Consider the following 57,385-nt stretch of genomic DNA (forward strand, 5'->3'; position numbering starts at 1 on the left):
GAAGAGAATTCGCCCACGCGAATCTGGCGCCACTGGGTATCACGATCGATGAGCAGACGGTGCTGCGCTGGTACGGCGTGCTCCTGCAGCGGCTGGACGATTGTGCGGCGTGCGGCAGCGACACCTGTGCCGGTCCGGAGTCGGTCCTGTTCGCCGGATGACGCGGCGGAACAGCGCGAGTGTCGTGCCTGGATCAAGCGCACTTGGCGATGACGGATTCCGCGTAGCGCTGCAGGTTGGAGATCTTGGTTTCCAGGGGCTCGGTGTCCGGGCCGGGGGTGTAGGGGTAGCGGAAGCCGACGATGACGTCGGTGACGCCCTTGTCCTCGAGGCGCTTGATGCCGTCGGGGGTGTAGGCGTCGAGGGAGGCGACGTGGATTTCGAAGGGGCCATTGCGGTCGCTCTGCGCGCGCAGTTCGGTGAGGCGGGCGAGCATGCGGTCGAGGTCGTCGGCGTCGCCGCCGGCGTGCATCCAGCCGTCGCACAGACGCACCGCGCGGCGCAGCGCGGCATCGCTGTGGCCGCCGACCAGGATGGGCAGCGGCGCGGTCGGGGCGGGGGTGATCTTGATCTTGGCGATGTCGTAGAACTCGCCGTGGTATTCGAAGTACTCGCCGGTGCACAGGCCGCGTACCACCTCGATGCACTCGTCCATGCGCTTGCCGCGCCGCTCGAACGGCACGCCCATGATCTCGAAGTCCTCCGGCCACGGGCTGATGCCCACACCGAGCACGAACCGGTTGTTGCTCAGATACGCCAGCGAGGCGGCCTGCTTGGCGACCAATACCGGGGGGCGGATCGGCAGTTTGATCACGAACGGGTTGAACCGCAGCGTCGTGGTCGCGGCCGCGAGCGCCGCGGACAGCACGAAGGTCTCGATGAAGGGTTTGCCGTCGAGGAACTCCCGCGACCCGTCGGGCGTGTACGGATAGGTCGAATCCGATTCCGCCGGATACGCGATGCTGTCGGCGATCGACATGCCGTGGAACCCGGCGGCCTCCGCGGCCTGCGCCAGCGGGATGTAGTACGCGGGATCGGTCATCGCCTCCGCATAGGTGAAGCGCATCGAGGCATCCTCTCGGCTCAGAACTAGAACAAATTCCAATTTAGTCGAGATGGTAGCCCGGAGGGAGAAGGACTGTCCTGAGATCGGCCGATACCCTCCGCTTGCGGGTGTATTCTGCAGGCAGCGGCAGTATATCGAGAGTGGTGCGGACCGATCGGCCCAAGGATGTTCCGTGCTGTGGTGCGTGCCGGTCGCTCGCAGTTGTGTAACGTGTTCTACCGCGTGGGGCCCGCGTCGGGAGCATCGCCGTACACGACCAGCCAGATCGCCCGGCCCAGCGCCCGGGCCAGCTCCGTATCGCCGATTCCGGTGTCCGCCGAGAACGCCACGGTGATCGAGCGCTCCACCATCGAGGTCAGCACCACTGCGGTGGCGGCGGGGTCCAGATCCGCGCCGACCCGGCCCGCCGCGCGATCGGATTCCAGTCTGGCGCGGACCATTTCGGTGAATGTCGCGACTCGGGCGCGCCAGTACGCGCCGACATCCCGGTCGTAGGCGGCGACCTCGCTCAAGGCCAGCAGCAGGTAGCGGTGCCGCCGGAACCCGGCGATCATCGCCCCGATCGCGCGCGCCACGCCCGCCTGCCGGTCGGTGTGCTCGGTGCTCCACCACAGTTCGGCGGCTTCGAACAGATCTGCGGTGGCCAGGTCGGCCATCCGGATGAGCAGGCGGCTCTTGTCGGGGAAGTAGCGATAGAACGTCGACCGTGCCGAATTCGAGGCGGCGGCGATCTTCTGCACCGCGATCTCGGTGTACGGCGTGCCCTCGGCGAGCAACTCCTCCACCGCGACGAGCACCCGCTGTTCGAACTCGGCGCGGCGGTCGTCGGTGGGCTTGCGCGCGTGCCGCGGGACTCGGGTCAATGACGGCATCGGCCACCCGCCGCCGCGGCGCCGGACCCGTCCGGCGGTCTTCCGTTCGCGCGTGCCATGGGGCCATTGTGCCCGTCCCACGACCGGAAATCGCGTCGGCCCACGTGCCGCACCGCTGTCTCGGACAGCGGGGGGTCCGAGCGGAATCGAGCGTTGACTTTCCGGCCCCGACCGCCGCACTATCGATCGGACACACTGTCCGAGACTGAGTGCCCGAGGCGGTATTCATGGATGACGTTGCCGCTGCCGCGGCGGAGCGGGCCGACGTGGTCGTGGTCGGCGCCCGCTGTGCCGGAGCCGCGACCGCGACCACGCTCGCGCGGGCCGGACGCACGGTGATCGCCCTGGACAGCGCCCGATTTCCGTCCGACACGCTCTCCACACACCTGCTGTGGCCGTCCGGGGTCGCCGAACTGCGGCGGCTCGGCGCCCTCGCCGCGGTCACCGACCTCGGCGCGCCGCGCCTGACCCGGGCCTACGCCGGGGGCGCCGGGCACCACATCGCGACGGGGTTCCCGGCCGTCGACGGGATCGACTACGCGATGTGCGTGCGCCGGATCGGACTGGACGACGCCCTGGTCCGCACGGCCGCCGCGGCGGGCGCCGAAATCCGTGAACGGTGCCGGGTCACCGACATCGTCTGGGACGGCGAGCGGTGCGTGGGCGTGCGATACACCGACCCGTCCGGGGCCGCTGCGGAGATCCGGGCCCGCCTGGTCGTCGGGGCCGACGGCCGTCGCAGCACCGTGGCCCGGCTGGTCGGCGCCGCGCACCCGTTCGCCGCGGAGCGCAGCGGGCGCGACTGCCTGTTCGCCTATTGGCGCGACGACGCCACCGGCTGGCGGCGCGTCGCAGCCCAATGGCGATCCGGTGCCGATCTGGGCACCGCATTCCCGTGCGACGACGGACTGCTGCTGTGCCTGGTGCAGCCACCCGCCGACCCGGAACAGCGACCCGGCGCGGCCGAAAAGCGTTACGCCGCGGCCATCGAGCGCATCCCCGAACTCGCGGCGCGCCTGGCCGGATGCGAACGGGTGGGGCGGGTGCGGTCGGCGACGGGCCTGTCGTCCTATTTCCGGCGGTCGTCGGGACCGGGCTGGGCATTGCCGGGCGACGCCGGGCACTTCAAGGATCCCGTCACTGCACAAGGCATCCGGGATGCCCTGCACTACGGGCGGCTGCTCGGCGAGGCGGTCGCACCGGTGCTGGACGACACCGCGCGGCTCGACCGGGCGCTCAGCGCATGGGAGCGGCGGCGGGTGCGCGAGTGCCGCGACATCTACCACTGGACCAATCGGCTGGCTCGCGGAGAAGCCATGCGCCCCTTGGAGATCGAGCTGTACCGCGCCGCCACCCGCGACCCGGCGCTGAGCGAATTGGTCACGGGGATCTTCTCCCGCACCCGCCGGCCCGGCGAGCTCAACGCCCCGGCCCGCTCCGCCCGTCTGGTGGCGAGTGCGCTGTGGCGGGGCCGCCACGACCCGGTGCCCGTGGTCGCCGATGTCGCGCGCCAGGTACGGGACAACGCCGCCGAATGGTTCACCACCCACACCACCCTGAGTTCCGGTCCGCTGCAGGGCCTTTCGCACCACGCGGCATCACTGCCGTTCCGTTCCCCCTCTGCCAGTCCAGGAGAAGACCATGCCTGATCAGCTGCCGACGACGTCAGCACATCCGAACCGCCGCGACGTACTACGAGGGGCCTTGGCCGCGGGAGTGGGCCTCGCGTGCGCACCCGTGCTGTCCGGTCCGGCCGCGGCGGCCGCGCCGCGGCGGCGCTCGCCGGGACTTCGCTCGGCCGGGCGCTCCGTGGCGATCTTCGGCGGCGGCATGGCCGGGCTGGCGGCCGCGCACGAACTCGCCGAACGCGCCTACGAGGTCACGGTGTACGAACCGGCGTACCTCGGTGGCAAGGCCCGCAGCATGGGAGTTCCGGGGACGGGCGCCGGTGGCCGCCGAGATCTGCCCGGCGAGCACGGATTTCGCTTCTTCCCGGGGTGCTACCAGCACGTTCCCGACACCATGCGCCGAATCCCGTTCCCGGGCAACCCGAATGGTGTGCTGGACAATCTGATCCGGGTCGAGGGCACGGTGGCCGGTCTGCGCGGCCGCCCGCCGATCTTCGCGCCGGTGGAGATCGGCTCGATCGATCAGCTGACGCCGCAGTTGCTGCAGAACACCATCGTCGGCGCGTTCGGGTTCGTCCCCGAGTTGCCGCCGCACGAGCTGGCGTTCTTCGCCAAGCAGATGGCGCTGTGGTTCACCTCCAGCGCGGAACGCCGGTTCGGCCAGTGGGAGTACGTCACCTGGGAGCAGATCATGCACGCCGAGGGTAAGTCCGCGGCGTACCGGGACTATCTGGTCAACGCGCTGACCCGGATCACCGTGGCGGCCAAACCACACCTGAGTTCGGCCCGCACCATCGGCACCATCGGCGAAGCGCTGGTGCTGGCGGCGACCGGCGCGATTCCGCAGTTCTCCGGCGGGATCGACCGCATTCTGAACCGGCCCACCAACGAGGCGTGGATCGACCCGTGGGTCGCGTATCTGCGGTCGCTCGGCGTGCGTTTCGTGCTGGGCAGCCGGGCGAGCGCGCTGCACCTCGGTGGCGGCCGGGTCGAATCGGTCACGGTCACCGACGCGCGCGGTGCGGCCGCCCGGGTCGCCGCGGACTACTACATCTGCGCGATGCCCGTGGACAAGGCGGTGCCGCTGCTGCACGACCGAATCCTGGAGGCCGATCCGCACCTGGCCGGAATGCGGGAACTGCTCACCGACTGGATGGTCGGCATCCAGTACTTCCTGCGGCGGTCCACCGAGATCCCGCAGGGGCACATCGCGGCCCTCGGCTCGCCGTGGGCGCTCACCGCCCTACGCCAGGCGCCGATGTGGGTCGGGGACTTCGCGGCGACATATGGCGACGGCAGCGTCCGGGAATGCCTGTCGGTGGATATCTCCGACTGGGACACGCCCGGCATCCTGTACGGCCGCAGCGCCAAACACTGTACCGCCGAAGAGATCTCGGCCGAGGTGTGGGCGCAGCTGAAGGTATGGCTCAATACCGCGACGGACTGGCTGCACGACGACGACATCCACTCCTGGCACCTGGATCCGGGCGTCAGCTGGTCCGGCGGCGTCGCCCGCAACGAGACGCCGCTGCTGGTGAACACGGTCGGCTCCTACGACCACCGGCCGCACGCACACTGCGCGATCGAGAATCTGTTCTTCGGCGGGGACCATGTGCGCAGCCATATCGACCTGGCGACGATGGAGGGCGCCAACGAGTCCGGGCGCGCGGCGGCCAACGCCGTCCTCGACGCGGCAGATGACCCCGCCCCGCGCGCCGCGGTGTATCCACTGGTCGCACTGCCCGTATTCGATGCCGCCAAGAAGCTCGACGCCGACCGCTTCCGGGCCGGGCTCCCGCACGTGCTCGACGTCTGAGGCCCGCCTAGAGCTGATCCATCTCGTAGTCGTTGATGATCTCGTCGTGGTGGGTCTGGCCGATCACCTCGGGTGTGGTCTCACCCAGCGGCCCGGTGAGATCGGTGTTGCCCGTGGGACTCTGATACGGCTGCACCGTGCGGCCGTGCTCGTCCTCGTTGTTGCGGTTGCCCGCCGCCGCGGCGGCGGGAGCGCCCATGAAGCCGGAGCTCATGCCCTGCCCGGCGGCGCCGGGCAGGCCCGGACCGAACGGCAGGCCGGGTATGCCGCCCGGTCGGGTGCCACCGGGGACCGACGCGCCCGGCACGGCGGGCTTGGCGCCCCCGACCGCGCCCAGGCCGCCGACCGAACCGCCTGCGCCACTGCCGAATCCGCCGACCGAACCGGCATGGGCGCCGTTGCCGCCGAACGACGACGAGTGCGTCGAGGCCGAGCCCGCGCCGGTGGCCGAATCGCCGAAGCCCGCGGCCATCGTGTCGGCGCCGGTTCCCGAGACCAGCTGCTGGGCCTGCTCCATGATCGGCTGGCCGATGTTCTGCGCCACCGACTGCGCGACCTCGGCCGGGTTCGGGCCGCCGCCGGTACCCAGAATCTGCTGCACGACCCCGGAGAGCTGCCCGGTGTACCCGGCCAGCTCGCCGCGCGTGGCGTTGACGATGGTGACGGCCTGGCCCAGATGTTCGGTGGCGATGCCGATGAGGGTGGCCTGCGCGGGCGGGGTGAAGATCACCGGGGCGAGCGCCGAGGCTTGTGCGGCAAGGGAATTGACCACGGCGGTCAGCTGCACGTTGCCGCGCTGCACCACACCCGCGGCCTCCTCGGTGAGCTTCGAGATGTCGAAGCCGCGCTGGGCGGCGTCCTCGCCGTGGGCCTGGGTCTGCTGGCCGGCGGCCTGCGCGTTGCGCGCGGCCTGCCCCTGCCAGACCTGGTCGACGCTCTTGAGTGCGCCCTGGCCGACCTGCATCGCGCTCTGGATGACCTGAGAGGACTGGCTCAGCAGCGTGGCCGGGTTGAGCGCGCCCAGTACACCGGTGCCGAAGGAGGACAGCAGCTCCTGAAAAGGCTTGAACAGCAGGTCCACACCGGGAAGCGCGGGCAGGGCGGCGCCACTGAGCAACGCCGCGGCCGGATCCGCGGGCAGGGCGGCGCCCGGTGCCGCCGCGACGGCGGGCGTGGCGGATGCGGCTGCGGGCGCGGCCGCCTGCTGCACCGCCGCCGCGGCGCCGCCGAGCCCGCCAGCGGCCGCGTTCACGGCATCGTGCGCACCCGCGAGCAGGCCCTGGGCGTCGGCGCCGAGCGCCGCTCCCGCGTTGTCGATCGTGCCGTGCGCGGCGCCGAGCAGGGGCGAGGCGGGATCGGCGAATCCGGCGGGCTGTATCGCCGAGGCGTCGGGCGCGCCGCCGCCCAGCGCCGGTGCGTGCGGCGCGCCGAGCGGCGGCAGGCCACCGTCCTCGGATTCCTTGCGGGACAGCGTGAATGCGGGCGGCTCGGGCGGCGCGACATCGGCGGGCAGCTGGCCCAGCGGGACGTTCTGGATCGGGCCCTGCTGCACCGCCGGGGCCAGCAGCGGCTCGGCGGGCGGTGCCGTCGCGGCCGGGGTGGCGGCGGGAGCGTCGATCACGCCGCTGTCGTGTCCATCGAGTGTGCGCACGGTCAGCCCCCGATCTGGTTGCCGAGGACGCCGAGCGTGGCCGACCAGGCCGAGTCGGTGTCGTCGAAGATCGCCGCCGTGCCGAAGGCGGACTGCCCCAGGTGATTACATTTGTCCGACAGCTCGTTCACGTCTTTGCAGTGCAGGACCTGTGCGGCGGCGAACATGGCCAGATAGTCGGCGCCGATGACGCCGAACACCGGGGTCATGGCGGCCACGTGGCTCACCGCATCCATATTCCCCGCGGCGGCGATCTGTCCGGCCACGCCCTCGTGCGTCGCGGCGAACGCCCGGACCGCGTCGGTCTCGACAGAGAGATCCTCCGTCATCGAATCTGCCCCCCAATCATCGTGATCATCAGCTTGTCGCGAACGTCGGTGCTCGTCTACTGCCTGCCCCCCGGCGCGCGACCGGCGAGGTCCGGTCCTCAATATAGCCGACCAGCAGGACAGGTTTCGAGCCGACGCGGGCCCGGACCGGCCGGAATGGAACAAACTGGAACAAACTAGAACTTGTTGCAATTTAGAACGGGTTCTATATTCTCGGTGCATGAAGGTCGCAGTCACCGGCGCAGCCGGCTTCCTCGGTACGAACCTGCTCCACCAGCTGGTGGCCGGCGGTCACGAGGTCACCGCCATCGATCGGGTCCGGCCGGCGGGGGCGCCGGAGCCCGGGGTCACCTGGGTGACCGGCGACGTGCTGGATCCCGAGTCGATGCGGTCGGCGCTCGACGGGGCCGAGATCGTGTATCACCTGGTCGCGGTGATCACCCTGGCGCACCGTAACGACCTGGCATGGCGGGTGAACACCGAGGGCGTGCGGGTGGTCGCCGAGGCCGCTCGCGCGGTCGGGGTGCGCCGAATGGTGCACGCCAGCTCCATCCACGCCTTCAACCAGTACACCTGCGGTGGCCGCATCGATGAGAACTCGCCCCGCTCGGTCGATCCCGGCCTCCCGGTCTACGACCGCTCGAAGTGGCAGGGCGAGATCGAGCTGCGCGAGGTCGTCGACGCCGGGCTGGACGCGGTGATCTGCAACCCGACCGGCGTGTACGGCCCGATCGATCACTCCGACTCCCGGATCAACACCACCCTCTGGGACTGCGCGCGCGGCCGGGTGCCGGTGATGATCGGCGGCGGATTCGACCTGGTCGACGTGCGCGACGTGGCGGCCGGGCTGATCCTGGCCGGCGAGCGCGGCCGGACCGGACAGAACTATCTGCTGACCGGGTCCATGCTGACGATGCTCGAGGTGAGCCGGATGGCCGCGGCCGTCAACGGCAAGCGCGGGCCGTCGTTCGCGATTCCGCCCAAGGTGATCTCGGCGGTGCTGCCGGTGCTGGAACCGGCGGCCAAGCTGTTCGGCAGCGACCGGGTGTCGAAAGCGGCGATGGGCGCGCTGCTGTCGGCGCCGGTGGTGGACGGCGGCCGGGCGCGCGCCGAACTGGGCTATCGGCCGCGCCCGGCGCAGGAGACGGTGCGCGACCTGATCGCCTTCTATCAGGGCGCGTCGCCGCGTCCGGAGGCGCGCAGCGTTGCTTGACAGCCCTTAGAACACATGTTCGACTGGACGGGTGCGATGGCAGAACCAGACTCTCGACGCCGATGACGGGGCGCTTCCCGGCCTCGAGCGCGCTGGTTTCGTGCGCAGCGTCCGCACGCCCGAGTTCGAGGGTGTCACCTTCCACGAGGTGCTGTGCAAGAGCGCGCTGAACAAGATGCCGGCGGGCTCCGGGTTGCCGTTCGACTGGACGATCAACCCGATGCGCGGCTGCTCGCACGCCTGCCGGTACTGCTTCGCACGCGGCAGCCACGAGTATCTGGAGCTCGACGCGGGCCGCGATTTCGACAGCCAGATCGTGGTGAAGACGAACGTCGTCGCGGTGCTGCGGCGCGAGCTGCGCCGGCGCTCGTGGCAGCGCGACGGCGTGGCGCTGGGCACCAATACCGACCCGTACCAGCGCGCCGAAGGCCGCTATCGGCTGATGCCCGGCATCATCGGCGCGCTGGCCGAGTCGGGCACGCCGTTCTCCATCCTCACCAAGGGAACACTGCTGCGCCGCGATCTACCGCTGCTCGTCCAGGCGGCGCGCACGGTCCGGGTGAGCGTCGCGGTGTCGCTCGCGATTCTCGATCCGGACCTGCATCGCGGTGTGGAATCCGGTACGCCGTCGCCGCGCGCCCGGCTCGATCTCATCCAGGCGCTGGCCGAGGCCGGTTTCGCGGTGAACGTCATGGTCGCCCCCGTGATCCCCTGCCTGACCGACGGCCGTGCTCACCTCGACGCGTTGTTCGGCGAGATCGCGGCGGCCGGGGCGGCGAGCGCGGTCGCGTTCCCGATGCATCTGCGCGGCAGCACCCGCGGCTGGTTCCTGGAATGGCTGGCGACCCACCACCCGGCGTTGTTGCGGCGCTACCGGCAGCTGTACGGTCGTGGGGCGTACGTCACACCGGAGTATTCTGCGTGGCTACGCGGTCGGGTCGAGCCGATGCTCGCGCGACACGGGTTGAACCGCGACGGGTCGCCGGACGTTGTCCCTCGGCCGGACCCGGTCGCGCGGCGGCCCGATCCGCAGCTGGCGCTGTTCGCCTGACGCACTACCGGTCGGCTCTGCCGAATCTTGTTGGACCGCACGTAACTCGGGTGTGTCCGGGGTGCGGGGGAGTAACTTGGCCAGTGGTACCTCACACCGACGAGGAAGTGATGCGGGCGTATGGCTGACGAAATACGTCGAAGTGACACTGCCGCAGAGCAATTGGCTGCTCCGGCGGCGGCCGGGTCCGGCCGGGCGGTGTCGGAGAAGATCGAGAAGGTCGTCATCCGCTTCGCCGGCGACTCCGGCGACGGCATGCAGCTGACCGGGGACCGCTTCACCCACGAGGCGGCCGCGTTCGGCAACGACCTGGCCACCATGCCCAACTTTCCCGCCGAGATCCGCGCGCCACAGGGCACGCTGCCGGGCGTCTCGTCGTTCCAGATCCAGATCGCCGACTACGACATCCTGACCGCGGGCGACCAGCCCGATGTGCTGGTCGCGATGAATCCGGCCGCGCTGAAGGCGAATCTGGAGGACCTCGCGCGCGGGGCCACCGTCATCGTCAATACCGACGAGTTCACCAAGCGCAACCTGTCGAAGGTCGGCTATCCGGGCGATCCGCTCGCCGACGACACGCTGTCCGATTTCGTCGTGCACCGGGTACCTATGACGTCGCTGACGCTGGCCGCCACCGAACCGACCGGCATCGGTAAGAAGGACGCGCAGCGCGCCAAGAACATGTTCGCCCTCGGGCTGCTGTCGTGGATGTACGGGCGGCCGATCGGCGGCACCGAGCAGTTCATGCGGGAGAAGTTCGCCGCCAAGCCCGATATCGCCGAGGCGAACATCCTCGCCTTCCGGGCGGGCTGGAACTACGGCGAGACCACCGAGGCCTTCGCCACCACCTACGACGTGGCGCCCGCGACCCTGCCGCCGGGCACCTATCGGCAGATCACCGGCAATACGGCGCTGGCCTACGGACTGGTGACGGCCGGGCAGCTGTCGGGCTTGCAGGTGTTCCTGGGCACGTATCCGATCACGCCCGCCTCGGACATCCTGCACGAACTGAGCAAGCACAAGAATTTCGGCGTCACCACCTTCCAGGCCGAGGACGAGATCGCGGGCATCGGCGCGGCGCTGGGCGCCTCGCTCGGCGGTGCGCTCGGTGTCACCAGCACGTCCGGCCCCGGCCTGGCGCTCAAGAGCGAGACCATCGGGCTGGCCGTGATGACCGAGCTGCCGCTGCTGATCATCGATGTGCAGCGCGGCGGCCCGTCCACCGGACTGCCGACCAAGACCGAGCAGGCCGATCTGTTGCAGGCGCTCTACGGGCGCAACGGCGAATCGCCGGTCGCGGTGCTGGCCCCGCGGTCGCCCGCCGATTGTTTCGCCGCCGCGGTGGAGGCCGCGCGCATCGCGCTCACCTACCGCACGCCGGTGCTGCTGCTCTCCGACGGCGCGATCGCCAACGGCTCCGAACCGTGGTCGATCCCGAACGTCGCCGATCTCGAGCCCATCGATCCCGGCTTCGAACCCGAGGCGGGGGAGGCCGAGTCGTTCCAGCCGTACGCACGCGATCCGGAGACCCTGGCCCGTCCGCTCGCGGTGCCGGGCACGGCCGGGCGCGCGCATCGCATCGGCGGCTTGGAGAAGGCCGACGGCAGCGGCAACATCTCCTACGATCCGGCCAACCACGAGCTGATGGTCCGCCTGCGGCAGGCCAAGATCGACGGCATCACCGTGCCCGATCTGGAGGTCGACGATCCGGACGGCCGGGCGGAACTGCTGCTGCTCGGGTGGGGCAGTTCGTACGGGCCGATCGGCGAGGCGTGCCGGCGGGCCCGCCGCCGCGGCGTACCGGTGGCGCAGGCGCATCTGCGCAATCTGAACCCGTTGCCCGCCAACACCGGCGAGGTGCTGCGCCGCTACCGCCGGGTGGTGTGCCCGGAGATGAACGGTGGTCAGCTGGCCACCCTGCTGCGCGCCCGCTACCTGGTGGACGTGCAACCGTGGACGAAGGTGGCCGGCACGGCGTTCTCGGCGCAGGAACTGGTGGGCGTCATCGACGCCGCGCTCGACGGCTCCATCGCGGAACTGGAACACGACAAGGCCTTCGCCGCGCGTGCGCGGGCCACGTACCGCAGCACTGGGGGTAAGTGATGACCATCGTCGAAACCTCGCTCGTCGGCACCGATCTCGGCCTCACCGGACTGTCCGGCGTGCCCGGTGCGGACGGACCGCAGAAGGCCAAGGACTACACCTCCGATCAGGAGGTGCGCTGGTGCCCGGGCTGCGGTGACTACGTCATCCTCGCCACCGTGCGCGGGTTCCTGGCGGAACTCGGATTGCGCCGCGAGAATCTGATGTTCGTGTCGGGCATCGGCTGCTCCAGCCGGTTCCCCTATTACCTCGACGCCTACGGCATCCATTCGATCCACGGCCGCGCGCCCGCCATCGCGACCGGGCTGGCGGTCACCCGGCCCGATCTGTCGGTGTGGGTGGTGACCGGTGACGGTGACGCACTGTCCATCGGCGGCAATCACCTGATCCACGCGCTGCGCCGCAACGTGAACATGACGATCATGCTGTTCAACAACCGGATCTACGGGCTCACCAAAGGCCAGTACTCGCCGACCTCGGAGAGCGGCAAGGTCACCAAGTCGACGCCGATGGGGTCGGTGGACCACCCGTTCAACACGCTGTCGGTGGCGCTGGGCGCCGAGGCGACCTTCGCCGCGCGGGCGCTCGACTCCGACCGCGCCGGGCTCACCGAGGTGCTGCGCGCCGCCGCCGAACATCGCGGCACCTCGTTCGTGGAGATCCTGCAGGACTGCCCGATCTTCAACGACGGCTCCTTCGACGCGCTGCGCCGCGATACCGCCGAATCCCACCTCATCCGGTTGCGGCACGGCCAACCCATCCGGTTCGGCGCCGAGAACGAATTCGCCGTCGTCCGTGAGGGTTTCGGCCTCGCGGTGGCCCCGGCGGCGGAGGTCGCCGAGAGCGACATCGTCGTCCACGACGCCTGCTCCGACGCCCCCGAATACGCCTACGCCCTCTCCCGCCTCTCCGCCCAGGACCTCTCCCACGTCCCGATCGGCATCTTCCGCAGCGTCAGCCGCCCCACCTATGACGACGGCGTTCGCACCCAGTCGACCACCGCCCGCGAACGAAATCCGGTGGGCGAGACCACGCTTCAAGACCTGCTCACGGGCAAGGAAACCTGGACCGTCGGCTGAACGGGATCAGCGATCCTCGGTGAAGGAGTCCACCAGCCTCTGGCAGAGGGTGGCGAAGCGTTCCCGGGCGGGGCCTGCAGCGTCAGGCGGGGACTACCCATCCGGAGCGGGATGCGATGAGGGTGGCTCTGACACACGGCAACTCACCGTCGCCACTCGACCCGATGGGGGACGGGGGTGGCCGATAGGTCAGCGTCCGCTCGGAGGGTTGTTCAGGTCGGGGGCCGAGAAGGTGTCGCATGCCTGGACCTGGCCGGTGCGGTAGCCGGTGAGGAACCACTTCTGGCGCTGGTCGGAGGAGCCGTGGGTCCAGCCCTCGGGGTTGACCCGGCCGGTGGCCGCCTTCTGGATGCGGTCGTCGCCGACGGCTGCGGCCGCGGACAGAGCGTCGCGAATGTCGCTGTCGGACAGGGGCTTCAGGAACGGCTGGTTGCTGCCGGGCGCGGGCTGTTTGTCGGCGTAGCTGGCCCACAGGCCCGCATAGCAGTCGGCCTGCAGTTCCAGGCGCACCGAACCGGACTCCGGGCCCTTCGGATCCCGTTGTGCCCGGCCGGAATCGCCGAGCAGGTTCTGGATGTGGTGCCCCACCTCGTGCGCCACCACGTACTCCTGGGCGAGCGGCCCGCCGCTGGAACCGAACTTGTCGACCAGCTCCTGGAAGAAACTGGTGTCGAAGTAGGCGGTGCGGTCGGCGGGGCAGTAGAACGGCCCGACCGCGCTGGTCGCCTGGCCGCACCGGGTATTGACCCCGCCGGTGAACAGCGTCACCTTGGGTGGCGAATACTTGCGGCCCGCCTGCTTCGGCAGCTGTGTTCCCCACACCGCGTCCAGGCTCTGCGCGGTCAGCACCACGCGGCAGTCGACGTACTTGTTCGCGTCGGCGCCGGTCTTGCAGTGCGCGGGCGTCTTCGCGGAGCCCTGCTGCGACGCGTCGCCCCCGGCGCCGGTGAACTGGCCGAGCAGCGATCCGGGATCACCGCCGAACAGCAGTGCGAGCACCAGCACGACGATGCCGCCCGCGCCGCCGCCCAGCGCGAGCTTGCCACCCATCCCGGGCCCGCCGGAGGAAACCCGATCCGGATCGATCTGCATACCTTCGTTGAAGGTCATCCTCGTCGCCTCTCGCACAGTGTCTGCTGATGGTCGCGCGCAGTCTGCTGATGGTCGCGCGCATCGCGTCCTCAAGCTTGACACGGCCGCACGGATATCGGTTTCCGGTCGGTCGACGTGTCTCACTACGATGGGGCTGCACCTGGTCACATCGCGCCGGTGCATCGAGCCGTCGAAAGGAACCCCGTGCTGCGCACCCACTTGGCCGGCTCGCTGCGAAGCGAGCACGCCGGTCTGACCGTCACCCTCACCGGTTGGGTGGCTCGGCGGCGAGACCACGGTGGCGTGATCTTCATCGATCTGCGCGATGCGTCGGGTGTGACGCAGGTGGTGTTCCGGGAGGGTGAGCCCGCGGAGCAGTCGCACCGGTTGCGCGCGGAGTACTGCGTCCAGGTCACGGGCGTGGTCGAGCCGCGGCCCGACGGCAGCGAGAACGCGAATCTGCCCACCGGCGCCGTCGAGGTCAACGCGACCGAGCTGGTGGTGCTCAACGAGTCCGCGCCGCTGCCGTTCCAGCTCGACGAGCAGCCCGGCGAGGAGACCCGGCTCAAGTACCGCTACCTGGATCTGCGCCGGGAAGGCCCGGCGCACGCCATCCGGCTGCGGTCCAAGGCCAACGCCGCGGCCCGCGAGGTGCTCGCCCAGCACGCGTTCGTCGAGGTCGAGACGCCGACCATGACCCGGTCCACCCCCGAGGGCGCCCGCGATTTCGTGGTCCCGGCCCGGTTGCAGCCCGGCAAGTTCTACGCGCTGCCGCAGAGCCCGCAGCTGTTCAAGCAGTTGCTCATGGCGTCGGGCGTGGAGCGCTATTACCAGATCGCGCGCTGCTACCGCGACGAGGACTTCCGCGCCGACCGTCAGCCCGAGTTCACCCAGCTCGATGTCGAGATGAGCTTCGTGACCCAGGAGGACGTGATCCTGCTGGCCGAGGACATCCTGGTCGCGCTGTGGAAGCTGGTCGGCTACGACATCCCGACCCCGATCCCGCACCTGACCTACGCCGAGTCGATGCGACGCTATGGTTCGGACAAGCCGGACCTGCGCTTCGGCATCGAGATCACCGAATGCGCGGAGTACTTCGCGGACACGCCGTTCCGTGTCTTCCAGGCGCCCTACGTCGGCGCGGTGGTGATGCCGGGCGGCGCGAGCCAGCCGCGGCGCCAGCTCGACGCCTGGCAGGAGTGGGCCAAGCAGCGCGGCGCCCGCGGTCTGGCCTACGTGCTGATCGGCGAGGACGGCACTCTCGGCGGCCCCGTCGCGAAGAACCTGAGCGAGGCCGAGCGCGAAGGTCTGGCCAAGCATGTCGGCGCCGAGCCCGGCGACTGCGTCTTCTTCGCCGCGGGCGAGCCCAAGGCGCAGCGGGCGCTGCTGGGCGCGGCGCGCGGCGAGATCGCCCGCCGCTGCGGCCTGATCGACGAGAACGCCTGGGCGTTCGTGTGGATCGTGGACGCGCCGATGTTCGAGCCGGCCGCCGATGCCACCGCGAGCGGCGATGTGGCCCTGGGGCATTCGGCCTGGACCGCGGTGCACCACGCGTTCACCTCGCCGAAGCCGGAGTCGATGGACACCTTCGACACAGATCCGGGCGCGGCGCTGGCCTACGCCTACGACATCGTCTGCAACGGGCACGAGATCGGCGGCGGCAGCATCCGCATCCACCGCCGCGACGTGCAGGAGCGGGTGTTCGAGGTGATGGGCATCAGCCATGACGAGGCACAGGAGAAGTTCGGCTTCCTGCTCGACGCCTTCGCCTACGGCGCACCGCCGCACGGCGGCATCGCCTTCGGATGGGACCGCATCACGGCGCTGCTGGCGGGCGTCGACTCGATCCGCGAGGTCATCGCCTTCCCGAAGTCCGGCGGCGGGGTCGACCCGCTGACCGACGCCCCGGCCCCCATCACCGCGCAGCAGCGCAAGGAGGCGGGCCTCGATGTGGTGCTCGACGAGAACGGCAAGCCGATCAGCGAGTGACCCGCGGGTCCGAGCGGGCGCCGCGCAGCCGGAGCCGATAGTCTGCGTCGGCGGCATCGCTCGATGCCGGAAACCGCTCACCACAAGGGGATACGGTGCTGCACGTCCGGGTGATCTGCCCTCCCGACCGAACCGACGCCGTGCTGGAGTCGCTGCGCGTCGAGCCCGGCGCCACGCTCGTCACCGTGCAGCGCGGCGCGGCGGTGGCACCCGCCGGAGATGTCGTGGAGGCCGACGTCGCGCGCGAGTCCGCCAACGACGTGCTGGCGGCGCTGTCGGCGCTGGGCATCAAGGAGACCGGCGGCATCATGCTCGACCCGGTCGACACCGCGCTGTCCGATGCCGCCGAGCGGGCCGTGGCGGCGGCGCCCGGCGACCCGTCGGACGCGGTGGTGTGGGAGGAACTGGTCGCGCAGACCCACGAGGAATCCACCCTCAGCCCGACCTTCCTCGGTTTCATGACCATCTCCTGCCTGCTGGCGGTGGTCGGCGTGGCGACCGACTCGCCGGTGACGGTGGTCGGCGCGATGGTGGTGGGTCCGGAGTTCGGTCCGCTGGCCGCGATCGCGGTGGCGTTGGTGCGCAGGAACTTCCGGCTCGCGCGGCGGTCGGCGCTGGCGTTGCTGATCGGCTTCCCGGTGGCGATGGGGATCGCGGTGGTGGTGTCGCTGCTGTGGGAGCGGCTGGGCTGGATCACGCTGCAGCGCATCGATGATCTGCACAACGTCGACTTCATCTACGAGGTCGGGCCGTTCTCCCTGGTGGTCGCGCTGCTGGCGGGCGCGGCGGGCATGCTGTCGCTGGTGACGTCGAAATCCGCGGCGCTGGTCGGCGTGTTCATTTCCGTCACCACCATCCCGGCCGCCGGATTCGCCGCGGTGGCGGCCACGCTGGGGCAGTGGGACAAGGCGGGCGAGTCCATCGGCCAGCTCGCGGTCAATATGGTCGGCATCGTCGCCGCGGGTGTCCTGGTGCTGTGGCTGCGCCCCAGCCACGGCAGCGAGGGCGGGCCGATCGAGCGGATCAAGCGCTGGTGGCGACCGGCGCTCAGGGGGTGACCAGGCCGCCGACCAGCACGCGGTAGGCGTAGGTCAGCGCGATCGCGGTGACCGGGCCGACCACCAGCAGCGGAAGCCCGCACAGCAGCGTGGACACGAAGGTCAGCAGTGCGACGGTCACCGCGAGCAGCAGCGTCGTCCCGACGTTCGTCACCACCAGCTGGACGCTGGACTTGATCGCCGCGACCGGGCCCATGTCCCGATCGATCACGAAGTGCAGCGCGAACATGCACAGGAAGCCGATGATCAGCGCGGGAAACACACACAGGATCGCGCCGACCCACGCCGCGACGAAGACCAGCAGCGCGGTCAGCAGCACGTTGCCCGCGTTGACGAAACCGAAGAAGGCCTGGAAATCCGGTGGGGTGCCGTCTGTTTCGTACAGCGCGCCGCGAATCATGGCCGCCTGCAACAGCCACACCACCACCGACACCACCAGGAAGATCAGCAGCAGCGACAGCAGCGAATTCACGTTGCCGACATTGATCACCACGGTCACCGCGAGATAGGCGACGAATCCGACCAGCGTGAGGGCGATCCACGGAATCGGGTTGGCGCGGAACCGTTTCCAGCCGTAGCCGAGAGCGTCGGGCACGCTCAGCGCGGGCGGTGCCGCCGCCGGGACGACGCCCGGCTGCTGCGGATAGCCCGGCGCAGGCGCGCCGTACTGGGCGGAGGTGTCCCAGTCCCCTTGAGGCGGAGCCGATCCCGGGGGCCCGTAGGTCGGGCCCTGCCGCGATCCGGGCGCGTAGTCGCCCTGCGGCGATCCGGGCGCGTAGTCGCCCTGCGGCGCCGTCGGGGGCGGCGGTACCGCCGCGCCGTATGCTGGTTGCCCGCCCGGACTCGGCGGTTGCGGTGCCGAACTCAGGGGCGGCGGTACGGGCACCGCGCCCGCGACCGGTGGCGGCGCTACCGGTTCGCTGCCGTACTGCGCGGCGCCCGGTTGCGCGCGGGCGTGCGCGCCCGGCGCCTCTGGCTGCCCGTGTCCGGTATCGGTCGGCGAGTCGGGATTTGGTGACTGTCCGGAATGTCGAGTTCCGCGATCCGCCGCGGATTGTGCGCCCCCGCTCTCCGCCGGAGTATCGCCGGACGGCACCGGCTCACGGCGCGCCGGACCTGGGTGCGGAGTGTCGCTCATCGCGGGGGACCTTTCGGATCACCTGGGTTTCGGTGTGGCGCACAGCAGTTGAGACGAGACAACCGGAAGGTCCGGAATGTGTCAAGCAACCACTGTCCGGATGTCCCGATACTGCCTCACCACAATCCGGTGGTGGTGGCAAGTGCCGCACAGTGACACGCCGAGCGACGCGCGAAAGGTTGCCGAACCGCTCGCTGAAAGTGACCTAATGCGAGTAACTTGGGAGCCGATGACCGCACTATTGGCCGAACGCGCCGCCGAAGTCGTGTCCGCGGCACAACAGTTGCTCACAAAGCGAATGGGTGCTCCGGTAAAGCTGAGCGATCCGATCGAGCTCAGCGGAAGTGGCAGGACGACGGTGCTGCGCGTGCGCGTTGCGGAGAACGCCTTTTCACTTCCACGGACCTTGATCGTGAAGCAGGTCCGCGGCGCCGCGCGGGAGCGCCGCATCGGCGGCTTGGCGCCCGGCGTGGCCAGCATCGACTCCGCGTTCCTCCGCGAGGCGGTGTCTTATCAGTTCACCACCGCGCTGAGCAGCGAACATCGCCCCGGCGCCTACCTGTTGGCGCACAACCTGCCCGAGCGGTTGCTGATCCTCAGCGATCTCGGGGAGAACACGTCGCTCACGACGGCGCTGCAGACCGGCGCCGAGCCGTCCGTGCGCAATTCGCTGATGGCGTTCGCGCAGGCGCTGGGCCGCATGCACGCCGCGACGGTCGGCCGCGAACCGGATTTCGTGGCGTTGCTGCGCCGGGTCGACGTGGTCCATCGCATCGACGGCATCGCCCAGCAGGCCGAGGCCGCCATCGGCGAGGTGCCGGGACTGCTGGCCCGCGAGTTCGGTATCGAGGTGCCCGGCGAGATCGCCGAGCGCATCGTGCGCGGTAACCGGTTGTTCTCCGCGGGCCGCTTCCGCGCGTTCAGTCCCTCGGATTTGTGCCCCGACAACGTGATTCTGAACGAGGAGGGCGCGCGCTTCCTCGACTACGAGTGGGGCGGATTCCGCGACGCCACCCTGGACATCGCCTACGCGCTGGTGTCGTTCCCCGGCTGCCTGTGCGATATGGAGTTGTCGCGCGAGCGGGCACGCCAGATCGTGGAGGCGTGGCGTTCGGAGGTGGTCGGCGTGTGGCCGGCCCTCGCCGACGACGAACTGCTGGCGGAGCGGATCCTGGAGGCCCGCCTGATCTGGGTGTGGCTGAGCACCTTCTGGTTCCTGCCCGCCGACCACGCCCGCATCGCCGCCGCCCGCGAGCACGGCCTGTCCGTCCCGCGCTCGGCCGCCCTGATCAACCGCTGGGCCGCCCTGGCCGAGGATGCCCGCTGCACCGGCGACGACACCCTGGGCGATTTCGCCGAGCACGTCTCGGCCACGCTCGAGGAGTACTGGGAGGAGTAGCCCCGCCCTGCCGTCGGCGCAGCGGATCCGTCGGGGGTGGTCGTCGTCGGCGGGCCGGTCGGGGTGCGCGGCCGCCGGGATTCGCGGGCTCGTCGGATGTGGCCGCCCATGCCGCGGCGTGCGGAAATGTCGGACCCGGTGGGTACGGTGGTGACCTGTGAGTGGGGCTTTGCAGCGAATCCGCGCCCGGCCGCGCGGCCTCGAGTATCGACACCGGGAGTATCGACACCGGGAGTATCTACACCAGGGCGTCGCCGCAACCGTGCGCGTGTCCGGCCGAGCCCGGCGGGTCCGCCGTGCCGGGCGGTGTGGTGTGCCCGCGACGCTGCGGTGCGGCGAGGGGGTGGCGTGAGCGAGGGCCTGTTCGAAGCGCCCGGCGCGGAGCGCGGGAGCGGGGGCGCGGTCGAGTTCCGCGGTGCGGGCGAGCACATTCCGCTGGCGGTGCGGATGCGTCCGGCGAGTCTCGACGAAGTCGTCGGGCAGCAGCACCTGCTCGGTCCGGGATCACCGCTGCGGCGGCTGGTCGAGGGGTCGGGCGCGGCGTCGGTGCTGCTCTACGGTCCGCCCGGCACGGGGAAGACCACGCTCGCCGCGCTGATCTCGCAGGCCACCGGGCGGCGCTTCGAAGCGCTGTCGGCGCTGTCGGCGGGGGTGAAGGAGGTGCGCGCGGTCATCGACCTCGCGCGGCGGCGGCTGCTGGCGGGCGAGCAGACGGTGCTGTTCATCGACGAGGTGCACCGCTTCTCCAAGACCCAGCAGGACGCGCTGCTGGCCGCGGTGGAGAACCGGGTGGTGCTGCTGGTCGGCGCGACCACGGAGAACCCGTCGTTCTCGGTGGTGTCGCCGCTGCTGTCGCGGTCGCTGGTATTGCAGCTGCAGTCGTTGTCCGACAACGATATTCGCGTCGTCCTGGCGCGGGCCATCGCGGATCCGCGCGGACTCGGCGGGCGGTACACCGTCACCGAGGCGGCCCTGGACCACATCGTCCGCATCGCCGGTGGCGACGCCCGCCGCTCGCTGACCGCGCTGGAGGCCTCCGCGGAATCCTCGCTCGACGGCACGGTCGACGTCGACCTGGTGGAGGCCAGCGTCGACAGGGCGGCCGTGCGCTACGACCGGGCGGGCGACCAGCACTACGACGTGATCAGCGCGTTCATCAAATCGCTGCGCGGGTCCGACGTCGACGCCGCGCTGCACTATCTGGCGCGGATGATCAGCGCGGGGGAGGACCCGCGTTTCATCGCCCGCCGCTTGATGATCCAGGCCAGCGAGGACGTCGGCATGGCCGACCCGACCGCATTGCAGACCGCCGTCGCCGCCGCCCAGGTGGTGCAGCTGGTCGGCATGCCGGAGGCGCAACTGGCACTCGCGCACGCCACGATCCACGTCGCCACCGCCCCGAAATCGGGTGCGGTCGCCGCGGCCATCGGCGCCGCGCTGTCCGACATCGGCGCGGGCAAGGCCGGCGCCGTGCCACCGCACCTGCGCGACGGCCACTACGCGGGCGCGGCGAAACTCGGCAACGCGCAGGGCTACAAGTACCCGCACGATCACCCCGACGGCGTGCTCGCCCAGCAATACCCACCCGACGAACTGGTCGGCACCGAGTACTACCGCCCGACCGATCACGGGTACGAACGCGAGGTCGGGCCGCGGGTGACCAAACTGCGCCGCATCGTGCGCGGGCGCTGAGCCGCGGCGGCGCCCGCCGTGCCGGTGCCGGATCGCCCCGAGGTCGCCCGCGAGTGTCTTCCGCGGGCCTTCGGGCACCGGCCCACCGACGAAAACGCACTGGACCGCTCCCGGTAGGCTGGATGGTTGTGCAGACACACGAGATTCGACGGCGCTTCCTGGAGCATTTCGTCCGTGCCGGGCATACCGAGGTCCCCAGCGCCTCGCTGATCCTGCCGGACCCCAACCTGCTGTTCGTCAACGCGGGCATGGTCCAGTTCAAGCCGTACTTCCTGGGTCAGGAGGCACCGCCGTTCGCGCGCGCGACCAGTGTGCAGAAGTGCGTGCGCACCGGTGACATCGACGAGGTGGGCGTCACCACCCGGCACAACACGTTCTTCCAGATGGCCGGCAACTTCTCCTTCGGCGACTACTTCAAGGAGGGGGCCATCACCTTCGCCTGGGAGCTGATCACCAAATCCCAGGAGGAGGGCGGCTTCGGCTTCGATCCCGAGCGTATCTGGGTCACCGCCTACGAATCCGACCCGGAGGCCGCCGAGATCTGGCATCGCGTCGCCGGAATCCCGCACGAGCGCATCCAGTTCCGCGACGGCAAGGACAACTACTGGGACATGGGCGTGCCCGGTCCGGGCGGTCCCTGCTCGGAGATCTACTTCGACCGCGGCCCCGAATACGGCCGCGACGGCGGCCCGGTCGCCGACGAGGACCGCTACCTCGAGATCTGGAACCTCGTCTTCATGCAGGACATCCGCGGCGAGCTGAGCCCGAAGGAGGGCCACGCCCCGGTCGGCACGCTGCCGCGCAAGAACATCGACACCGGCATGGGTGTCGAGCGGGTGGCGATGCTGCTGCAGGGCGTCGACAACGTCTACGAGACCGACCTGCTGCGCCCTATCATCACCAAGGCCGAGGAGCTGACCGGTAAGAAGTACGCCGTCGAGCACGCCGACGACGTCCGCTTCCGGGTGATCGCCGACCACGCCCGCAGCGCCGCCATGCTGATCTCCGACGGTGTGAACCCCGGCAACGACGGCCGCGGCTACGTGCTGCGGCGGCTGCTGCGCCGCATCGTGCGCTCCGCGCGGCTGCTGGGCGCCGAGAAGCCGGTGATGGGCGAGTTCATGAAGACCGTCAGCGACCTGATGGCGCCGTCGTATCCCGAGCTGGCCACCGACTTCCGGCGCATCGAGAACGTCGCGGTCGGCGAGGAGTCCGCCTTCCTCAAGACATTGACCACCGGTTCGAAACTGTTCGACGAGACGGTCGCCGAGGTGAAGTCGGCGGGCGGCCGCAGGATCGCCGGATCGGACGCCTTCACCCTGCACGACACCTACGGCTTCCCCATCGACCTGACCCTGGAGATGGCCGCCGAGGCCGGGCTCGAGGTCGACGAGCAGGGCTTCCGCTCGCTGATGGCCGAGCAGCGCCAGCGCGCCAAGGAGGACGCGGCCGCCCGCAAGCACGCGCACGCCGACCTGTCGATCTACAAGGAACTGGTCGACCGCGGCGCCACCGAGTTCACCGGATTCGACGAGCTCACCACCGAGGCGCAGGTCGTCGCCCTGCTCGCGGACGGCGTGCGAGTCCCCACCGCGACGGCCGGGCAGGACGTCGAGGTGATCCTCGACCGCAGCCCGCTCTACGCCGAGTCCGGCGGCCAGATCGCCGACCGCGGCGCGATCACCGCGTCCGGCGTGAAGCTGCGCGTGAACGACGTGCAGAAGATCGCCAAGAAACTGTGGGTGCACAAGACCACCGTCGAACAGGGCCAGATCACCGAGGGCGACACCGTGCTCGCCCAGGTCGATCCGGCCTGGCGGCGCGGCGCGACCCAGGGCCACTCCGGCACCCACATGGTGCACGCCGCGCTGCGGCAGGTGCTCGGCCCGAACGCGGTGCAGGCCGGTTCGCTGAACAAGCCGGGCTATCTGCGCTTCGACTTCAACTGGCAGGGCCAGCTGTCGGAGGGGCAGAAGGCCGATATCGAGGCCGTGTCCAACGACGCGGTCGGCGCCGACTTCCCCGTCAACACCTTCGTCACCGACCTGCCCAAGGCCAAGTCGATGGGCGCGCTGGCGCTGTTCGGCGAGAACTACGGCAGCGAGGTCCGGGTCGTGGAGATCGGCGGGCCGTTCTCGATGGAGCTGTGCGGCGGCACCCACGTCGAGCACTCCTCGCAGATCGGGCCGATCACGGTGCTCGGCGAGTCGTCGGTCGGTTCCGGTGTGCGGCGCGTGGAGGCGTTCGTCGGCCTGGACTCCTACAAGTACCTGGCCAAGGAGCGCGCGCTGCTGGCCGGTGTGGCGTCGTCGCTGAAGGTGCCCAGCGAGGAGGTGCCCGCCCGCGTCGAGCAGCTGGTCGAGCGGCTCAAGGTCGCCGAGAAGGAGCTCGAGCGCAGCAAGGTCCAGGCCGTGCTGGCGCAGGCGGGGAAGTTCGTCGACGAGGCGCAGCGGGTCGGGGAGGTGCTGCTGGTGGCGGCCGCCGCGCCCGAGGGTGTGGGCGGCGGCGATCTTCGCACCCTCGCGACCGACATCCGCGGCCGGTTCGGCGCCCAGCCCGCCGTGGTGGTGCTGCTCGGCAACGCCGAGGGCAAGGTGCCGTTCGTGGTCGCGGTGAACAAGCCCGCGCAGGAACTCGGCTTCAAGGCCGGTGACCTGGTCGGCAGCTTCGGGCCGAGCATCGCCGGGCGCGGCGGTGGCAAGCCGGAGATGGCGCAGGGCGCCGGGTCCGACCCCTCGGGGATCGCGGCCGGGCTGGCCGCGGTGCGGGCGCGGGTGGCCGAGCGCGCCGCCTGATGTCGCAGTCCGAGAGTTCGGAGTCGTCGGAACCCCCGGGAGCCGGATCCCGGGGGCCGGGTGATGTCACCGGCCGGACGGCCGACCGGCCCAGCGCCGCGACCGACCCCGGCCGCGGCCGCCGGATCGCCATCGATGTGGGGACCGTGCGTGTCGGCGTCGCCGCCTGCGATCCGGACGGCATCCTCGCCACGCCGGTCGAGACGGTGCAGCGCGCCGGGGCGAAACGCGGCCGCGGGGCACGAGGCGACGGCGCGGCCGATCTGGCCCGAATTGCCGAAATTGTGCGAGAGTACGAGGCCGTCGAGGTGATCGTCGGCCTGCCCAGGACGCTACGCGGGGCGAACGGCGCCTCCGCCGAGCTCGCGATCTCCTTCGCTGATCGTTTGCGATCGATGATTCCCGGAGTGCCGATACGACTTTCCGACGAACGTTTGACTACGGTGTCAGCTGCACGTGCATTGCGGGACAGTGGAGTTCGCGCGCGTGGCCAGCGGCAGATGATCGATCAGGCGGCGGCCGTATCGATCCTGCAGGGATGGTTGGACGAACGGAGTGCGGTGTTGAAGGCGGCCGGGGAGCAGTCGGCAGGGTGGTCGGATGAATGACCGCTGGGCGCGGGCCGAGGAACGTCATCGGCAGAGCGTCGAGGAGCGGCGATACCGTCGCCGCGACAGCGGTTGGGGCGCCGACGACCGAGCGGCGCGCGGGCGTGGTTCCCGCCACGCGGCGCCGGTCGATGACGCCTGGGACGACTACGACGACGACACCACCGTCATCCCCGTCTACACCGACGAAGAACCCGAGCCGGTGCCGCCGCCGCGGCCGCAGCGCACGGGTCAGCGCCGGGCGCCCGCCCGGGGCCGGTCGGCCGAGAACCGATCCGCGGCAGACGAGCCGCCCCGGCGGCGGCCCGCGCGGGAGCGTCCGGCCCGCAAGGAAACCGGCCGGAGCCAGTCCGGCCGTGGACAGTCCGCGCGGAGCAAGCGTTCCCGGGTCGCATCGCGCAAAGCGGCCGAACGCCAGCGGCGCCGCCGCAACCTGTGGATTCTCGGCATCGTCTTCGTCGTGCTGTTCGTGGCCGCCGGCGGGTACGCCGGTTACAAGTTCATCGGCAAGCTGGGCGGGCCCGAGGACTTCGCCGGCCCGGCCGGGCCGCCGGTGGTGGTGCGGGTGAACGCGGGCGACACCGCCGAGCAGATCGCCCAGACCATGTACGACAAGGGCGTGGTCGCCAGCACCGGCGCGTTCTACGAGGCCGCGATCCGCAATTCGAAGATGAATTCGGTGCAGCCCGGCTTCTATGCCGTGCCGTCGCACAGCAAGGGCTCCGAGGCCGTGACGGCGTTGATGAGCAAGGCTTCGCGCGTCGGCAATGTGGTGATCTCCGAGGGGCGGCTGCTGCACGATCAATCCGAGGTGAAGCAGCACGGGACCCCTACGCCGGGCATCTATTCCCTTGTCTCCCAGGCGAGTTGCATGGGGCCCGAGCCCGCGCGCAGGTGTGTGACCGCAGATGAACTCGCCGCGGCAGGCGCCGGCACCGATCTGGCCGCGCTGGGAGTTCCGCCCTGGGCCGAGCAGGAGGTGCGGCGGGCACCTGACCGCAGCCGGCAGCTCGAGGGTCTCATCGCCGCGGGTTCCCTGGATTTCGATCCGAGCGGCACGCCGCAGCAGATTCTGCATCAGCTGATCACCCAGAGCGCCGCCGCCTACGAATCGACCGGCCTGCTGCAAGCCGGTGCGGCGAACGGACTCTCGCCGTACCAGACCTTGATCGCCGCATCGCTGGTGGAACGCGAAGCGAAACCCAACGACATGGCCAAGGTGGCACGAGTGATCGTCAACCGGCTGAAGGTCGGTCAGATGCTGCAGTTCGACTCGACGGTGAACTACGCGCTCAACGAGATCGAGGTCGCCACCACCGACGCCGATCGCGCGAAGGTCACGCCGTGGAACACCTACGCCATGACCGGGCTGCCCGCGAATCCGATTGCGGCGCCGTCGCTGAACGCGTTGCACGCCGTGGAGAATCCGGCACCCGGCGACTGGCTGTATTTCGTCACCGTCGACAATTCGGGGACGACGCTTTTCACCAAGAGCTATTCCGACCATCTGCGGAACATCACCCAGGCCCAGGACAATGGGGTTCTCGACAGTGGACGGTGAGGTCCGCAAGGCCGCGGTGCTGGGAAGGCCGATCGCCCATTCCCGTTCTCCCCAGCTGCATCTGGCCGCGTACCGGGCGCTCGGGCTCCCATGGACCTACGAGCGTGTCGAATGCTCGGCGGAGCAGCTGCCCGGGCTGGTGGACGGGCTCGGGGCCGAGTGGATCGGGCTCTCGGTGACCATGCCCGGCAAGGAAGCCGCCTTGGCGTACGCCCAGGACCGCACCGAACGCGCGGTACTCGTGGGATCGGCGAACACGCTGGTGCGCACCGAATCCGGCTGGCGTGCGGACTGCACCGACATCGACGGGGTGCTGGGCGCACTGCGCGGTGGCGGGGTCACCTCGGTCACCGAAGCCGTCGTGCTGGGTGCGGGCGGCACCGCGCGACCGGCGTTGTACGCATTGTCCGAACTCGGTGCGAGATCGGTGACCGTCGCGGCCCGGGACGCCGGAAGGGCAAGCAGCGCACTGGAACTCGCTGGACGACTCGGAATGACCGCCGCCTACACGGCTTTCGAGCCCGAACAGGTGCGCACCGCGTGTTCGACCGCGGGCGTGGTCGTCAGCACGGTCCCGTACGCCGCCGCGGCCACCGTCGCCGAAGCGGCAGCAGTCGCGCCACTGGTTCTCGACGCGATCTACGACCCCTGGCCGACACCGCTGGCCGACGCGGTGGTGCGGGCCGGAAACAGGGTGGTCAGCGGCCTGGAGATGTTGTTGAACCAGGCATACGGGCAGGTCGAGCTGTTCACCGGCCGCCCCGCTCCACGCGCGGAGATGGCGGCGGCGCTGGCGGACTGACCGTTCGTCCGCACCTCGTCCGCCGATACCTCGTCCGCCGTTTCTGTAACCGGTTACTGTTTTTCGCGATCGGTCGACAGGCTCGATCGGTCGGCAGGCTAAGGTGATCGACATGAATGCGTGGGTGTTGCGCGCCGCGGCGCTCGGGGTGCTGACCGTGGTGCTTCGGACCGTGCTCGGTTTCGGGATGATTTATTGGCCGACGCACGGATCGTGGATGCGGATCCTGTGCCTGATCGTGCTGATCGCGGCCGTGGTCGCCTGGGGGCTGCTCGACGGCCGCAGCGACCGCCGCGCGAACCCCGATCCGGATCGCGGTGGCGCCGACCTGACCATGCGCTGGCTGAAGGCGGGCATCGCCGGGGGTCTGGGCTCCGGTGTGGTGGCCTGGGTGCTGGACTACCTGCCGAAGTTCGACCTCGGCGACAACGGCCTGGCCTTCGAGCTCACCGCCGGGGCGTCGTTCATCATCCTGCTGATCTTCGTGCCCGGCATGGTCGGCGTCGCTCTCGGGCGTTTCCTGGTGGGCCGGGAGGCGAAGAAGGCCGAGCCCGCGCCGCCGCCGAACGCCGCGTCCGCGCTGTAGTTCAGGCCGACGCGCGCGCCGGAGCGCGGGTGACCAACCCGGCCGCGACGCCGAGATAGATCGCTGCGACCACGAGATCGAGAATGGCCTGCGCCGGCTCCGCGCGGGCGAAGCGGTCCACGGCAGCGACCGTGACCACCCCGGACCCGAAGAAGAACCCGGCGGTCAAACCCGGCACCGCCAGCCGCGCCGGGAGCGCCGCCGAGATCAGCAGCACCAGCGAGAACGCCGCATCCGGCAGCGCGAAGATATTGTCCGCACGATAGTCGGCATCGAACGCGAGCGCGACCAGCAACCACAAGCTGACCGGAACGGCGATGATGCGCGCGGGCAGAACCGGCATGGTGACTCCTGGCGGGGCCGTAGCGAACTCTTCAGCGCCAAGCATCGCCGAGAGCACCCCCAGTGGCAACCGATGGCCCCCTCCACGACTGCAGCAGGTGCCCCCGCACCAACCCTGGCCGGGGGCGGCCGTCTTGTGGGCGACCGGCGGCAAACCACCGCGTCCACAGCAGGATGCCGCCGTGCCGCCTCGCCGAGGGTGTCTCCTGATGCAGCCGGTAGCCACTACAGGTGGTCCCACCGTGCCAAGCCCGCCGAGGGTGTCTGCTGGGGCGGCCGGTGGCGCTTTCGTTCAGTGTGCCGTGCCAAGTCTCGCCGGGGCTTCGCCTGGGCAACCGGTGGCGCTTTCGTTCAGTGTGCCGTGCCAAGTCTCGCCGAGGTTTCGCCTGGCCACCGGTGGTGTTTCTGTGGCTACAGCGCGCCGCGCTGAGTATCGGCCCGAGGGTGTCTCCTGGGGGCGGCTGGTGTCTCCTTCTGCTACTTCAGATTGTCCAGCCGTGCCGAGCATCGCCGAGGGTGTCTGCTCGGGCGGCCGGTGGCGCTTTCGTTCAGTGCATCGCGCGAAGCATCGCCTACGATTCACCCGGGCAGCCGGTGGTGCCGTCTGCGGCTACAAGGCGCCGCGTCAAGCATCGGCCGAGCGGTCTCTCCTAAGGCAGCCGCTGGCACTTTCTGCGACTACAGCAGGATGCTGCCGCTCGGGGCCTCGTCGCGGGCGATGGTGGCGTAGGCCGCGGCGAGCAGGCTGGGGTCCGGGCCTTCCAGGCGGCCGGGCTTGGCCAGGCCGTCGAGGACGACGAAACGCAGGACGCCGGAACGGGTCTTCTTGTCGGTCTGCATGGTTTCCAGCAGATGTGGCAGGGCGTCGGCGTCATAGGTGGTGGGCAGGCCGACACTGGACAGGATGCTGCGGTGGCGCTCGGTGGTGGCGTCGTCGAGGCGGCCCGCCAAACGGCCCAGTTCCGCGGCGAAGACCAGCCCCACCGACACGGCCGCGCCGTGCCGCCAGCGGTAGCGCTCGCGGCGCTCGATGGCGTGGCCGAGGGTATGGCCGTAGTTCAGGATCTCGCGCAGACTCGCTTCCTTCAGATCGGCCGCCACCACATCGGCCTTGACCTGGATGGCGCGGCGCACCAGCTCCGGCAGCACCTCCCCGGTCGGGTCGAGCGCGGCCTGCGGGTCGCGCTCGATGAGGTCCAGAATCACCGGATCGGCGATGAAACCCGCCTTGATGATCTCGGCCATCCCGGCCACGATCTCGTTGCGCGGCACCGTTTCCAGAGTCACCAGGTCCACCAGCACCGCGGTCGGTTCGTGGAAGCTGCCGACCAGGTTCTTACCGGCCTCGGTATTGATGCCGGTCTTGCCGCCGACGGCCGCGTCGACCATCGCCAGCAGCGTGGTCGGCACGTGCACCACCTTCACTCCGCGCATCCAGGTGGCGGCCACGAAACCGGCCAGATCGGTCGCGGCCCCGCCGCCGAGGCTGATCACGACGTCGCGCCGGGTCAGGCCGATACGGCCCAGCACCTCCCAGCAGAAACCGGCGACCGGCAGATCCTTACCGGCCTCGGCATCCGGGATCTCGATGCGATGCGCGTCGATCTGCTCCCCACCCGCGCCCAGATCGGCCTCGGCGAGCGCCTGCCGCACCGCCTCCGCGGTCTCGGTCAGCGGCGGCTGATGGAAGATCGCCACCGTCCGCACGCCCGGCTGCCCGGCCACCTGCTCGACCAGCTCGCCCAGCAGCCCGCGCCCGATGATGACGGGGTACGGGTCGGCGGTGCGGACCTCGATGCGCGTGGGCTCGGTCATGCTTGCTGCTCCGATTCTCTTGCTACTCATGGTTTCTCGCTGACAGACGACCTACCCCCCGAACCGAGCCCGCCACCCCTGGGCGGTCCAGCCGCACGACTCGCCGAGCGCCGTCCCCGCCGTCTCGACATAACCGGCTCCGTTCCCCGGTGCTCCGCAGACGGCGGCGTGCCGGCTGCGCCTCGATCAGCGGTGGCTTCGGTGGCGGGGCGCGCGGTGGCTGCGCCTCGGCCGGTGGTGGCTTCGGTGGCGGGGCGCGCGGTGGCTGTGCCTCGATCGGTGGCCGTTTCGGCGGTGTGGTGGGCGGTGGTTGTGTCTCGGTGGATGGCGGCTTCGGTGGGGGGCGGCGTGGTGGTGGTTGTGGCTTGGTTGGCGGTGGGGTGGGTGGTGGTTGTGCCCCTGTCGGTGGCTGAGGTCGTGCTGGTGGTGTTGGGGGTGCTGACAGGAGCAGATGTCTGGCTCGGGTTCGGAAGTGGTTGTGGCGCAACGGGGTCCGGGAGGAGACCGGGAGCGCCGGAGCTGCGGCGGGCGGTGCGCCTGCGGCGGGACGGGTGGGTGCCCGGGGCGCTCGGGTGCGGTGCGTCCGGGGTGTGTCGGGTGTGGTCGGAAGGGGCCGGAGGGCTCGCGACGGGGGAGGCCGTGGCGCCGGGGGTGGGAGCGCCGGGGGTGGGGGCGCCGGCGGTGCCGTTGCCCCGGGATCGACGGCGGCCGCCGCGGCGCGAACGGCGCGAGCGCCGCTTCGCACCCGGCGGTGGGTCCACGGTCGAATCGGATTGCGGCGCTGTGGGTTTCGACTCCGGTGTGTCGTCCGCCGACGGCTCCGCCGCGGGCGAATCCGGCGTGGGGGACTGTCCGGGACTCTCCGCACCCGCGGTGGCGGATCGGCTGCGTCGGCGGCGGCGGGAGCGGGAGCGGCGGGAAGGGCTCGGAGTATCGCTGGAGTGGGCGGGGGCCGGTGTCGGTTCGGCGGGTTCCAGGCCGAGCTTGGCCAGGATGTTGCGGACCACGCGGCCGGGACTGCGGCCGTCGGTGCGGACTCGGACGCTGGCCACCTCGCGGTAGAGGGGGCGGCGTTCGCGCATCAACCGGCGGTACTTGGCACCCGGGTCGTCACCGGCGAGCAGGGGACGGTTGGAATTGGCGCCGGTGCGCCGAAGCCCTTCGGCGACACTGATTTCCAAGTACACCACGGTGCGTTCGCGCAGCAGTTCGCGGGTCGCGCCGGACAGCACGGCGCCGCCGCCCAGCGAGACCACGCCCTTGTGGTTGAGCACTGCCCGGCGCACCACCCGTTCCTCGATGCGCCGGAATTCCGGCTCGCCGTCGTCGGCGAAGATCTCGGGAATGGTGCGTCCGGTCTCGTCCTCGATGCCGGCGTCCGTGTCGTACAGTTCGACGCCCAGTTCACGCGCGAGCTTGCGGCCGATCGTCGACTTCCCGGCGCCCGGCGGCCCGATCAGCACCACACACGGGTGGCGCGGATCGGTCTGCACGATCACGAGGGGACGGCGCCCGGGACATGCGGGCGCGAGCTGATCCGCTTCAGGTAGCTGGTGATGTTGTCGACGGTCTCGGGCAGCGAATCGCCGCCGAACTTCTCCAGCGCCGCCTGGGCCACGACCAGCGCGACCATGGCCTCGGCGACCACACCGGCGGCGGGCACCGCACACACGTCCGAGCGCTGATGGATGGCGACGGCCTCGTCACCGGTCGTCATGTCCACGGTGGCGAGCGCGCGCGGCACCGTCGAGATCGGCTTCATCGCCGCACGCACGCGCAGCGGCTCGCCGTTGGTCATGCCGCCCTCGAGCCCGCCGGCCCGGTTGGTGGAGCGCAGCACGCCGTCGGGACCGGGCCGCATCTCGTCGTGGGCCTGGCTGCCGCGGCGGCGCGCGGTCTCGAAACCGTCGCCGACCTCGACACCCTTGATGGCCTGAATGCCCATCAGCGCGGCGGCGAGTCGCGCGTCCAGCCGGTCTGCGCCGCTGGTGAACGAGCCCAGCCCGACCGGCAGACCGTCCACGACGACCTCCACGACGCCGCCGAGGGTGTCGCCGTCCTTCTTGGCGGCCTCGATCTCGGCGATCATCGCCGTCTCCGCGTCCTTGTCGAAGGCGCGCACCGGACTCTCGTCGACAGTGGCCAGGTCGGCGGCCGTCGGTACCAGACCGGCCGCGGCCCGGGCGGCGCCGATCGACACCACGTGCGAGATGACCTCCACGCCGAGGGCCTGACGCAGGAACTGGCGCGCCACGGTGCCGGCGGCGACGCGGGCGGCGGTCTCGCGGGCGCTGGCGCGCTCCAGCACATTACGAGCGTCGTCGAAGCCGTACTTGAGCATGCCGGAGTAGTCGGCGTGGCCGGGCCGCGGCCGGGTGAGTGGCGCGTTGCGGGCCAGCTCGGCCAGTTCCGCCTCGTCCACCGGGTCGGCGGCCATGACCTGGGTCCACTTGGGCCATTCGGAGTTCGCGATCTCGATCGCGACCGGCCCGCCCATGGTGCGCCCGTGCCGGACACCGCCGACCATGGTGACCTTGTCGGCCTCGAACTTCATCCGCGCCCCGCGCCCGTACCCGAGCCGGCGGCGCGCCAGTTGCGCGGCGATATCGGCGGAGGTCACCTCCACCCCTGCCACCATCCCCTCGAGGATCGCGACGAGGGCGGGACCATGAGACTCACCAGCAGTAATCCAGCGCAACACGCCGTCCATCTTTCCACGTCAGCACCGTTACCCGGATATCCGGCCCGCCGCGGCGGCACCGATGGCGGCCGCTGGGCCCGACTCGAAGGTGATTACCTCCGATAATGCGCGGCCGTCCCCATTCCCCGAAAGCCCCTACGACACCCCGATTCAACGCCGGTCCGACGGCCCGGACCACGGTCCCGCCTTCCGGCAGACGCCAGCTCATTCCGGGCAACTCTCATTCTGGACAACTATGCTCTGTCGACCCGTCCGGCCGTTGCGCCCCCGCGGTGAAGCGTTGGTGGTCCAGGTTCGCGGCAAGGCGTGGTGCGCTGGGCGCTGATTTCACGTGAGGAGGAGCGCGAGCAGGGTCGATACGCACATCGAAGGACCGTGTGGAAGAGCGCGATTCCAGGGCGAGCCGCGAACTCGATGATGCAGGCAGATCGCGGTGCCGGCGAGCGCGGTGAGCAGCGGCGCTGCCAGCGCGGCGCAGCTCCAGGCCTGCCCGCCGCCGCAGGCCGCCGCCGCTCCGAGGCCCAGCGCCAGCTTGACGTCACCGGCTCCGAAGGCAGCAGGCGCGGTGAGGTGCACGGCCAGGTACGGCACGGCCAGCAGTAGCGCACCCGCGAGGGACGCGATCAGGTGGTCGGTCGCGAGCGCGTAGCCGAGCACCGCGGCAGCGCCGAACCCGGTCAGTGGATTCGGCAGCCGCCGCTCGCGCAGATCTACGACACTCAGCGCCGCGCACCAGGCGGCGAGGACACCGAAGGCGATGGCTGTCATGGCGACCATCGTCGCCCGGACGGCGGGCGAGCGGAACGGCCGAACGCGAAATGTGGATAACCGCAACGCATGTGAACAACCGATGGCCCGCATTTCCGCTCCCGCGGCTCGTTCGCCCAGGTACCGCCCGATTGCCCGGCGATGACCGGCGCGTGGGTGAGCGGGGAGTTCGCGGCCCGGCAGCGGTAGCGTTGGAATCATGTCTGCTGATCACGACGCGAGGCGCCCCGACCACGCGGCGCGCCGGGCCGCGTTGCGGAACCTGTTGGTGGAGAACGGTGTCGACGCCCTCCTGGTGACCGACCTGATCAACATCAGATACCTCACGGGCTTCACCGGATCCAACGCCGCGCTGCTGGTCGACTCCTGGGACGGCGCCGAGGACCGCACCGTGATCTGCACCGACGGCCGCTACGCCACCCAGGTCGGCGAGCAGGTGCCGGACCTGCGGGCCGAGATCGCCCGGGCCAGCGCCCGCCGCATCATCGAGATCGCGGGGGAGTGGCAGACCGGACGGGTCGGCTTCGAGAGCCACGTGGTCACCGTCGACCAGCATCACGCGTTCGTCGAACAGGGCACCGGCCTGCAGCTGGTGCCTACACGCGGTCTGGTCGAACAGCTGCGCATGGTGAAGGACGACTACGAGGTCGAGCAGCTGCGGGCGGCCTGCGCCGCCGCCGACTCCGCGCTGGCGAGCCTGCTCGAGCGCGGCGGTCTGCGCCCCGGCCGCACCGAGCGGCAGGTGGCACGCGAGCTGGAGTGGCTGATGTTCGAGCACGGCGCCGCGGCCATATCGTTCGAGACGATCGTCGCCGCGGGCGCGAATTCGGCCGTGCCACACCACCGCCCGACCGACGCGGTACTCGCGGCGGGTGATTTCGTGAAGTTCGATTTCGGCGCGGTCGTCGGCGGCTACCACTCCGACATGACCCGCACCGTGGTGCTCGGCGAACCCGCCGACTGGCAACGCGAGGTGTACGAGCTGGTGCGGGCGGCGCAGCGCGCCGGGCGGGCGGCGCTGAAACCGGGGACGGGGTGCGGCGACGTGGACCGCGCCGCCCGCACGGTGATCGAGGACGCGGGCCACGGTGAGCGTTTCGTGCACGGATTGGGCCACGGCGTCGGCCTGCAGATCCATGAAGCACCCGGAATCGCCAAAACCGGCACGGGTACACTGCTCGAAGGCATGGCGGTGACCGTCGAGCCAGGTGTGTACTTCCCCGGCCGCGGCGGTGTTCGGATCGAGGATACGCTCGTGGTTCGCGAGGGGGATCCCGAACTGCTCACCCTGACCACCAAAGACCTGACCGTGGTCGACTGACCACGGTCGACCGACTGCGTTCGAACAAACAAGGAGACCCGAGGACAGTGGCGGACACCAGCGACTTCAAGAACGGCCTCGTGCTGAAAATCGACGGTAACCTGCAGCAGATCGTCGAATTCCAGCATGTCAAGCCGGGCAAGGGGCCGGCGTTCGTGCGGACGAAGCTGAAGAACGTCGTGTCCGGCAAGGTCGTCGACAAGACCTGGAACGCCGGGGTGAAGGTCGAGGTCGCCACGGTCGACCGCCGCGATATGACCTACCTGTACCACGACGGGTCGGACTACATCTTCATGGACGGCGACACCTACGACCAGATCCACATCGGTGAGCAGATTCTCGGCAACAGCGCCAAGTTCCTGCTGGAGAACATGCCGGTGCAGGTCGCCATGCACGAGGGCGAAGTGCTCTACGTGGAGCTCCCGGTCACCGTCGAGTTGTCGGTCACCCACACCGAGCCGGGCCTGCAGGGCGACCGGTCCAGCGCGGGTACCAAGCCCGCCACCGTCGAGACCGGCGCCGAGGTGCAGGTGCCGCTGTTCGTCAACACCGGCGACAAGCTGAAGATCGATACCCGCGACGGTGGCTACCTCGGCCGCGTGAACGCCTAGCCTGGTGACTGTGACCGATCAGGCCGGAGACCGGAAGTCCTCGTACAAGAAGCTGGGCGCCCGGCACAAGGCCCGCCGCCGCGCGGTGGACCTGCTGTTCGAGGCCGAGGCCCGCGATATCGACCCGGCCGAGCTGCTCGCCGAGCGTACGCAGCTGGCCGTGGGCGACGAGTCGGTCGCGCCGGTGAACCCGTACACCGGCACCCTGGTCGAGGGCGTCGCCGACGATCTCGACCGGGTGGACGGCACCATCGAGTCCTACCTGCAGGACTGGACGCTGGAACGGCTGCCCGCCGTGGACCGCGCCATCCTGCGGGTGGCGGTGTGGGAGTTGTTCCACGCCACCGACGTGCCACCCGTGGTAGCCGTGGACGAGGCCGTGGAACTGGCGAAGGAGCTGTCCACCGACGACTCGCCGAGTTTCGTCAACGGCGTGCTCGGCCAGGTGGTGCAGGTGGCGCCGCAGGTCCGTGCGGCCGCGGCGGCCACCCGGTCGCCCCGGACGGACGGCGGCGCCTAGTGCGCAAGTACCTCGTACTGGCCATGCGCACCGCGCGCTGGGACGACGCCGTCGCGGGCCCGCACCGCGAATGGCTGGCCGGAATCCGCGCCGCCGGGCAGCTGGACTGCAGCGGCGGCTTCACCGGCGGTTCGGGCGGCGCCTACGTGCTCCTCGCCGAAAACCTCGACGCCGCAAGGGAACTGGTCCGCACCGACCCCATTCACACCTCGGGTGCGTCGGAGCTGACCGTCTACGAATGGAACATCACCGGCTGAGCGATCCCGGGTCTTCCAGCGGCGGCTCCGCGACCCAGCCCGCGACGATCACCAGTCCGGTCGGCCGGTGCACCGCGAGGAACCCGAACGGCCGGTCGAAGGTCGCCGCGATCTCGAGAACGCGGCGCGGGCGCGGCAGGGCGGCGCGCGCCAGTGTGACAGCGGTGACGGCGGCGGCCTCGAATCCCTCGCGGGTGAACCTGGCGAGCGCGTCCTGTGCGGCGTCCGCGATGTACAGCGGCGTGTCGGAGATGGCCGGAAAGCGGTCCGCGCGTCCGTCGGTGGCCGTACCCAGCCCGAACAGCTCGCTGTGCGCGAGCAGGTGGTGACCGGAGCGAATGCGGAAGGGCGGCAGCTGGATTCGTAGCGTGTCCGCCACCGCGCGGGTCTCCCGCACGACCAGGCCCGGCCCCGACGTGCCGACCGGAAGGTGGGTCCGCGCCGCTACCGACCCGCCCAGCGCGCCGAGCCCGGTGGCCAGCGTCTCGCCGGGGGTGCCGTCGCCCAGCAGGAGATGTACGTCCAGGTCGCGGATCCCGCGCACCACGACGCGCGTCACCGGTTCGGCTCCGTCCAGTAGGGCCGCGTCGCCGAGTTCGTGGGAGAACCGGGACAGGCCGGGTCCGCGGTGCCCGCGCCAAGGACCGGTCTCCGGCTCCAGTACATCGTCGTGGAAGGGTTGCAGCCACGACGTGCGGGCGACGATCGCGGTGGCGAGGACGAGCAGCGTGTCGGCGTCGACCGACAGCGGGAACCGGTCGATCAGCCCGCCGGTGTGCCGGTCGGCCCAGGAGTCGAGCGCCGCCTGCCCGGTGAGCTTGCCGACCACGCCCTCGGGCAGCGACCGCGTCCACCGCTCACGCAGTGCGATGTCCTGGCGAACCCACACCCCGAGCGCGCCCGCGACGGTCTCGGCGCCGGCGAGTTCCGCCAGCAGTCGCAGCGCGGACTCCTGCGCGTCCTCGGCCGAAAGCCCTACGGCCGCGGCCAGTTCCGTGCGCGCGGGCTCGTTCGCGGCCGTCGCCAGCACGCCGAGCAGTGGCCACACGCCGCACCCGGACAGCACGAAATCGCCGGTGCCCGCCGCGTCGCACCAGCGGCGGGTCAGGTCGTTGGCGGCGGCAACGTGCGGAAGAAGGCTGGTTTGCACACGGCCAGCCTAGTCACGAGTGGCCGGTGCGAGCCGCGGACGAGTGCGCCCCCGCCGTGGGTGTACGTGGGCCGGCGGGGGCGCCGAGCGGATCGCCCGCTCGTGCCGACAATGCTGGCCCCTCGAGTGCACTCGAGGTCCAGTGGTCCCGGACGTGGCCTCGGTCACGCCGACCGAGCGGCCTGCGATAGTGTGAGGCTCGAAGCATCTATTGCTCTCGAGGTCGAGGAGGACGGGATGGCAGACGTCGACACGCCCGCGGTGCGGTTGCGCGAGCTGAGCCGGGGCGGCTGCACGCCCGAGCAGGCCTGGGAGCTGTTCGACAGTCTGCCCACGGTCCGGGTCGACGAGGTCACGACCGGCCGCTGGCGCGGAGACGAGCTGGACACCGGGCATCCGTGGGCGGGCGCCCTGGTCGAATCCGGCTGGTACGGAAAGCAATTCGACGGTCCCGACGAGGTGCAGCCACTGGTGTTCGCGACCGCGGCCGGGGCGCTGTTCCCGGTCGATCCGCGCCGGGTGCCGCTGGGTCTGGTGGGCCGGGTGCCCACGGCCGGTATCCGGGCGGTGCGCCGCCTGCTACCCGTGCTGCGTCCGGCGCTGCGCACGCCGACGCCGCGCGCCCGGCTGCGCGACCTGGAGTTCCGCGGCAAGGTCAGTGCCGCGATGATCTACGACCATCTGCCGATCATCGACATCTTCCGGCTGGTCGACGACGAGACGCTGCTGGGCGTGATGGACCTGCGCGGCATGACCGACCCGTACTTCTTCGTGCTGCGCCGCGACCACTCCTGACCGGCTCGGGCCGGGCGGGTCAGTCGCGGTCGAGGATGGCGTCGAATCTTTCGTCCGCCCGGTCCAATTGGTCGAGAATGTGGTCCTTCACGTGGTCGGCCAAGGGGGTGTCGGGGCGCGTCACCAGTTCGCGGTAGACGGCGGTGAGCGGGCGGTACTTCGTTGCCAGTTTGTGCATCACGGGACCGGTGGCGTACAGGATGCCGACGCCGTTGTCGGTGAAGTCGGAAATCTTCACCACCCGCGCCCAGGGATTGCGGGCCAGACTGCTGGATACGTGCTCGCGATACTGCGTGTGCCGGTCCATCGCCGGATCGAACGGCGGGTTGGTGACGGCGGCGACCAGTGCCGCCACCCGGGCGCCGAAGCTCTCGGCGATCGCCGACAGCGCGGCATCGGGCACCGAACCGGTTCGGGTACCGGCCAATTCGGGTCCGTGGTCCTCCACCGCGTCGTGCAGCAGGCCGGCGATCACCACGTCGGTGTCGCGGACCTCGTAGTGGCTGACGATCCGGATCGCCACACGCAGCAGGTGGCTGACGTAGGGCTCGCGGCCGTAGCGGTCCTCCCGATGCAGATCCGAGGCCAGGCGCAGGGCCGCCGTAACCCGTTCGGGCTCGGGCAGTTTCTCGGTCTCGAGCTCCATGCGCCGGCGCAGCCCGACCTCCCCGTGCACGTCGGAGATCGTGTGCAGCGGCATCACCGAGAGGATTCCCGCCCCAACTGTATTCATGAAGCCAATGTATCGGGCCGGTCCGACGGATACCCTTATCGATCCCTTGCGTCAGGGCGGCCGTCGGCTGAACTCCGGGTGGTCATCGCACGCCGCGCGGCCGGAACTGGACGCTGATGCGCGGTCCCACCGGCCGCCGGGTCTTGAGCACGGCATGTTCCCAGGTGCGCTGGCAGGAACCGCCCATCACGATGAGGTCGCCGTGGCCGAGCTGGTAGCGCACGCTCGCGCCGCCCCCGCGCGGACGCAGGTGCAGCGCTCGCGCCGCGCCGACCGACACGATGGCCACCATCGTGTCGTGTGTCGCACCCCGTCCGGACGTGTCGCCGTGCCAGGCGACACTGTCGTTGCCGTCGCGGTAGTAGCACAGGCCCGCGGTGCGAAACGGCTCGCCGAGCTCGCCGAGGTAATGGGCACTGAGCACGTCGCGCGCCTGGTCCAGGACCGGGTCGGGCAGTGGCTCGGACTCGCCGTAGAAGCGCAGCAGCCGCGGGACGTCCACCACCCGGTCGTACATCTGGCGCCGATCCGCCCGCCACGGCACCCGCGCCGCCAGCGTCACGAACAACTGGTCGGCCCCGCGCAACCAGCCCGGCAGCACATCCACCCACGCGCCGTCGCCCAGCACCGTGCGCCGCAACCCGGCCAGCGACCCGAGCTCCGTCTCGCCGAATCCGTCCAGTAGCGAACCCTGCAGCGGTGTAGACATGGGGACGAATCTACGTACTATCGAACATATGTTCAAGCGTGGCGATCGCGGGCGGCTTCCTCGAGGAGCAATGTCGCCGCCACCGTCGCGCCGTCGGGTCGGATCGCGTCTGCCACGGTCCGGGCGCGCTGCCGGGTGTCGGGAGTCAGGGCCGTGCGGAGCGCGGCGGACAGGGATTCGACGGTCGGTGTCGAGTTGTGGTGTGCCGCACCGATTCCCAGCTCCGCGACGCGGGCGGCCCAGGACGGCTGGTCCGCGATCCGCGGCACGACCACTTGGGGCGCGCCGGCTCGCGCCGCCGTCGTGGTGGTGCCCGCGCCGCCGTGATGGACGACGGCGGCCACCCTGCCGAACAGTGCCTGCTGGTTGACCTCGCCGACGGTGAAGCAGTCGGCGGCATCGTCGATCGGCGCCAGCTCGGCCCAGCCGCAGGCGAGCAGGACGCGTCGTCCCTGCGCGCGGATCGCCTCGATCGCCACCCGGGCGATGTCCGTCGGGGCGTAGGCGGCCATGCTGCCGAACCCCACGTACACCGGCGGCGCGCCCGCGTCCAGGAACGCCGTGAGCTCCTCGGGAAGTGGCCGGTCGTCGGGCAGGATCCACGCCCCGGTCTGCACGACATCGAGATCGGTCCGGCCCTGCGACGGGCACAGCGTCGGGTCCGCCGCCAGCCAGGGCCGATCGGTGAGGACGTGGTCGCGGACGTTGGCCACCGGCGGCAGGCCGATCGCGGCCCGATGGCTGTTGAGCGCCTCGCCGTACAGCGCGTTCACCCGTTCGGCGTCCTGTTTCCACAGCGCCCGGATGTCGGTCTCGTCCTGCGGGGACGGCGTGCCCGGGCGTCGCCCCGGCGGGAAATGCCGCGACGGCAAGCCGAGGAGGTGGAAACACGCGAGCACGTAGTGGATGCCGAGTTTCTCGGCCACGTCCCGAGCGCCCGCCGGCATCAGGCCGGTCGCCAGCAGTGCGTCGCAGCCCTCGGCCGCCGCCGTGAGCGTGTCGAACCTGGCGGCGACCAGTGCGGGAGCGAGCCGGAACGCGTCCTGCGCCGTCGGCGGCGACGGATTGGCGACGATCGAGTGCACCGTCGGGCCGAGCGGTATCAGCGGCACCCCGGCTCGCTCCAGCAACCTCGCGAACTCCTCGTCGGGCGGGGCGCACACCCGCGCTCGGGCGCCCAGTTCCCGCAGCGCCACCGCGAGCCCCCCCAGCGGCTCGACATCCCCGCGCGACACCCACGTCGTCAACAGCACACGCACTCAGCAACTCCCATTTCCGCAGGTTAGGGCTTCCGGCCGGGTAATTCTGGAGCACGACCGGGGCCTTGCCGCAAGCCCCCCGCCCCGCTATATGCTGAAAGTGACAGGAGGTCCTGCTGGCTGCCGGACCGCCGGTGTGCGCGGCGAGGGAGATCTGCCGCGGTGGTGGACCCGCGGGTGCCGTTCGCGCTGGATGTCGGTGGGTTTCGGTAGCGTCGAGGGCTGTGGAAGCTGGGGAACGCATCGAGGAGCTCGCGGACCGCATCGTGGCGCTGCGCGAGGCTTACTATCAGGGCTCGCCGCTGGTGGCCGACGCCGAGTACGACGCCATCGAGGACGAGCTGCGCGGCTTGATCGAGGCGAATCCGCAGCTGGCGCCGGACCCGAATCCGCTGGAGCAGGTCGGCGCGCCGGCGGTGCTGCACGCCCCGATCCGGCATTCGCGCCCGATGCTGTCGCTGGAGAAGGCGACCAAGCCGGAGCAGGTCGCGGCGTTCTTCGACCGCTTTCCCGGCCAGTCGGTGGTGGTGATGCCGAAACTCGACGGACTGTCGCTGGCCCTGATCTACGAGGACGGGCGGCTGGTACGGGCGGTGACCCGCGGCGACGGCACCACCGGCGACGACGTGACCATGCTGGTCCGCGCGCTGGTCGACGGCGTGCCCGAGCGGATCGATGTCCCGGCGCGGGTGGAGGTGCGGGGCGAGGCGGTGATGCTGCGCTCGACCTTCGCGGCCTACAACACCGCCCATCCGGACAAACCGCTGATCAATCCGCGCAACGCCGCGGCGGGCACGCTGCGGGCGAAGGACCCGGCCACGGTCGCCGAGCGGCGGTTGCGCTTCTTCGGCTTCGACCTCGACACCTCGGCCGGCGACGCCGCGGTCGATCTGGAAGAAGGACTGGCGGCCCTGGGCATCGCCGGGGCGCAGATGCGGCACTGCGCCGACGCCGAACAGGCCCAGGCGGCGATCACCGCGATCGAGCAGGGCCGCAACGCGCTGGACTACGACCTCGACGGCGCGGTGCTGCGGCTGGCCGACCGCGACGCCTACGCCGCGGCGGGCACCCGGTCGAACTCGCCGCGCGGCGCGCTGGCGTTCAAGTTCGCGGCCGAGGAGAAGACCACGCTGCTGGCCGACGTGGTCTGGGATGTCGGCAAGACGGGCAAGATCGTCCCGGTCGCCTGGCTGGAGCCGGTGTTCGTGGGCGGCACGACGGTCACGCGGGCCACGCTCGCCAACCAGGAGGTGATCCGCGCCCGCGACATCAAGATCGGTGACACCGTGCTGGTGCGCCGCGCGGGCGACGTGATTCCGTTCGTGGCCGGGGTGCTCGACGCCTCCCGCCGCACCGGCGCGGAGCGCGAGATCGTGCCGCCCACCGCCTGCCCGTCCTGCGCGCAGCCGGTCACCGAGCAGGGCAACAGCCGAGAGTTGTTCTGTACCAACGTTTCCTGCCCCGCCCAGACGGTGCGGAGATTGATCCACTGGGCATCGCGGGCGGCGGCGGACATCGATGCCATCGGCCAGGTGTGGATCGAACGCCTGGCCGAGGCGGGCCTGCTGGAACGCCCGTCGGACTTCTACACGCTGACCAAGGAGCGCCTGCTCGAGTTCGATCGCATCGGTGAGGTCTCGGCCGCCCGCATGATCGAGTCGATCGAGGGCAGCCGCGGGGTCGGGCTGCGCCGCGCGCTGATCGGCCTGGCCATCCCCATGGCCTCCGACGGCACCGCCGCCCGCCTGGCCCGCGCGGGGTTCCGCTCGCTGGAGGAGGTCGCCGACGCGGGGGAGGAACGGCTGGTGGCCGTGGAGGACATCGGGCCGAAGGTCGCCGCCTCCCTCGTCGAGCACCTCACGCGCCTGCGCCCCGAACTGCGGCGATTGCGCGAGGCGGGAGTCTCGCTGGACGTTCGGGAGGAGGACCTGCCGCCGGTCGTCGCGGCCGGTGCGCCGCTCGCGGGCAAGACGGTGGTGATCACCGGCGCGATCAGCGACCCGCGCTCCGGCGAGAAGGTCGCCCGCCCGACATTCCAGCGCCTGTGCGAGAGAGCGGGCGCGACAACGGCATCCTCGGTCTCCGCGAACACCGACATGCTCATCACCGGCGCCGGAGTCGGCGACAGCAAACTGACCAAGGCGGAGAAGCTCGGCGTCGAGGTCATCGATCAGGGCGAGATCTGGAAACTGCTGATCGGCGCCAAGGTCGTCTAGGCCCGGCAGCCGCATCGGCTCTTCCCCGAATTCCCGAACCCGTGTCGATGCACGGAACGGGGTATGCCTTACTCGTATCCTCGGGCCAGCCGACGAAAGGGGTTTCCCGGATGTTCGAGCGCGCGCTACAGAAATCGGTCGAGCTGGTGCTGCGCGGTGGCACCGGGGCGCAGGCGCCACTGGCGATGCGGTATGTGGAACGGCTGCGCCACCGCCACCCGGGCTACTCGCCCGAGGATCTGGCGCGCGGCCTGGAGTCGCGGTACCTGCTGCTGGTGACGGCCAGCGGCACGGCGGCGGGCCTGAGCGCCGTGGTCCCCGGTATCGGCACGCTGATCGGCTTGGCGGTCAGCGGTATCGAATCGGCGTTCTTCCTGGAGGCATCGGCGTTCTACGCGCTGTCGACCGGCGCGCTGTACGGCCTCGAATCGATGTCGCCGCGGCAGCGGCGCGCCCTGGTCGTCGGGGTCGTGGTCGGGGAGAGCGGCGCGGAACTGCTGGGCAAGCGGGCAGGCGAGTCGGCCAAGGACTGGGCGAGCGCGGTCGCGGACAAGCTGCCGGTGGTGCGGTCCATCGACAACTCCCTGGCGCGGCGCTTCATCGTGCAGTTCATCGCCAAGCGCGGCGTGCTCCTGTTCGGCAAGACGCTGCCCGTCGGACTCGGCGCGGTGATCGGCGCGGCCGGAAACCGCGCCCTGGCCCGCAACGTGATCACCAACGCGCACAACATGTTCGGCCCGTCACCGGTGAGCTGGCCGGATACGCGCACGGAGGCGATCGGCGACTGATTCACCGGCGGCTCACGGCCACGAGACGCCCGGCGCCGCCTCGGCGAGCGACCGCGACCCCGTGGCGACAGCGGTGGCGGCGGCCAGGTCCAGCCGCAGCTCCAGATCGGGTGCGGCGGCCGGGCCGTCGTGGTGCGTGACCCCGGTGTCGTCCACCACGAGATGGAACACGGTCTCACCGACGTGCACGGTGACGGTACCGGCGGTGATCCGCTGTGCGACGGCCCGCCCGAGCGGCAGCGCGAACCAGTGCGCGCGCACGGCATCGGTGGGACGGCGTTCACCGAGCAGCCCCGCGCCCCAGTCCGACAGCGCCTCCAGCACCGGCCGCAGCGCCGCCCCGGCGGGCGTGAGTTCGTAGAGCGCGGTCGTCGCGCGCGGCCCGACGCGCTGGCGGGTCAGGATGCCGTCGCGTTCGAGATCCTTGAGCCGGGCGGCCAGGACGTCGGTGCTGATTCCGGGCAGATCGGCGAACAGGTCGCTGTAGCGGCGCGGACCCGGGCAGAGTTCCCGGACCACCAGCAGGCTCCAGCGATCGCCCACCACATCCAGGGCTCGGCTCGCGGCGCAGTAGTGGTCGTAGCTTCGACGTGGCACGATCCCACTCTATCCGGCCGCTTGGAAAATCCAAGTGCATACTTGGAGATTCCAAGTACAGTGAGCGGAAGTCGTTGCGAGAAGGGATGTTCATGCAGGTCAAGCAGTCGAGCAAGCTGTCGGGGGTCTCGTACGAAATCCGCGGACCGGTGGCCGAGCAGGCGGCACGGCTGGAGGCCGAGGGGCATCACGTGGTGAAGCTCAATACCGGCAATCCGCTGCTGTTCGGGTTCGAGGCGCCCGCGGAGATACTGCAGGACATCGTCCGCAACCTGCCGGCCTCCAGCGGCTACTGCACGTCCAAGGGCCTGCTGTCGGCGCGGCGCGCGGTGGTGCAGTACTACCAGACCCTCGGCGTGGCCGATGTCGACGTCGAGGAGGTCTTCCTCGGCAACGGCGTCTCCGAACTGATCATGATGGCCATGACGGCACTGCTCGAGACCGGCGACGAAGTTCTCGTTCCCGCACCGGATTTCCCGCTCTGGACTGCCGCGACCACCCTCAACGGCGGCCGTCCCGTGCACTACGTGTGCGACGAGTCCTCGGAGTGGTACCCGGATATCGCCGACATCGAGGCGAAGATCACCGACCGCACCCGCGCGATCGTCGTCATCAACCCGAACAACCCCACCGGCGCGGTGTACCCGCCCGAGGTGCTGCGGCAGCTCCTCGAGGTCGCCCGCCGCCACCACCTGGTGGTGTTCTCCGACGAGATCTACGACAAGATCCTCTACGACGACCTGCGGCACGTGTCCACCGCCGCGCTCGCCCCCGACCTGCTGTGCCTGACCTTCTCCGGTCTGTCGAAGACCTACCGCTGCGCGGGATTCCGCTCCGGCTGGCTGGTGGTCTCGGGCCCGACACAGCACGCGGAGAGCTACCTGGAGGGCCTGACCATGCTCGCCGGTCTGCGCCTGTGCGCGAATGTCCCTGCGCAGCAGGCGATTCAGGCCGCGCTGGGCGGCCATCAGAGCATCTACGACCTGACCCTGCCCGGCGGGCGGCTGCGCGAGCAGCGCGACCGCGCGTGGGAGGCCCTCAACGCCATTCCCGGCGTGTCGTGTGTGCGGCCCCAGGGCGCGCTCTACGCCTTCCCCCGCATCGACCTCGACATGTACCCGATCCACGACGACGAGCGATTCGTGCTGGACCTGCTGCTGCAGGAGAAGCTGCACATCGTGCAGGGCACCGGTTTCAGCTGGGGGCGCCCGGACCACTTCCGGATCGTCACGCTGCCGCACGCCGACGAACTGGAAGCGATCATCGAGCGCATCGGCCGCTTCCTCGCCACCTACCGCCAGTAATTCCGTTGCGGCGCTGACGAACTCAGGCGCCGGGTTGGTGGGCCCGCACGAAATCGACCACGGCGTCGGTGAATTGATCGTTGACGTCGCTGGCGGCGGTGTGCGCGGCGCCGCGGATCTCGACGTACTCGAGGTGCGGGACCAGGCGGCGGAACTCGGCCACGCCCTGCTCGCTCACCACGTCCGAGAGCCGTCCGCGCACCAGCAGCACGGGCATCGTCAGCTGCCGGGCGGCCTCCTCGAGCACGGCGGTGTGCAGTTCGATGTCCTCGCCCCGGCCGGACATCATCGCCGGATCCCAGTGCCAGTACCAGCGGCCGTCCGCGCGCTTGCGCAGATTGCGGCGCAGGCCGTCGGCGGTGCGCGGCCGGGTGCGGTGCGGCAGGTACTCGGCCACGGCGTCGGCCGCCTCGTCCAGGGTCGCGAAGCCCTCGGGATGTCCGCTCAGGAACTTCAGGACCCGTTCCACGCCTTTGTGTTCCGGGCGCGGCACCACATCGACCAGGACCAACCCGGCGATCAGTTCGCTGCCGGGCCGGGCGGTGGCCAGCAGGCTGGTCAGCCCGCCCATGCTCGCGCCCACCAGGACCGCGGGCCGGCCGAGTTCGGCGAGGATGCCGAGCAGGTCGGCCGTCATGGCCTCGCGGGAGTAGTCGGCGTCGGGCGCCCAGTCGCTCTCGCCGTGCCCGCGCGCGTCCAGCAGCACCGCGCGCAGCCCGACCTTCGCCAGCGCCGCGCCGGAGTCCTTCCAGGAATGCCGGGTCTGTCCGCCGCCGTGCAGGAATACCGCGAGGGGGCCGTCGTCGGGGCCCCAACCCTCGCCCGCGAGCCGGATTCCGCCGTGGCCGCGGAAGGTGAGGCGGCGCGGTTCGGTGAAGTCGGCATCGTTGCTCACCACACGAGCATGACACAGGTTCCAGTTCGGGTATACGCCGTATGAACGATTGTCCCGGTGTTCGCGGGCCGCGCCGCCGGCGGCCGCCCGTGCGGCGCGGACCGCCATGCGCGGGCATCCGTGCAGGTGGTGGCGCTCACAGCGGCACCCCCGATGACCGGCGTTTGCGGGCGCGCTGCTAGGCTCACTGGTCGAAAGACATCCTTTAACGGACCGTCCTGCGAGGCGGGGAAGGAGGTCGGCATGCCTGTGCCCGAAGACAGCGCGGCCAGGTCGAACGCTGCCGAGTATTCGCAGCGGCACGATCCCGAATGGGTTCGCGCCGGCCGCGAGCTGCTGTCGGCGCGGGATGTCGGTCGCACCATCGCGCGCATGGCTCATCAGATCATCGAGAAGACCGCCCTCGATTCCGCGGACCCCGATGTGCCCCGGGTGGTGCTGATCGGAATCCCCACTCGCGGGACCACTCTCGCCGCGCGGCTCACCGACCGGATCGAGGAATTCTCCGGCGTGCGCCCGGCGCTGGGTTCGCTGGACATCACCCTCTACCGCGACGACCTGCGCAATCGGCCGCACCGCCCGCTGGAGCGGACCTCGGTGCCCGAGGGCGGTATCGAGGACACGCTGGTGGTGCTCGTCGACGACGTCCTGTTCTCCGGCCGCAGCGTGCGCTCGGCCCTCGACGGCCTGCGCGATCTCGGCCGCCCGCGCGCGGTGCAGCTGGCCGTGCTGATCGACCGCGGCCACCGCGAACTGCCCATCCGCGCCGACTACGTCGGGAAGAACGTGCCCACCTCCCGCAGTGAGGACATCTCCGTGCTGTTGACCGAACACGACGGCCACGACGGCGTGTACCTGCATCAGGGGGTCGGCCGGTGAGGCATCTGCTGTCGGTCACCGACCTGGACCGGGCCGCGGCCACCGAACTGCTGGACGACGCCCAGCGTTTCGAGCAGGCGCTGCTGGGCCGCGAGGTGCGCAAGCTGCCGACGCTGCGCGGGCGCACCGTGATGACGGTCTTCTTCGAGAACTCCACCCGCACCCGGGTGTCGTTCGAGGTCGCGGGGAAATGGATGAGCGCCGACGTGATCAACGTCAGCGCGTCGAGTTCGTCGGTGTCCAAGGGCGAATCGCTGCGCGACACCGCGCTGACCCTGCACGCCGCGGGCGCCGACGCGCTCATCGTGCGGCACCCGGCCTCCGGCGCGGCCCATCAGATCGCCCGCTGGTTCGGTGAGATGAACGCGGGCGCGGGCGGTTTCGCCGGTCCCGGGCCCGCGGTGATCAACGCCGGGGACGGCATGCACGAACATCCCACCCAGGCATTGCTGGATGCGCTGACCCTGCGGCAGCGGCTCGGTACCCTGGAGGGCAAGCGTGTCGTGATCGTGGGCGACATCCTGCACAGCCGGGTCGCGCGGTCCAACGCGTTCCTGCTGAGCATCCTCGGTGCCGACGTGGTGCTGGTGGCGCCGCGCACGCTGCTGCCCGTCGGCGTGGACGGGTGGCCGGTACGGGTCTCGCATGCGCTGGACGCCGAACTGCCCGGCGCGGACGCCGTGATGATGCTGCGCGTGCAGGCGGAACGGATGAACGGCGGATTCTTCCCCTCGGCACGCGAGTACTCGATCCACTACGGGCTGAACGAGCGGCGGATGGCACTGCTCGACGACCACGCGGTGGTGTTGCATCCGGGACCGATGCTGCGCGGCATGGAAATCGCGGCATCGGTGGCGGACTCACCGAAAGCCGCTGTGCTGCAACAGGTTACAAATGGAGTGCATATGCGGATGGCGGTGCTGTTCCGCCTGCTGATCGGAGCAGGGGAGGCGGTGGCATGAGGATGAGCAACGTGCTGATCAAGAATGTGCGCCTCTACGGCGCGGGCGATCCGGTGGACGTGCTGCTGGCCGATGGCGAGATCCGGGAGATCGGAACGGATCTGGCCGTGGCCGGCACCGGCACCGAGACCGTCGACGGCACCGGTCAATTCCTGCTGCCTGGCTTCGTGGATCTGCACACACACCTGCGCGAGCCCGGCCGCGAGGACACCGAGACCATCGAGTCCGGGTCCGCCGCCGCCGCGCTGGGCGGCTACACCGCCGTGTTCGCGATGGCCAACACCGACCCGGTCGCCGACACCGCCGTGGTCACCGACCACGTGCGGCGGCGCGGGCAGGAGATCGGCCTGGTCGACGTGTATCCGGTCGGCGCGGTCACGGTCGGCCTGCGCGGCAAGCAGCTCGCCGAGATGGGCACCATGGCCGCGGGCGAGGCCGGGGTGCGGATCTTCTCCGACGACGGCCACTGCGTCCACGATCCGCTGATCATGCGCCGCGCCCTGGAGTACGCGAACTCGCTGGGCGTGCTCATCGCCCAGCACGCGGAGGAGCCACGGCTGACCGACGGCGCGGTGGCGCACGAGGGCCCGACCGCGGCCCGGCTCGGCCTGGCCGGGTGGCCGCGCGCCGCGGAGGAGTCGATCGTGGCCCGTGACGCGCTGCTGGCCCGCGACGCCGGCGCCCGCGTGCACATCTGCCACGCCTCCACCGCGGGCACCGTCGAATTGCTGAAATGGGCGAAGGGCCAAGGCATTTCGATCACCGCCGAGGTGACCCCGCACCATCTGCTGCTCGACGACTCCCGGTTGGAGACCTACGACGCGGTGAACCGGGTGAACCCGCCGCTGCGCGAGCCCTCCGACGCGGCCGCGCTGCGGCAGGCGCTGGCCGACGGCGTGATCGACTGCGTCGCCACCGACCACGCCCCGCACGCCGAGCAGGACAAGTGCTGCGAATTCGCCGCGGCCCGGCCCGGCATGCTCGGGCTGGAGACCGCGCTGTCGATCGTGGTCGCGACGATGCTCGAGCCCGGCCTGCTGGACTGGCGCGGCATCGCCCGCGTGCTGAGCGAGAACCCCGCGCGGATCGCGGGACTCGACGATCAGGGCCGGCCGCTCGCGGTAGGCGAACCGGCGAACCTGGCGCTGGTCGACCCGGACACCTCGTGGACGGTGCGGGCGACGGAGCTGGCGAGCATTTCCAAGAACACGCCGTACGAGGCGATGACCCTGCCCGCGCGGGTGACGGCGACGTTCCTGCGCGGCCGGATCACCGCCCGCGACGGCAAAGCGGTGGGGAGACCCTAGATGGAGCGAACGCTGTGGGTGCTGGCGTTTCTGGCGCTGTTCCTGCTGTGCCTGTGGCTGATGTACCGGGCGTGGCAGGGCAAGGCGCGGCGGCAGGCGTCCTCGATCGGGGACCTGCCCGCGGTGCCCGCCGACCTCGGGGCGCAGCTGCTGGAACCGACCACGGGGCTCTACCTCGGCAGCACGCTGGCGCCGAGCTGGATCCAGCGGATCACGGTCGGCGACCTGGGTTTCCGCGCCACGGCGGAGCTGACCCGGTTCGAGCGGGGCATCCTGCTCGAGCGCGACGGCGCGGCCGCGATCTGGATTCCGCAGGAATCGGTCACGGCGGTCCGCACCGAACGCGGGCACGCGGGCAAGGTAATGACGGAAGATGGTGTGCTGGTAATTCGCTGGACGCTGCCGACCGGCACCGAGGTGGACACCGGGTTCCGCGGTGACGACAAGACGGTGTATCCGGCCTGGACGAAGGGCGCGACCGGCACGATGACGGGAGACGAGAACACGTGAACAACGCGGTGATGGTGCTGGAGGACGGCCGGGTGTTCCGCGGCTCGGCCTTCGGCGCCGAGGGCGAGACGCTGGGCGAGGCGGTGTTCTGCACCGCGATGACGGGATACCAGGAGACGCTGACCGATCCGAGCTACCACCGGCAGATCGTGGTGGCGACGGCGCCGCAGATCGGCAACACCGGCTGGAACGACGAGGACGACGAGTCGAAGAAGATCTGGGTGGCCGGGTACGCCGTGCGCGACCCCGCCCGCCGGGTCTCCAACTGGCGGGCCACCACTTCGCTGCCCGAGGAACTGCGCCGCCAGAACGTGGTCGGCATCGCGGGCATCGACACCCGCGCGCTGGTCCGCCACCTGCGCACCCGCGGCTCGATGAAGGCGGGCATCTTCTCCGGCCCGGCCGCCGACGCCGCGGTGGACGAGTTGCTGGGCCGGGTCACCGGGCAGCCCTCGATGCTGGGCGCCGACCTGGCCGGCGAGGTCAGCACCGACGACGTCTACACGATCGAAGCCGGCGGGGCGGTGGGTGGGAAAGGTACTGCCGAGCACCGGTTCACCGTGGTCGCGGTCGACCTGGGGATCAAGACCAACACGCCGCGCATGTTCGCCCAGCGCGGGATGCGGGTGCACGTGGTGCCGTCGAGCGTCACTGTGGACCGGATCAGGGAGCTGCGGCCCGACGGTGTGTTCCTGTCCAACGGCCCCGGCGATCCGGCCACGCAGGACGACGCCGTGGATCTCACCAAAGCCATTCTGGGCGAAGGGATTCCGCTGTTCGGCATCTGCTTCGGCAATCAGATCCTGGGCCGCGCGCTGGGCCTGGGCACCTACAAGATGAAGTTCGGCCACCGCGGCATCAACGTGCCGGTCGTCGACCACGCCACCGGGCAGGTCTCGATCACCGCGCAGAACCACGGATTCGCGCTGGAAGGCGAGGCCGGGCAGCGTTTCGACACCCCGTTCGGCGCCGCGGAGGTCAGCCACACCTGCGCCAACGACGGCACCGTCGAGGGCGTGCGGCTGGTGGACGGCCGCGCCTTCTCCGTGCAGTACCACCCGGAAGCCGCCGCCGGGCCCCATGATGCCGCTTATCTCTTCGACCGTTTCGCCGGTCTCATGGAAGGAGCCTGATGCCCCGCCGCGAGGATCTACGCCACATCCTGGTGATCGGCTCGGGCCCGATCGTGATCGGCCAGGCCTGCGAGTTCGACTACTCCGGCACCCAGGCGTGCCGGGTGCTGCGGTCGGAGGGCCTGCGCGTCTCGCTGGTCAACTCCAATCCGGCCACCATCATGACCGACCCGGAGTTCGCCGACTCCACCTACGTGGAGCCCATCACGCCCGAATTCGTCGAGAAGGTCATCGACAAGGAGCGCCCCGACGCGATTCTCGCGACGCTGGGTGGCCAGACCGCGCTCAACACCGCGGTCGCGCTGCACGAGCGCGGCGTACTGGAGAAGTACGGCGTCGAGCTGATCGGCGCCGACTTCGAAGCCATCCAGCGCGGTGAGGACCGGCAGAAGTTCAAGGACATCGTCGCCGAGGTCGGCGGCGAGTCCGCGCGCTCCAAGGTCTGCTACACCATGGACGAGGTCCGCGACACCGTGGCGGACCTGGGCTTCCCGGTGGTGGTACGGCCGTCGTTCACCATGGGCGGGCTGGGCTCGGGCATGGCCTACAACGACGAGGACCTCGACCGCATCGCCGGCGGCGGCCTCGCCGCGTCCCCGACGGCCAACGTGCTCATCGAGGAATCCATCCTGGGCTGGAAGGAATTCGAGCTCGAGTTGATGCGCGACGGTCGCGACAATGTCGTGGTGGTCTGTTCCATCGAGAACGTCGACCCGATGGGCGTGCACACCGGCGACTCGATGACCGTCGCGCCCGCGATGACGCTGACCGACCGCGAGTATCAGAAGATGCGCGATCTCGGCATCGCCATCCTGCGCGAGGTCGGCGTCGACACCGGCGGCTGCAACATCCAGTTCGCGGTCAACCCCGCCGACGGCCGCCTGATCGTCATCGAGATGAACCCGCGTGTCTCGCGCTCATCGGCGCTGGCCTCCAAGGCGACCGGGTTCCCGATCGCCAAGATCGCCGCCAAGCTGGCCATCGGCTACACCCTCGACGAGATCGTCAACGACATCACCAAGGAGACCCCGGCCTGCTTCGAGCCCACGCTGGACTACGTGGTCGTGAAGGCGCCGCGGTTCGCGTTCGAGAAGTTCCCGGGCGCCGATCCGACGCTGACCACCACCATGAAGTCGGTCGGCGAGGCGATGAGCCTGGGCCGCAACTTCGCCGAGGCGCTGGGCAAGGTGCTGCGCTCGCTGGAGACCAAGGCCACCGGCTTCTGGACCCTGCCCGACGGTGAATGGACCGATCCCGCGGCGATTCTGGAAGACCTGCGGACACCCACCGAGGGCCGCATCTATCAGGTCGAGCGGGCGCTGCGGCTGGGCGCGACCATCGAAGACGTCGCCGCCGCCTCGGGGATCGACCCGTGGTTCGTGGCCGAGGTCGCCGCCCTGGTGGACCTGCGCATCGACATCCTCGCCGCGCCGGTCCTCGACGAGCGGCTGCTGCGCCGGGCCAAGCACTACGGGCTGTCCGACCGTCAGCTCGCCGCGCTGCGCCCGGAGCTGGCCGGTGAGACCGGCGTGCGCGAACTGCGCCACCGCCTCGGCGTGCGCCCGGTGTACAAGACCGTCGACACCTGCGCCGCGGAGTTCGAGGCCAAGACGCCGTACCACTACTCCAGCTACGAGCTGGACCCGGCGGCGGAATCCGAGGTGGCGCCGCAGCCCGAGCGCGACAAGGTGATCATCCTCGGCTCCGGCCCCAACCGCATCGGCCAGGGCATCGAGTTCGACTACTCCTGCGTGCACGCCGCCCAGACCCTGTCCGCGGCCGGGTACGAGACGGTGATGGTCAACTGCAATCCGGAGACCGTCTCCACCGACTACGACACCGCCGATCGCCTCTACTTCGAGCCGCTCACCTTCGAGGACGTCCTCGAGGTGTATCACGCCGAACGTGAATCCGGCACGGTCGCGGGCGTCATCGTGCAGCTGGGCGGGCAGACCCCGCTGGGCCTGGCGCAGCGGCTCACCGACGCCGGGGTCCCCGTGGTCGGCACCTCCGCGGCCGCCATCGATCTGGCCGAGGACCGCGGGGAGTTCGGTGACGTGCTGGTCGCGGCCGGGCTGCCGGCGCCGAAGTACGGCACCGCCACCACCTTCGGGCAGGCCAAGGAGATCGCCGCCGAGATCGGTTACCCGGTGCTGGTCCGCCCGTCCTACGTGCTCGGCGGGCGCGGCATGGAGATCGTCTACGACGAGACCTCGCTGGAGGGTTACATCTCCCGCGCCACCGAGCTGAGCCCGGAGCATCCGGTACTGGTGGACCGGTTCCTGGAGGACGCCATCGAGATCGACGTCGACGCCCTGTGCGACGGCGAGGAGGTCTACCTGGGCGGCGTGATGGAGCACATCGAGGAGGCCGGTATCCATTCCGGTGACTCGGCGTGCGCGTTGCCGCCGATCACGCTGGGCCGCAGCGACATCGAGGCCGTCCGCCGCTCCACCGCGGCCCTGGCCCAGGGTATCGGCGTGCGCGGCCTGCTCAACGTGCAGTACGCGCTCAAGGACGACGTGCTCTACGTCCTCGAGGCCAATCCCCGTGCGAGCCGGACGGTTCCGTTCGTGTCCAAGGCGACGGCGGTGCCGCTGGCCAAGGCCGCGGCGCGAATCATGCTCGGCGCCACCATCGCCGAACTGCGAAAGGAGGGCATGCTGCCCGCCGAGGGCGACGGCGGGCACGCGCCGCTGGACGCGCCCGTCGCGGTCAAGGAGGCGGTGCTGCCGTTCCACCGGTTCCGCCGCCCCGACGGCACCGGCATCGACTCGCTGCTGTCGCCGGAGATGAAGTCCACCGGCGAGGTGATGGGCATCGACGCCGACTTCGGCACCGCCTTCGCCAAGAGCCAGGCCGCGGCCTACGGGTCGCTGCCGGTCGCGGGCACCGTGTTCGTCTCCATCGCCAACCGCGACAAGCGGGCGATGGTGTTCCCGGTGAAGCGGCTGCACGACCTCGGCTTCCGCATCCTCGCCACCGACGGCACGGCGGAGATGTTGCGGCGCAACGGAATTCCGTGCGAGCCGGTGCGCAAGCACTCCGAGCCGGGGCCGTCGGGCGAGCCGACGATCGTCGACCACATCAAGGATGGTGAGATCGACATCGTGTTCAATACCCCGTACGGCAATTCGGGGCCGCGCGTCGACGGATACGAGATCCGCAGCGCAGCGGTGGGTGTGAGCATTCCGTGTATTACGACGGTGCAGGGTGCGGCCGCGGCCGTGCAGGGTATCGAGGCAACGATCAACGGCGGTATCGGGGTGCGCTCGCTGCAAGAGTTGCACGCCGTACTTCGGGGCTGACTGAAGGAGACGATACGGTGGGAACCATCGGGTTTGGCGCGGGACCGCGACCGGTAGGCGCTGGACGAGTGAAGCCGCGGCGCCGCGCGATCGACGGCGCCGTGGTGGCCCCGCCCGGCGGCGGGGATGTCCGGCCGATGCGGAAGGTGGGCGGTTACAGCACCGTCGGCTTCCGCGCGACGCCGCCCATCGACCGCAAGCCGGCGGCCGAGCCGGAGCTCACGGCGACCGAGCGCGAGCTGGCGGCGATCGACCGCGAACTCGCCGCCATCGACCGGGAGCTGGCGGCCGCGGACCGGGAGCTGGCGGGCTCCGGCACGGCCCCCGAGGCCCGGCTCGCCGGAGTTCCCGAGGCGTTCGCCGGTGTGCCGGGCCTCGGCGCGGTCGCCGACGTGCCACCGGGCGCGCGGCTCGCCGCAGCCCACCGATGACGTCGTTCGGCGCGCGGCTGCGGCACGAGATGCGGCAGCACGGGCCGTTGTGTGTCGGCATCGACCCGCACCCGCAGTTGCTGCGGGACTGGGAGCTGTCGGAGGACATCGACGGCCTGAAACGGTTCGCCGACGCGTGCGTGGACGCCTTCGCGGGCCGGGTGGCCCTGGTGAAGCCGCAGGTGGCGTTCTTCGAGGCGTACGGCTCCGGCGGTTTCATGGTGCTCGAGGACACCATCGCCGCGCTGCGCGACTCCGGCACGCTGGTGCTCGCCGACGCCAAGCGCGGCGACATCGGCTCCACCATGGCCGCCTACGCCGCGGCCTGGCTCGGTGACGGACCGCTGGGCAGCGATGCCGTCACGGTGTCGCCGTATCTCGGATTCGGTTCGCTCGCACCGGCATTGGAGCTGGCCGAGATGAACCGCCGCGGCCTGTTCGTGCTGGCGGCCACCTCCAATCCGGAGGCCGCCGGTCTGCAGCGCACCGTCACCGCCGACGGCCGGACCGTCGCCCAGGGCATGGTCGACGACGTCGCGGTGCGCAACGTGGGCGCCGCCTTCGGCTCGGTTGGAGTCGTCGTGGGCGCCACGCTGACCGAGATCCCGAATCTGTCCCTGCTCAACGGTCCGATCCTGATGCCGGGCGTGGGCGCGCAGGGCGGGGGACCGGAGTCGGTCCGCGCCCTGATTCCGGCGGGCAGCCACGCCGCGGTGCTGCCGAACGTGTCGCGCGAACTGTTGCGGGCCGGGCCGGACGTCTCGGCCCTGCGTGAGCGGCTCGAGCGGCTGCGCGACGATTTCGCGTTCCTTCAGGCCTGAGCCGCCGCCGTCCCGGGCTCCCCGCACATCGGAGATCCGGGCGGTGGCGGCCGCCGCGGATACCGACGAAACTGGTCTGTTTGCCCGGATGGGCCCGCTGCCGCTCCCGGCCCTCGTGGCCGTCCGGGAATCACACCCCTGTGTTTTCCGCTGTCAGCGCCCCGCGGAGGCCGTGGCGCGCGGCCTCCGGACCGGATGCCGGTACCGCTCTCGTGACCCGAATCAGGTGCCTCGAACCGCGACACGCAGGCATGAAAACGTGCGACACGCCGAAAAATCGAGAAAAGTCCTGGTCGCGCGATAACGGGCCGATTACGACCGCTTCGGTCACTCGCCCAATCGGTCAGGTGCCCGGTAGCCGACCGTATAACCGCAGGCCACGCGGCTGCGAGCGGATCCGGCGGTAGGATCTGCGCTAGCGGCTCGAGTGTGCGCGAAGGTCCGCCCGGGTGCCCGCCACCCTGCCCGAATCCCGCGCTGACCTGGGGGGTGGGTTCGCAATCGGCACGCCGCGTGGGTACGGTCGCACAGACCGCCGGGTTACCGGCGGGAGATTAAGCAATGAACGATGAGACGGAGGAACCGTGGCCCTTCCCCAGCTGACTGACGAGCAGCGCGCCGCTGCTTTGGAGAAGGCGGCTGCCGCTCGCCGCGCTCGGGCAGAGCTCAAGGAGCGCTTGAAGCGTGGCGGCACCGACCTGAAGACGGTCCTGAAGGATGCCGAGACCGACGAGGTCCTGGGCAAGATGAAGGTGTCGGCGCTGCTGGAGGCCCTGCCCAAGGTCGGCAAGGTCAAGGCGGCGGAGATCATGACCGAGCTGGAGATCGCTCCGACGCGCCGCCTGCGCGGTCTGGGCGACCGCCAGCGCAAGGCGTTGCTGGCGAAGTTCGACCAAGCCTGATCCGAGGGTGGTCGAGCATTCGCAGAAGGGTCGGCTGGTAGTACTGGTCGGCCCCTCGGCCGTCGGCAAGTCCACCGTGGTCCGCTGTGTCCGCGAGCGGCTGCCCGACCTGGTTTTCAGTGTGTCGGCCACCACCCGGGCCCCGCGGCCCGGGGAGGTCGACGGCCGGGACTACCGGTTCGTGACCAGGGCCGAGTTCGACGCCATGATCGAACAGGGGGAATTGCTCGAGTGGGCCGACATTCACGGCGGCCTGCAGCGGTCCGGCACCCCGGCCGCACCCGTACGGGCGGCGCTCGCCGCCAATCTGCCCGTGCTCGTGGAGGTCGACCTGGCGGGGGCGCGGCAGATCCGCACCACCATGCCGGAGGCCCTTCTGGTCTTCCTCGCGCCACCGAGCTGGGACGAACTCGTCGCCCGGCTGACCGGTCGCGGCACCGAATCGCCCGAGGTCATCGAGCGTCGGCTGCAGACCGCGAGGACCGAACTCGCCGCATGTGACGAGTTCGACACCGTGATCGTGAACGACGACCTGACCAGCGCCTGTGAGCAGTTGGTATCGTTATTCGTTAGCACAAATTCGAGATGAGGGCGGCGGAATCGTCCCGTCGCCTCCGAATTTGCCGTAAGACCCCGATTCCCACCACGACCCGCAGGAGCCTCCTCAGTGAGCGACACCAAGACCGTGCCCGCGTACGACACTCCGGTCGGCCTCACCAACCCGCCGATCGACGAGCTGCTCGAGCGCACGTCGTCCAAGTACGCGCTGGTCATCTACGCGGCCAAGCGGGCGCGTCAGATCAACGACTACTACAACCAGCTC

Annotated in this window: 50 protein-coding genes and 1 pseudogene (1 of these 51 running past the window's edge); 34 read left to right on the top strand and 17 right to left on the bottom strand. The window is 70.5% G+C overall.

Annotated features, from left to right (window positions below; genetic code table 11):
• Positions 1 to 193: 193 nt before the first annotated feature.
• Both NWFMUON74_RS14750 and NWFMUON74_RS14755 read right to left on the bottom strand, forming a co-directional pair.
• On the bottom strand, positions 194 to 1,066 hold the full coding sequence (locus NWFMUON74_RS14750; RefSeq protein WP_187688356.1) for a TIGR03619 family F420-dependent LLM class oxidoreductase: 873 nt from the start codon (positions 1,064 to 1,066) through the stop codon (positions 194 to 196).
• A 215-nt stretch (positions 1,067 to 1,281) separates the two neighbouring features.
• Positions 1,282 to 1,938 carry a TetR/AcrR family transcriptional regulator gene (locus tag NWFMUON74_RS14755; protein WP_187688357.1) on the bottom strand — a complete coding sequence of 219 codons (657 nt, stop codon included), beginning with the start codon at positions 1,936 to 1,938 and terminating at the stop codon, positions 1,282 to 1,284.
• 227 nt (positions 1,939 to 2,165) lie between these two features.
• On the opposite strand from NWFMUON74_RS14755, the gene NWFMUON74_RS14760 reads away from it, so the two are divergent.
• On the top strand, positions 2,166 to 3,587 hold the full coding sequence (locus NWFMUON74_RS14760; protein ID WP_187688358.1) for an NAD(P)/FAD-dependent oxidoreductase: 1,422 nt from the start codon (positions 2,166 to 2,168) through the stop codon (positions 3,585 to 3,587).
• The gene (locus NWFMUON74_RS14765; protein ID WP_187688359.1) at positions 3,580 to 5,382 is read left to right on the top strand and encodes a hydroxysqualene dehydroxylase; all 1,803 of its coding nucleotides are present in this window, start codon (positions 3,580 to 3,582) and stop codon (positions 5,380 to 5,382) included. The genes NWFMUON74_RS14760 and NWFMUON74_RS14765 overlap by 8 nt, the downstream gene beginning before the upstream one ends.
• Positions 5,383 to 5,389: 7 nt before the next feature.
• On the opposite strand, the gene NWFMUON74_RS14770 is transcribed toward NWFMUON74_RS14765, so the two are convergent.
• Complete coding sequence (locus NWFMUON74_RS14770; protein WP_187688360.1) at positions 5,390 to 7,033, bottom strand: hypothetical protein; 1,644 nt, start codon at positions 7,031 to 7,033, stop codon at positions 5,390 to 5,392.
• 2 nt (positions 7,034 to 7,035) lie between these two features.
• Positions 7,036 to 7,362: a type VII secretion target gene (locus NWFMUON74_RS14775; RefSeq protein ID WP_187688361.1), complete on the bottom strand. Its 327-nt coding sequence runs from the start codon at positions 7,360 to 7,362 to the stop codon at positions 7,036 to 7,038.
• Between the two features lie 220 nt (positions 7,363 to 7,582).
• Between NWFMUON74_RS14775 and NWFMUON74_RS14780 the strand changes: the two genes are divergently transcribed.
• The 4 genes from NWFMUON74_RS14780 (at position 7,583) to NWFMUON74_RS14795 (ending at position 12,808) form a co-directional block, all read left to right on the top strand.
• The gene (locus NWFMUON74_RS14780) at positions 7,583 to 8,575 is read left to right on the top strand and encodes an NAD-dependent epimerase/dehydratase family protein (RefSeq protein WP_187688362.1); all 993 of its coding nucleotides are present in this window, start codon (positions 7,583 to 7,585) and stop codon (positions 8,573 to 8,575) included.
• Between the two features lie 31 nt (positions 8,576 to 8,606).
• Positions 8,607 to 9,626, top strand: a complete 1,020-nt coding sequence (locus tag NWFMUON74_RS14785; RefSeq protein WP_187688363.1) for an Rv2578c family radical SAM protein — start codon at positions 8,607 to 8,609, stop codon at positions 9,624 to 9,626.
• Between the two features lie 162 nt (positions 9,627 to 9,788).
• Positions 9,789 to 11,729 (top strand): 2-oxoacid:acceptor oxidoreductase subunit alpha, encoded by a 1,941-nt coding sequence (locus NWFMUON74_RS14790; RefSeq protein ID WP_187688364.1) that lies wholly within the window; start codon positions 9,789 to 9,791, stop codon positions 11,727 to 11,729.
• Positions 11,729 to 12,808 (top strand): 2-oxoacid:ferredoxin oxidoreductase subunit beta, encoded by a 1,080-nt coding sequence (locus NWFMUON74_RS14795; RefSeq protein ID WP_187688365.1) that lies wholly within the window; start codon positions 11,729 to 11,731, stop codon positions 12,806 to 12,808. Before NWFMUON74_RS14790 ends, NWFMUON74_RS14795 begins: the two co-directional genes overlap by 1 nt.
• Positions 12,809 to 12,997: 189 nt before the next feature.
• Here NWFMUON74_RS14795 and ypfJ read toward each other — a convergent pair whose 3' ends face one another.
• Positions 12,998 to 13,918 carry a KPN_02809 family neutral zinc metallopeptidase gene (ypfJ, locus tag NWFMUON74_RS14800; RefSeq protein WP_187688366.1) on the bottom strand — a complete coding sequence of 307 codons (921 nt, stop codon included), beginning with the start codon at positions 13,916 to 13,918 and terminating at the stop codon, positions 12,998 to 13,000.
• A 186-nt stretch (positions 13,919 to 14,104) separates the two neighbouring features.
• Between ypfJ and aspS the strand changes: the two genes are divergently transcribed.
• Positions 14,105 to 15,889, top strand: a complete 1,785-nt coding sequence (gene aspS / locus NWFMUON74_RS14805) for an aspartate--tRNA ligase (RefSeq protein WP_187688367.1) — start codon at positions 14,105 to 14,107, stop codon at positions 15,887 to 15,889.
• 95 nt (positions 15,890 to 15,984) lie between these two features.
• The gene (locus NWFMUON74_RS14810; RefSeq protein ID WP_187688368.1) at positions 15,985 to 16,947 is read left to right on the top strand and encodes a DUF389 domain-containing protein; all 963 of its coding nucleotides are present in this window, start codon (positions 15,985 to 15,987) and stop codon (positions 16,945 to 16,947) included.
• Here NWFMUON74_RS14810 and NWFMUON74_RS14815 read toward each other — a convergent pair.
• Entirely contained in the window at positions 16,937 to 18,085 is a 1,149-nt protein-coding gene (locus NWFMUON74_RS14815) for a hypothetical protein (RefSeq protein ID WP_187688369.1), read from the bottom strand. The two genes, NWFMUON74_RS14810 and NWFMUON74_RS14815, sit on opposite strands and share 11 nt — an antisense overlap.
• Positions 18,086 to 18,314: 229 nt before the next feature.
• Between NWFMUON74_RS14815 and NWFMUON74_RS14820 the strand changes: the two genes are divergently transcribed.
• The 7 genes from NWFMUON74_RS14820 to NWFMUON74_RS14850 all read left to right on the top strand — a co-directional run bounded on the left by NWFMUON74_RS14820 (position 18,315) and on the right by NWFMUON74_RS14850 (position 27,528).
• The gene (locus NWFMUON74_RS14820) at positions 18,315 to 19,484 is read left to right on the top strand and encodes a phosphotransferase family protein (RefSeq protein ID WP_187688370.1); all 1,170 of its coding nucleotides are present in this window, start codon (positions 18,315 to 18,317) and stop codon (positions 19,482 to 19,484) included.
• A 348-nt stretch (positions 19,485 to 19,832) separates the two neighbouring features.
• On the top strand, positions 19,833 to 21,176 hold the full coding sequence (locus tag NWFMUON74_RS14825; RefSeq protein ID WP_187688371.1) for a replication-associated recombination protein A: 1,344 nt from the start codon (positions 19,833 to 19,835) through the stop codon (positions 21,174 to 21,176).
• A gap of 128 nt (positions 21,177 to 21,304) precedes the next feature.
• A complete protein-coding gene (gene alaS / locus NWFMUON74_RS14830; protein ID WP_187689165.1) occupies positions 21,305 to 23,971 on the top strand; it encodes an alanine--tRNA ligase in 2,667 nt (888 codons plus the stop codon).
• Positions 23,971 to 24,579, top strand: coding sequence for a Holliday junction resolvase RuvX (ruvX, locus tag NWFMUON74_RS14835; protein ID WP_187688372.1), 609 nt, complete (start codon positions 23,971 to 23,973; stop codon positions 24,577 to 24,579). The genes alaS and ruvX overlap by 1 nt, the downstream gene beginning before the upstream one ends.
• A complete protein-coding gene (locus tag NWFMUON74_RS14840; RefSeq protein ID WP_187688373.1) occupies positions 24,572 to 26,140 on the top strand; it encodes an endolytic transglycosylase MltG in 1,569 nt (522 codons plus the stop codon). The genes ruvX and NWFMUON74_RS14840 overlap by 8 nt, the downstream gene beginning before the upstream one ends.
• Entirely contained in the window at positions 26,115 to 26,942 is an 828-nt protein-coding gene (locus tag NWFMUON74_RS14845) for a shikimate dehydrogenase (RefSeq protein ID WP_187688374.1), read from the top strand. Before NWFMUON74_RS14840 ends, NWFMUON74_RS14845 begins: the two co-directional genes overlap by 26 nt.
• A 112-nt stretch (positions 26,943 to 27,054) precedes the next feature.
• The gene (locus tag NWFMUON74_RS14850; protein WP_232111027.1) at positions 27,055 to 27,528 is read left to right on the top strand and encodes a B-4DMT family transporter; all 474 of its coding nucleotides are present in this window, start codon (positions 27,055 to 27,057) and stop codon (positions 27,526 to 27,528) included.
• Position 27,529: 1 nt separating this feature from the next.
• On the opposite strand, the gene NWFMUON74_RS14855 is transcribed toward NWFMUON74_RS14850, so the two are convergent.
• From NWFMUON74_RS14855 to NWFMUON74_RS14875, 5 genes and pseudogenes are all read right to left on the bottom strand, one after another.
• Positions 27,530 to 27,871 carry a hypothetical protein gene (locus tag NWFMUON74_RS14855; protein WP_187688376.1) on the bottom strand — a complete coding sequence of 114 codons (342 nt, stop codon included), beginning with the start codon at positions 27,869 to 27,871 and terminating at the stop codon, positions 27,530 to 27,532.
• Between the two features lie 677 nt (positions 27,872 to 28,548).
• Positions 28,549 to 29,685, bottom strand: a complete 1,137-nt coding sequence (gene aroB / locus NWFMUON74_RS14860; protein WP_187688377.1) for a 3-dehydroquinate synthase — start codon at positions 29,683 to 29,685, stop codon at positions 28,549 to 28,551.
• A gap of 980 nt (positions 29,686 to 30,665) precedes the next feature.
• Positions 30,666 to 31,178 (bottom strand): annotated as a pseudogene (locus NWFMUON74_RS36080) (shikimate kinase); the annotation flags it as partial.
• 2 nt (positions 31,179 to 31,180) lie between these two features.
• A complete protein-coding gene (aroC, locus tag NWFMUON74_RS14870) occupies positions 31,181 to 32,386 on the bottom strand; it encodes a chorismate synthase (protein WP_269475353.1) in 1,206 nt (401 codons plus the stop codon).
• A 327-nt stretch (positions 32,387 to 32,713) separates the two neighbouring features.
• The gene (locus NWFMUON74_RS14875) at positions 32,714 to 33,154 is read right to left on the bottom strand and encodes an A24 family peptidase (protein ID WP_187688379.1); all 441 of its coding nucleotides are present in this window, start codon (positions 33,152 to 33,154) and stop codon (positions 32,714 to 32,716) included.
• A 199-nt stretch (positions 33,155 to 33,353) separates the two neighbouring features.
• Here NWFMUON74_RS14875 and NWFMUON74_RS14880 point away from each other — a divergent pair, with 199 nt between their 5' ends.
• Genes NWFMUON74_RS14880 through NWFMUON74_RS14895 form a run of 4 tightly spaced genes read left to right on the top strand, consistent with a single transcriptional unit; the run spans position 33,354 to position 35,863 of the window.
• A complete protein-coding gene (locus tag NWFMUON74_RS14880) occupies positions 33,354 to 34,475 on the top strand; it encodes a M24 family metallopeptidase (protein WP_187688380.1) in 1,122 nt (373 codons plus the stop codon).
• Between the two features lie 47 nt (positions 34,476 to 34,522).
• Positions 34,523 to 35,086: an elongation factor P gene (gene efp, locus NWFMUON74_RS14885; RefSeq protein WP_187688381.1), complete on the top strand. Its 564-nt coding sequence runs from the start codon at positions 34,523 to 34,525 to the stop codon at positions 35,084 to 35,086.
• A gap of 10 nt (positions 35,087 to 35,096) precedes the next feature.
• Entirely contained in the window at positions 35,097 to 35,606 is a 510-nt protein-coding gene (gene nusB, locus NWFMUON74_RS14890; protein ID WP_187688382.1) for a transcription antitermination factor NusB, read from the top strand.
• Positions 35,606 to 35,863 (top strand): YciI family protein, encoded by a 258-nt coding sequence (locus NWFMUON74_RS14895; protein ID WP_187688383.1) that lies wholly within the window; start codon positions 35,606 to 35,608, stop codon positions 35,861 to 35,863. Before nusB ends, NWFMUON74_RS14895 begins: the two co-directional genes overlap by 1 nt.
• Here the strand turns inward: NWFMUON74_RS14895 and NWFMUON74_RS14900 are convergent.
• The gene (locus NWFMUON74_RS14900) at positions 35,853 to 37,013 is read right to left on the bottom strand and encodes a serpin family protein (RefSeq protein WP_187688384.1); all 1,161 of its coding nucleotides are present in this window, start codon (positions 37,011 to 37,013) and stop codon (positions 35,853 to 35,855) included. The two genes, NWFMUON74_RS14895 and NWFMUON74_RS14900, sit on opposite strands and share 11 nt — an antisense overlap.
• Before the next feature lie 237 nt (positions 37,014 to 37,250).
• Here NWFMUON74_RS14900 and NWFMUON74_RS14905 point away from each other — a divergent pair, with 237 nt between their 5' ends.
• Positions 37,251 to 37,808 (top strand): DUF4334 domain-containing protein, encoded by a 558-nt coding sequence (locus tag NWFMUON74_RS14905; RefSeq protein WP_187688385.1) that lies wholly within the window; start codon positions 37,251 to 37,253, stop codon positions 37,806 to 37,808.
• A gap of 19 nt (positions 37,809 to 37,827) precedes the next feature.
• Here NWFMUON74_RS14905 and NWFMUON74_RS14910 read toward each other — a convergent pair whose 3' ends face one another.
• The 3 genes from NWFMUON74_RS14910 to NWFMUON74_RS14920 all read right to left on the bottom strand — a co-directional run bounded on the left by NWFMUON74_RS14910 (position 37,828) and on the right by NWFMUON74_RS14920 (position 40,509).
• Entirely contained in the window at positions 37,828 to 38,541 is a 714-nt protein-coding gene (locus NWFMUON74_RS14910) for an HD domain-containing protein (protein WP_187688386.1), read from the bottom strand.
• 82 nt (positions 38,542 to 38,623) lie between these two features.
• On the bottom strand, positions 38,624 to 39,250 hold the full coding sequence (locus tag NWFMUON74_RS14915) for an alpha-ketoglutarate-dependent dioxygenase AlkB (RefSeq protein WP_187688387.1): 627 nt from the start codon (positions 39,248 to 39,250) through the stop codon (positions 38,624 to 38,626).
• Positions 39,251 to 39,282: 32 nt separating this feature from the next.
• Positions 39,283 to 40,509: a glycosyltransferase gene (locus NWFMUON74_RS14920; RefSeq protein ID WP_187688388.1), complete on the bottom strand. Its 1,227-nt coding sequence runs from the start codon at positions 40,507 to 40,509 to the stop codon at positions 39,283 to 39,285.
• Positions 40,510 to 40,733: 224 nt separating this feature from the next.
• On the opposite strand from NWFMUON74_RS14920, the gene ligA reads away from it, so the two are divergent.
• Positions 40,734 to 42,725 (top strand): NAD-dependent DNA ligase LigA, encoded by a 1,992-nt coding sequence (gene ligA / locus NWFMUON74_RS14925; RefSeq protein WP_187688389.1) that lies wholly within the window; start codon positions 40,734 to 40,736, stop codon positions 42,723 to 42,725.
• Positions 42,726 to 42,835: 110 nt separating this feature from the next.
• A complete protein-coding gene (locus NWFMUON74_RS14930; protein ID WP_187688390.1) occupies positions 42,836 to 43,513 on the top strand; it encodes a hypothetical protein in 678 nt (225 codons plus the stop codon).
• Between the two features lie 12 nt (positions 43,514 to 43,525).
• Here the strand turns inward: NWFMUON74_RS14930 and NWFMUON74_RS14935 are convergent, their stop codons facing one another.
• Positions 43,526 to 44,110 carry a winged helix-turn-helix transcriptional regulator gene (locus NWFMUON74_RS14935; RefSeq protein WP_187688391.1) on the bottom strand — a complete coding sequence of 195 codons (585 nt, stop codon included), beginning with the start codon at positions 44,108 to 44,110 and terminating at the stop codon, positions 43,526 to 43,528.
• Positions 44,111 to 44,202: 92 nt separating this feature from the next.
• Here NWFMUON74_RS14935 and NWFMUON74_RS14940 point away from each other — a divergent pair, with 92 nt between their 5' ends.
• On the top strand, positions 44,203 to 45,414 hold the full coding sequence (locus NWFMUON74_RS14940) for a pyridoxal phosphate-dependent aminotransferase (protein WP_187688392.1): 1,212 nt from the start codon (positions 44,203 to 44,205) through the stop codon (positions 45,412 to 45,414).
• 22 nt (positions 45,415 to 45,436) lie between these two features.
• Here NWFMUON74_RS14940 and NWFMUON74_RS14945 read toward each other — a convergent pair whose 3' ends face one another.
• The gene (locus NWFMUON74_RS14945; RefSeq protein ID WP_232111028.1) at positions 45,437 to 46,309 is read right to left on the bottom strand and encodes an alpha/beta fold hydrolase; all 873 of its coding nucleotides are present in this window, start codon (positions 46,307 to 46,309) and stop codon (positions 45,437 to 45,439) included.
• Between the two features lie 243 nt (positions 46,310 to 46,552).
• On the opposite strand from NWFMUON74_RS14945, the gene pyrR reads away from it, so the two are divergent.
• From pyrR to rpoZ, 11 genes are all read left to right on the top strand, one after another.
• Positions 46,553 to 47,188, top strand: a complete 636-nt coding sequence (gene pyrR, locus NWFMUON74_RS14950) for a bifunctional pyr operon transcriptional regulator/uracil phosphoribosyltransferase PyrR (RefSeq protein WP_187688394.1) — start codon at positions 46,553 to 46,555, stop codon at positions 47,186 to 47,188.
• Positions 47,185 to 48,150, top strand: coding sequence for an aspartate carbamoyltransferase catalytic subunit (locus NWFMUON74_RS14955; RefSeq protein WP_187688395.1), 966 nt, complete (start codon positions 47,185 to 47,187; stop codon positions 48,148 to 48,150). Before pyrR ends, NWFMUON74_RS14955 begins: the two co-directional genes overlap by 4 nt.
• 2 nt (positions 48,151 to 48,152) lie before the next feature.
• Positions 48,153 to 49,457: a dihydroorotase gene (locus tag NWFMUON74_RS14960; RefSeq protein ID WP_187689166.1), complete on the top strand. Its 1,305-nt coding sequence runs from the start codon at positions 48,153 to 48,155 to the stop codon at positions 49,455 to 49,457.
• Positions 49,458 to 49,967: a PH-like domain-containing protein gene (locus tag NWFMUON74_RS14965; protein ID WP_187688396.1), complete on the top strand. Its 510-nt coding sequence runs from the start codon at positions 49,458 to 49,460 to the stop codon at positions 49,965 to 49,967.
• 11 nt (positions 49,968 to 49,978) lie between these two features.
• Positions 49,979 to 51,100 (top strand): glutamine-hydrolyzing carbamoyl-phosphate synthase small subunit, encoded by a 1,122-nt coding sequence (gene carA / locus NWFMUON74_RS14970; protein ID WP_187689167.1) that lies wholly within the window; start codon positions 49,979 to 49,981, stop codon positions 51,098 to 51,100.
• Complete coding sequence (gene carB, locus NWFMUON74_RS14975) at positions 51,100 to 54,408, top strand: carbamoyl-phosphate synthase large subunit (protein ID WP_187688397.1); 3,309 nt, start codon at positions 51,100 to 51,102, stop codon at positions 54,406 to 54,408. Before carA ends, carB begins: the two co-directional genes overlap by 1 nt.
• A 68-nt stretch (positions 54,409 to 54,476) precedes the next feature.
• On the top strand, positions 54,477 to 54,839 hold the full coding sequence (locus NWFMUON74_RS14980; protein WP_187688398.1) for a hypothetical protein: 363 nt from the start codon (positions 54,477 to 54,479) through the stop codon (positions 54,837 to 54,839).
• Positions 54,836 to 55,660, top strand: a complete 825-nt coding sequence (gene pyrF / locus NWFMUON74_RS14985) for an orotidine-5'-phosphate decarboxylase (RefSeq protein ID WP_187688399.1) — start codon at positions 54,836 to 54,838, stop codon at positions 55,658 to 55,660. Before NWFMUON74_RS14980 ends, pyrF begins: the two co-directional genes overlap by 4 nt.
• A 584-nt stretch (positions 55,661 to 56,244) precedes the next feature.
• The gene (mihF, locus tag NWFMUON74_RS14990; RefSeq protein WP_040748769.1) at positions 56,245 to 56,562 is read left to right on the top strand and encodes an integration host factor, actinobacterial type; all 318 of its coding nucleotides are present in this window, start codon (positions 56,245 to 56,247) and stop codon (positions 56,560 to 56,562) included.
• Positions 56,563 to 56,569: 7 nt separating this feature from the next.
• Entirely contained in the window at positions 56,570 to 57,151 is a 582-nt protein-coding gene (gene gmk / locus NWFMUON74_RS14995) for a guanylate kinase (protein ID WP_187688400.1), read from the top strand.
• Positions 57,152 to 57,229: 78 nt separating this feature from the next.
• Positions 57,230 to 57,385, top strand: partial view of a DNA-directed RNA polymerase subunit omega gene (rpoZ, locus tag NWFMUON74_RS15000; RefSeq protein ID WP_187688401.1) — the 5' portion only. The gene runs 120 nt beyond the window's last position; the window shows 156 of its 276 coding nt (coding positions 1-156); the start codon lies at positions 57,230 to 57,232; the stop codon falls past the right edge of the window.

Source organism: Nocardia wallacei, from assembly GCF_014466955.1.
GTDB classification, from domain to species: Bacteria; Actinomycetota; Actinomycetes; order Mycobacteriales; family Mycobacteriaceae; genus Nocardia; species Nocardia wallacei.

Bases quoted from the DNA above. Each gene is read 5' to 3' on its own strand.
- NWFMUON74_RS14765 (WP_187688359.1), top strand. From the start codon at position 3,580: ATGCCTGATCAGCTGCCGACGACGTCAGCACATCCGAACCGCCGCGAC.
- NWFMUON74_RS14855 (WP_187688376.1), bottom strand. From the start codon at position 27,871: ATGCCGGTTCTGCCCGCGCGCATCATCGCCGTTCCGGTCAGCTTGTGG.
- NWFMUON74_RS14940 (WP_187688392.1), top strand. From the start codon at position 44,203: ATGCAGGTCAAGCAGTCGAGCAAGCTGTCGGGGGTCTCGTACGAAATC.
- NWFMUON74_RS14930 (WP_187688390.1), top strand. From the start codon at position 42,836: ATGTTCGAGCGCGCGCTACAGAAATCGGTCGAGCTGGTGCTGCGCGGT.
- NWFMUON74_RS14910 (WP_187688386.1), bottom strand. From the start codon at position 38,541: ATGAATACAGTTGGGGCGGGAATCCTCTCGGTGATGCCGCTGCACACG.
- NWFMUON74_RS14960 (WP_187689166.1), top strand. From the start codon at position 48,153: ATGAGCAACGTGCTGATCAAGAATGTGCGCCTCTACGGCGCGGGCGAT.
- NWFMUON74_RS14915 (WP_187688387.1), bottom strand. From the start codon at position 39,250: ATGTCTACACCGCTGCAGGGTTCGCTACTGGACGGATTCGGCGAGACG.
- NWFMUON74_RS14880 (WP_187688380.1), top strand. From the start codon at position 33,354: ATGTCTGCTGATCACGACGCGAGGCGCCCCGACCACGCGGCGCGCCGG.
- NWFMUON74_RS14780 (WP_187688362.1), top strand. From the start codon at position 7,583: ATGAAGGTCGCAGTCACCGGCGCAGCCGGCTTCCTCGGTACGAACCTG.
- NWFMUON74_RS14795 (WP_187688365.1), top strand. From the start codon at position 11,729: ATGACCATCGTCGAAACCTCGCTCGTCGGCACCGATCTCGGCCTCACC.
- carB (WP_187688397.1), top strand. From the start codon at position 51,100: ATGCCCCGCCGCGAGGATCTACGCCACATCCTGGTGATCGGCTCGGGC.
- ypfJ (WP_187688366.1), bottom strand. From the start codon at position 13,918: ATGACCTTCAACGAAGGTATGCAGATCGATCCGGATCGGGTTTCCTCC.
- pyrR (WP_187688394.1), top strand. From the start codon at position 46,553: ATGCCTGTGCCCGAAGACAGCGCGGCCAGGTCGAACGCTGCCGAGTAT.
- carA (WP_187689167.1), top strand. From the start codon at position 49,979: ATGGTGCTGGAGGACGGCCGGGTGTTCCGCGGCTCGGCCTTCGGCGCC.
- ruvX (WP_187688372.1), top strand. From the start codon at position 23,971: ATGTCGCAGTCCGAGAGTTCGGAGTCGTCGGAACCCCCGGGAGCCGGA.
- NWFMUON74_RS14755 (WP_187688357.1), bottom strand. From the start codon at position 1,938: ATGCCGTCATTGACCCGAGTCCCGCGGCACGCGCGCAAGCCCACCGAC.
- NWFMUON74_RS14840 (WP_187688373.1), top strand. From the start codon at position 24,572: ATGAATGACCGCTGGGCGCGGGCCGAGGAACGTCATCGGCAGAGCGTC.
- NWFMUON74_RS14760 (WP_187688358.1), top strand. From the start codon at position 2,166: ATGGATGACGTTGCCGCTGCCGCGGCGGAGCGGGCCGACGTGGTCGTG.
- pyrF (WP_187688399.1), top strand. From the start codon at position 54,836: ATGACGTCGTTCGGCGCGCGGCTGCGGCACGAGATGCGGCAGCACGGG.
- aroB (WP_187688377.1), bottom strand. From the start codon at position 29,685: ATGACCGAGCCCACGCGCATCGAGGTCCGCACCGCCGACCCGTACCCC.
- NWFMUON74_RS14750 (WP_187688356.1), bottom strand. From the start codon at position 1,066: ATGCGCTTCACCTATGCGGAGGCGATGACCGATCCCGCGTACTACATC.
- NWFMUON74_RS14775 (WP_187688361.1), bottom strand. From the start codon at position 7,362: ATGACGGAGGATCTCTCTGTCGAGACCGACGCGGTCCGGGCGTTCGCC.
- NWFMUON74_RS14965 (WP_187688396.1), top strand. From the start codon at position 49,458: ATGGAGCGAACGCTGTGGGTGCTGGCGTTTCTGGCGCTGTTCCTGCTG.
- NWFMUON74_RS14905 (WP_187688385.1), top strand. From the start codon at position 37,251: ATGGCAGACGTCGACACGCCCGCGGTGCGGTTGCGCGAGCTGAGCCGG.
- NWFMUON74_RS14845 (WP_187688374.1), top strand. From the start codon at position 26,115: ATGGGGTTCTCGACAGTGGACGGTGAGGTCCGCAAGGCCGCGGTGCTG.
- NWFMUON74_RS14815 (WP_187688369.1), bottom strand. From the start codon at position 18,085: ATGAGCGACACTCCGCACCCAGGTCCGGCGCGCCGTGAGCCGGTGCCG.
- NWFMUON74_RS14875 (WP_187688379.1), bottom strand. From the start codon at position 33,154: ATGACAGCCATCGCCTTCGGTGTCCTCGCCGCCTGGTGCGCGGCGCTG.
- NWFMUON74_RS14820 (WP_187688370.1), top strand. From the start codon at position 18,315: ATGACCGCACTATTGGCCGAACGCGCCGCCGAAGTCGTGTCCGCGGCA.
- NWFMUON74_RS14850 (WP_232111027.1), top strand. From the start codon at position 27,055: ATGAATGCGTGGGTGTTGCGCGCCGCGGCGCTCGGGGTGCTGACCGTG.